This window comes from Streptococcus sp. 27098_8_73, from assembly GCF_041432495.1.
Taxonomy (GTDB): Bacteria; Bacillota; Bacilli; order Lactobacillales; family Streptococcaceae; genus Streptococcus.
This window is the reverse complement of sequence record NZ_JAPVZT010000002.1, coordinates 57,672-115,342: the sequence shown is the minus strand read 5'-3', so window position 1 is coordinate 115,342 and position 57,671 is coordinate 57,672. Positions and strand designations below refer to the sequence as shown.

Here is a 57,671-nt window from a genome sequence, read left to right as displayed (position 1 = left end):
AGAAAACTAGGTTGGAATTTCCAGCCTAGTTTTTTACTACTTCGTTTCAATAAAACCAAATTTATTTAAGGGAGAAATACGGAATTCTACGCTTCCCTTAATTTGATCTTTTTTGATCAGACCAAACTCACGGCTATCTTTCGTATTTTCCCGTCGATCATTCAAAATGAGAAAAGAATTTTTAGGGATAACATCAGAAGTCGCACCTTTTAAGTCCATGACAGAAAAATCGTGGGTATAATAGCCCGTGCTAGCAGCCGAAGCCAGATATTTCTCTCGCATCTTTTCGATATATTGCTCTGATTGCACCTGATCGTTCAGATACAGCAAGTTATCCATATAGGTCACCTTGTCATTTTCCATAGCAATAACACGGCCGACATATTCTTTTCCATCGACCTCATAGAGGGCAAATTCCCCACGAGCAAGCTTGGCTGTCTTATCCGCCAAGACCAAATCATTTTCCGCTAAGAAAGAATTGGCATCTTGCTTAGTGATACGATAAGGTGTATAGACAAACAAGCGTAGCCCCACCAGAATGGCAATAAATACCGTCACAATGATAATATTTCTCAGTAAATCTCTCTTTAACATCTCTCTCCCCTGTCCTTTTGTTCTATTATATCATTTTTCATGGGATTAGACAAAACACAGGGATGAGAGAGGATTTTCTTTAATAAAGTTGTAAAAAAGAAGGGCTCTATAATTTCTGTAGCAGGTAAAACCACTATAAGAATTATGGAGCCTTTTTGATTGTACACAAAAAGGCCCATATGACTTATCCATATGACTTATAATGAAAAGAGACAAAACCATCATTAGAAAGACTCATATGGAACAAGAAATTTTATCACAAACTTACTGATAATAAAAGACCCTAACATCACTATCTTGGATGTTCTAGATGCTGGAACTCATAAAGAAATCATGGCTAAGCTAGATTATCCTGCTCCTAAATGCTACAGCTGTCATGGTCAGATGGCTAAATATGACTTTCAAAAAGAATCTAAAATCCCCTGTCTAGACTGTGCAGGTTACAAGACTCTCATTCGATTGAGAAAACGGTGCTTCTGTAAAGTCTGTAGGAAAATGGCTATCGCAGAAAGTTTATCTGTATCTACTTCCACCGTCATTCGTAAGTTGAAAGAATTCGAGTTTAAAACGAGCCTCAACTACCTTACCTTCCAACGTATATGAGCTGGGATGAATTCAGTTTCAAGAAAGGAAAGATGAGCTTCATTGCGCAGAATTTTGACTCGCTCAAGATTGTCACAATCCTCGCGAACGCAAGCAACTATTCGCAATCACTTTCTGCGCTATCCCAGACAAGTCAGAAACCGCGTCAAAGTCATTACTATGTACATGTTTAGCCCCTACTACGATATTGCCAGAAAACTATTTCCTTCTGCTAAAATCGTCCTCGACCGCTTTCACATTGTACAACATCTTAGCCGGGCTATGAACCGTCTTCGCATCCAAATCATGAATCAGTTGGATAGAAAATCACACGAATACAAGGCACTCAAACGCTACTGGAAACTCAGCCATAAACACTTTTATCGCCCAACTTTTCGCATGCATTTGACCAACAAAGAGATTCTCAAAAGGCTGCTCTCTTACTCTCAAGAACTCAGAGAGCACTATGAAATCTACCAACTCTTGCTTTTTCATTTTCAAGAGAAACAGGCTGATCATTTCTTTGGTCTTATTGAAGAAACCATTTCTTGTGTAAATCCTATCTTTCAGACTGTTTTTAAAACCTTTTTGAAAGAGAAGGACAAGATCATGAACGCACTGGAACTGCCCTACTCAAACGCAAAACTAGAAGCTACTAATAATCACATCAAAGTCATCAAGCGAAATGCTTTTGGCTTTCGGAACTTTGACAACTTTAAAACTAGAATTCTCATCGCTTTAAATATAAAAAAGGAGAGGACTGATGTAGTCCTCTCCAGGGCATGACTTTTGGGTAACCCACTATAGTTGACAAAGAGCTTAATTTGTTTATCTCACTTGTAGGTGTTACTACAGGTTACTCTCTATTCTACCTATTAGAAGTTATTACATTTTCCCATTCAATAGCTTCTTTTTGAACCTTTAGAGTTATATTCCCTTCTTTTTCATAAAACTCGCTTACATTAAATTTATTTTCTATTTCTTTACGCATTTTATTTATAAGTAACCCCTGCATACGTGCAGAATATTTTGTATCAGAAGCTATGCGTATGAATTCTTTATTTGCTTCTCTGAAATTATCTTGAAAAATGCTTGCCATACTATATAACCTCCAAAATTAAAAATTATCTTTAATTATTTCTAAAAAATTTATTTCATTATTATCTTTTTCAGTATCGTCAGATATAAAATGTCCTTGTATTCTAATATTTTCCATATTTTTACGCATAACCTTCATATTATAGCTCATTGTTTCAGTTATTGCAATAGCGATATTCTTTAAAAGGCGCTTTAATGCTAAATCATCCTTAAAACTTTTCTTTGTATTGACATACTCTGTGAAATCATACATAATATATCCCAAGTTAATTTTCTCTGTATTTGAAATATTATTGCTTGATATATTAAAAATTAATGAGTTATTAGCGTTAAGATTTAATTCTTCTTTTGTAGCAGCGTTTGTACTACCATAAAAAACACTATTAGATACTGCGATACGACTTGTTTTATCTGGTCCTCCTTCAGAGAAATATAAATCGTCATCTATAAAAGCCTCATAAATATAATTCGTATTCTTATCAGATTCATATAGATAAATCTTTATGGGAATAGAGCAGTTTGTAATTTTTTTTAAAGCTTCTTTATTTTTCATTAAACAATCTTTAAAAAATCTTTTCAATCCTTTACAAAAGATTTTATCAAAAATTTTAACTAATCTTTGGTTTATAATTGCACTATTCACATCAATAAACGAAGCTTCTTTGGATATTCTATCTAGTTCAGTAGGCAATTCGCTTTTATTTTTAAAAACATCTATCTCCCTAAGGGAGTTTATTGCTTTGTAAAAGTCTCGACCATCTTGATACTGAAGTTGCTCGGAAAGTAAATCATATTGCTCAAATGACTTAGTTATATGAGATAAATGAATTATATTATCTTGAATCAATATGGAATAATATTCGAAAATTTCTTCAAGTAAAATATTTTTGTTCCTTGTTTCATTCCATTTATTTATAAACGCTAATATTAAAATAACAATAAATACATATAGTCCAATCTGTAATATGTCATTTATTATTTTACTATAATTACCAGTTTCTTTCTTTATAATAGACAACAAGGGCTTGATTATAGTTATCAATGCTGTTATAAATGTTAGCCTACCAGTTATTTTACCTGAAAATAGAACTTCTCTTATAAAATTTTTAAAATCATTTCTATCCGGTAGCTTATCAAGCAGAAAATAGATTGCTTTTAACATACATAACCCCCAAAAATAAATAAATTACATAAATTGTAACATAAAAGTTAAGCGATTACAAATAAGGAAGTCTCTTCTATAAAGAAATACGAAATGACTTATAATAAATAAAGGATAAACAGAATATATTAAACTATATATAATTTATAACGCATCCTACATTAAACCAAAGTAAAGAAAGTTTTAAGTATTTGGAAAAGTTAACAATAAAGAAAATAGATTAAAACTGTACTGACCCCAAAAGTTAGATTTTCTGTTTAACTTTTAGGGTGCAGTTCAAACTCAAGTGATGAATCAAAATTAGCAGTATTAACCAAAGTGGAAACAAGCGTATTTAGGGCAATGGATATACTAGGGAGCTTGTTCCAATTTATTTTAGTGCTATAAAATAAGTCACCAACTGGAATTATTATAGTCTAGGAAGAATTAAGCCTATTTTTTAACTATTTCATTTCTATTCCTTATTTTTCAACGCGTGATTTGTTGGCAATGTCAGCTAGGATAGCTTCTACAAATTCGTCAACTGAGACAGTTTGTGTTTCCTTTTGACCGTAGCGACGAACGTTGACCGTTCCGTCTTCCATTTCCTTGTCTCCAACGATCAATTGGTAAGGAATCTTGCTGGTTTGTGAGGCACGGATCTTGAACTGCATTTTTTCATTGCGTTCGTCCACATCAGCACGAACACCGCGGTCACGGAGTTTCTTAGCCACTTCCCATGCGTAGTCCACGTGTTTTTCGTTAGAAACGGGGATGAGGGTTACTTGATGTGGTGCAAGCCATGTTGGGAAGGCACCCTTGTAGTTCTCAATCAAGATAGCTGTAAAGCGTTCCATGGTTGAGATAACCCCACGGTGAATCATAACTGGACGGTGTTCTTCACCATCAGCTCCGATGTATTTGAGATCGAAACGTTCTGGAAGCAAGAAGTCAAGCTGGATAGTAGAAAGGGTTTCTTCTTTTCCAAGGGCAGTCTTAACCTGGATATCCAATTTTGGTCCGTAGAAAGCTGCTTCACCTTCAGCTTCAAAGTAGTCCACGCCCATTTCGTCAAGCGCAGCACGAAGCATGGTTTGGGCATTTTCCCACATTTCATCGTTGTCAAAGTACTTGTGAGTATCTTGAGGGTCGCGAAGAGAGAGGCGGAAGCGGTATTCAGTCAAGTTAAAGTCTTCGTAAACGTCGATAATCAACTGAAGGGCACGTTGGAATTCTTCTTGGATTTGTTCAGGAGTAACAAAGAGGTGACCATCGTTGAGAGACATTTCACGCACACGTTGAAGACCAGTTAGGGCACCAGATTTTTCGTAACGGTGCATCATACCGATTTCAGCGATACGGATTGGCAATTCACGGTATGAGTGAACATGGTGTTTGTAGACTTGGATGTGGTGTGGGCAGTTCATTGGACGAAGGACAAATTCTTCACCGTCACCCATATCCATGGTTGGGAACATGTCTTCTTGGTAATGATCCCAGTGACCAGAAGTCTTGTAGAGTTCAACAGAAGCAAGTGGTGGAGTGTAAACGTGTTGGTAGCCAGAAGCCAACTCCTTGTCGACAATGTAGCGTTCCAATTCACGACGGATAGTCGCACCATTTGGCAACCAGAAAGGTAAACCTTGACCAACTTCTTGAGAAATCATGAAGAGGTCAAGCTCTTTACCAAGTTTGCGGTGGTCACGTTCTTTGGCTTCTTCACGCATTTGAAGGTAGTTCTTCAAGTCTTTTTTGTCAAACCAAGCTGTACCGTAGATACGTTGCATCATCGCATTGTCGCTATTTCCACGCCAGTAAGCACCTGCTACATGGAGAAGGTGGAAGATTTGGATGCGACCTGTTGAAGGAACGTGAGGTCCACGGCAGAGGTCTACATATTCGCCTTGACGGTAGATGGTCAACCCCCCCTCATCTTCTGAGTGCTCTTCAATCAATTCCAACTTGTAAGGGTCATTTTTGAAAATTTCACGTGCCTCATCCTTGGTCACTTCCTCACGGATGGATGGGAAGTTTTCTTTGACGATCTTCTTCATTTCTTCTTCGATACGAGGCAGGTCTTCGTTGGAGATTTGGCCAGCTTGATTGTCCGTATCGTAGTAGAAACCATCTTCAATCGCTGGACCAACACCCAAGTGAATATCTGGGAAGAGGCGACGAGCTGCTTGGGCGAACAAGTGAGCAGCTGAGTGGCGCAAGATTGGAAGGGCATCTTCGTGATCAGGCGTCACGATTTCGATGCTTCCATCTTCAGTGATAGCACGAGTCGTATCAATCAGTTTGCCATTGAATTTACCAGCCAAGGCCTTTTTAGCTAGGGAATTGCTGATACTTTGTGCAATTTCAAAAGTAGTCACGCCAGATTCGAATTCACGAACAGCGCCATCTGGGAAAGTAATCTTAATCATGATGTTCTCCTTTAAATTAATCTAAATTAATATCAATAATTGATGTTCTAAACTCATTCATTCTTATACGAAATAGAAGAGTTGAGGAAGTTAAAAAACCTACAAGAGATAGGACTATAAAAACATGTTTCCATAAGGGGAGTGTAGTTCCATCTACAATTGGATAGAGACGTATTGGATAGGTTGTCAATGCATTATAAAGATAAATCACTGCAGTCAAGCTACACAAGTATCCTATCTGAACTTTAAGTTTTGTCTTAGTAAGCATTAGGATGCTATAAAAGGGAATCCCAAAAAATAGAAGCGGTATCCCTAAGGCATAAAGGCTAATAAGAATGGTAACCGGTCCATCCCAAAACATTAGAGAGATAAATAGCAACATATATGTGACCAAATAAAATAATATTATACCGGTCTTAGAAAATAGGATTGTATTTCGACTCAATTAGCCTTCTCCCCTCAATTTTGGTTCAGCCTTTTAAATATGCTTAATCCAAAAAATAAAAAGCGACCTCCTCAAAAGGACGTCGCAACGTGGTTCCACCTTCATTTATGTTCCTCAAAAAAGAGGGACACCTCTGATTGGCTCTAACGTAGCCACCGTTTTATGTTTGCATAAAAAGTTCACCGAGTAGTCCCAAATCTATCCTCTACGCGATTTCCAGCCCCACGCGTTCTCTATCAGATTTCCTAGATTTGATATGTCTCTGACTAGTATTATAGCACGATTGAAAAAATTTGCAAGAACTTTTATTGGTTTTCAGCTCTGCTATTTTTCCTAGTAAATCGATAAATCAAGTGCCCTAAACCATTTCCAGCTAGTGAGCATAGGAAATAGACGGCATGATAAAGAGGAATCCACTCCTCAAAGGTGAAAATAGTCAGGAAAAATAAAAGGGCAACCAAGAAAGAAAAGCGCAGAGAAAATCCATACAAAGCTGCATAGAGCAAGGACACCAACAGGGTCGCCAGAGGAGAGTAGATAAGAGCATTTCCAACTACTAGCCTCTTACTTAAGATGGAATCCATGGGCACATACCGTAACAGTATATAAAAGACAAAATAGAAAAAGAAAAGGGGGAGCAAAAAGAAAATTTCTTTTTTATGGACTTTCATAAGAGCACCTCCGTTCATTAGGCCTTATGAGAAAGTTTATTCCCAATATTTCCGAATATTCTTAATCTGCTTCTTAGATGCTTTTATCATCCTAGTTGAGCTGTTGACCGGCAGTGACATGATTTTTCCTGGTAAATAGACAATGGTCTTGGCTAAGCGTTTGGCCATCGTTTCTTCAGGATTGAGATCATTATGAAAATCCTTGCTAATGGTCAAATCCAAATAGAATTCATAGATACGACGACCAAAATTCTCAGCGGAAATCTCGTATAATTTATCGGCTAGCTTTTTCTCGTCCATATCTGGTGTTGCCAAAATGGCCTCCAAAATAGCTCCCGCCAAATCCCGACTCTCGTAATAAAGCGTACCAAAGGTTTTATCGCTGATTACATTATCCAGATAAGGATTGCCATGGGCGATGATGGGCGTACCGCTGGCTAGACTTTCAAGATAAGTCAGCCCCTGCGTCTCACTGGTTGAGGCTGAGATAAAGAAATCTGCCGCCTTATAGTAGAGGGCCGTATCGCTTGGTGCAATCATCCCTGTAAAAATGACTGAATCCTCAATATGAAGCTGGGCTACCAAGGCTTTTAAGTCCTCAGCATAAGGCCCATCTCCGACAATGACCAACTTCACCTTGGCATTTTCTTCCAAAACCATCGGCAGTGCTTCAACAATCGCCTGGATATTTTTCTCGTAGGAAATCCTGGATAAACTGAGCAACATGACTTCATCTTCTGCTATTCCCAGCTTAAAGCGCAGTTTCTTGATGTCTTCCCGTGAAAGTTCTGGGCGCTCAAATTTGGCCAAGTCGATTCCTGTTGGGATAACCCGTTTTTCTGCCTTGATTTTGTAGCCGACCAAAAGATCGTAAACAATCTCAGAAGGACAAATGACCCCATCCAAATCGCTCATAAAACCACGCACGATGTACTTGACCATACTTGGACGAATGACCATGCCCTTGGCAAGATAGTGCACATAATCCTCATATTGGGTATGGTAGGTGTGAACCACTGGAATCCGCAGTTCCTTGGCAATCCAGATTCCCAAAAGGCCCAGCGAAAACTCTGTCTGGGTATGGATGATATCCAACTGATACTGACGAGCAATTTCTAAGGCGTTGGAAAAGCCACGATAAGCCACGCGCCGATCCTTAAAAGCGAAGAAAGGCACGCTGGGAATACGGATAATCTGCCAATCCTCATAGCGGTTGACATCCTTGTCCGTCGTAGTGAAAATAAAGACTTTATGACCTAGTTTCTCTAGCTCAGTCTTGAGGGTGCGAATGCTCGTCGCCACCCCGGAAACCTGAGGAAAATAGGTATCTGTAAAAAGACCAATCCGCATATCACATCTCCAAAACTGTTTGGTAAGCCTTGACTAACTGAAGTGCGACATCATCGATAGAGCGACTCTCCGCAACACGATAGCCCGCTTCACGTTTATCTACTTTTCCGTCAAGAACCTTACGAAGCGATTCGACAAACTCATCTACATTATGACAAAGCTCCGCCGACTCCTCATCAATCCAGCCATTATAAACAGGAATATCACGCAGAACTACGTGTTGGCCGCTGGCCAGGGCTTCTAGAACCACAATCCCTTCGGTCTCTTCATAAGACGGGAAAAAGAATGCATCGCTGCCTGACATGGCTCCTTGGAAGACTGCACCTTTGAAATAACCTGGAAATTCTACGTTTTCTGGATGATTAAAGAGGACAAGATCTCGAATCTTGCGCGGAATAAGCCAAAGATTGATAGAACCCAGCCAGATAAAGCGGACATCTGGCATTCTGCGAGCTACTTCGACAAAGTCCTCGATTCCTTTTCGTCTGAAATAAAGACCAGCACAGATTACGACTTTCTGCCCATCTGCAATCTGAAAATGTTTTTTAAAGACTTCTTCCTTGCGTTCATCTTTCTTGTATTTCGACAGGTCAATGCCGTTTGAGACAGCCATAATGGGCGTCGTCACACCGTAGGATTCAATCAATTTTTTTGAATACTCAGACGGAGTAATGATAAAATCCGCCATTTTATACATGTGCGCTAGATATTTGCCAAACAAAGGCGCAAAAAGATTAGAACCAATAAAAGAATTTTCAAAGTCTTCTTTTGTCGAATGTCCATGCATGATCACTTTTTTGCCTCCCCTCTTAGCTGCGTGAAGAAGAAGCAAACTACGAGGTCCGTAAGTGTTGATGTGCACGACATCATAATCTCCTAAAACATCTGTTGTATAAGGAATTCCTGCCAGATCCAATGCATGCATTTGATGCTGCAAGGCACGGCCGATGCCTGACTTTTCTAAAACAGACTTTCCTTCTAGATATAGTAATACTTTCATATCTTCTATTATACCAAAAGAAGCAAAAAAAGAAACGCCAAGGGAAGATTAGTACTTAATTCATGTAACTAGTCTTCCGCCAAGCATTTCTTGTAGCAATATCCTTTCTTGCTGGAATTCTATTCAATTTCTAATCAGACTAGTCCACCTTGACCACCAGCAGCTCAGCTCCCCCTAGTAGAATCAAATACTTGTCTACTTGGCTAAGGCCATAGGAACGACTGAGGGCTTCGGCATAGAGAGCCAGTTGAGATCGGTAGCGCTCCACCAAGTCTGCCGACTCATGATAGCGGTCAGTCTTATAGTCAAAGAGGACAATGCGGTCATCAAAAAGCAGGTAGCCATCCAAGATTCCCCGAACGACAAAGTTTTGACCGCTGGCTGGATCCTGCTTGAGCATGGCAAAAGGTGCTTCACGATGGAGACAATTAGCCTCCTGCTGGATTAGCTGACCTAGTTCTGTAGCGAAAAAGGCTTCAATCTTAGCTAAGTCAATCTTTTTCTTAATTACTGCATCTGCCTGAACCTGAGCCAAGGCTTGGCGAATGCTAGTCTTAGTGACAGGCTGATCCAGCGGAATCCTTTGCATGAGCTCATGGACAGCAGAACCGATTTGGGCTCCTGTGACTTGCTTCTTCTTTCCAAAATCAGGCAGTTCAAAAGTCAGCTGGGGCTGATAACTTCGAGGCGCATCCATAATGTCCAGCCCTTCTGAGTCCATGACTGGCTCATAGAACTTCTTGATTTGACTGGGCGTGCGGACACTAGGCAATTCAATAGCCGCTTGATAGAGACTGTTGAGCCGGTCTACATTCTCCAAGATATCCAGAGCTCGGCGGATATCTTCTGACTGACGGTTGCCCGTCAAATCATCTACTGGAATAGGATCAGCCTGCTCCACTACTCCAATCTGCTCGTCTGTCAGCTCCTGATCAGTTACAAAGCGGGTTTGATAAGCTAGATTTTCCTTTTCAAACACTGACTGAATAGCATAGAGCCAATCCTGAAAATTGGTCAGCTGGCTTCGGAGACTGCTAGATAAGCGACCATTTTGGCTAGTCCCCCACTTGCGCTCTTGGAGCTTAGCTTGCTTTCCCTTGCCGACCAGATAGAGCTTGGTTTCAGCCCGCGTCATGGCCACATAGAGCAGACGCATCTGCTCAGACAGGCTCGCCAGCTTGAGTTCTTCGGCATTCTGCTGATAAGGTAGGGTCTCCATGGAAATACGGATCTGCTTGGGCGCATGAGGATCCTGAGCCTCAACATCCACATCGGCCACATATTTGATTCCGATACCTTTTTGTCGGCTAAGGATAATAGCAGAGCTGCTATCCTGACGGTTGAAGGCCTTGTCCATATTGAGTAGAAAGACATATTTGAACTCCAGTCCCTTACTCTTATGGATAGTCATTAGCTGGACCGCATTTTTCGGAGCAGCCAGAGGGACACTAGCTAAATCGTGCTCATTTTTCAAAATTCGGTCAATCATGCTGATAAAGCGGGACAGGCCTTTGAAACTCGACTTTTCATAGTCGTTGGCCCGCAAGGACAGGGCGTAGAGATTAGCCTGACGCTGCTCACCGTTGGGCAGAGCCCCCACCATATCGTAGTAAAAACGATCCTGATAAATCTTCCAGATTAAATCATAGAGAGAATGGGTCTTGGAATAGCTGCGCCAGTCATTCAGCGTTTCCTGGAAGTGCTGCAGTTTCTTGCGCAATTCACCATGGATGAGCTGAGGTTCCAGACCTTGATCAGCCAGAGCATTCCTCAGCTTTTCATAGAGATTTTCCATAGACTTGGTACTGGAGGCTTGCAAGGCTAACCGAGCCAATTCATCCTCATCAAAGTCAAACATCGGCGACTTTAGAAGAGCGGTCAAGGCATAGTCATTGAGAGGATTGTTAATGGTCCGCAAGGTATCCAGCATCACCATAACCTCTACCGACTGGAGATAGTTAGTCTCACCGTCATCAGGCACAATCGGGATATGATGCCGATCAAACTCTGCCAAAATCAGATCATTGCGGGTCCGCGAAGCTGTCAGCAAGGTAATATCCTTGAAATCCACTCCTTCTTGGTTATGAAGACGGATAATTTCCTTGATTACCAAGGCCACCTCACCCGCTGAAATGCTGGGCAGACCTTGGTCAGAATCTTCTTCTTCGCTATCGGCACTACCATCATAAATCAGAAACTCCGCCTGATTGGCTGGATTAGGCTCCCGTTTGGCTGGATTTCCCGCAACCAAATAGTGGGTCTCATTGTAGTCAATCTCACCGACGTCCTCGTCCATGAGTCGCTTAAAAACATCATTGGTCGCTTCCAACACTTCGATGTGACTGCGGAAATTTTCCTTGAGGATAATCAGCTTACCCTGACTAGGATCGGCCTGATAGAGTTTAAATTTATCGTTAAAAATCTGCGGATCGGCCTGACGGAATCGATAGATAGATTGCTTAATATCGCCAACCATAAAGCGATTGTTTCCTCGAGCCAGCAATTCCAGCATTCGCTCCTGAGTATGGTTGGTGTCTTGGTACTCATCGACCATGACCTCATGGTACTTATCTTGATAAAAACGCCGCACTTCTGGATAATTTTCTAAAATCTCAATAGCAAAATGGCTGATGTCGCCAAATTCAAAGGCATTCTCTGCTACCTTGCGCTCCAAATAAGCTTGTGAGAAATCTCGGACAAAATCTCGCAACAAATCCAGTAGGGGAAGAGCTTCTGCCTGATGCTGCTCCATAAAATTCAGATGGTAAAGGCGGACATCCAGCTCTTTAATTCGCTCTATCAAGGGCTTACGGGCTTCATTATAAGCTTGTGCCAGCTCTTTTTTGAGCTCGTCCGCATTCTTACCAACTCGGGCAGTAAAAGCCTGATGGTTAGAGGTCTTGGCTAATTCTAAAAAGCGCTGAATCAGGTCTAGCAACTGCTCAGATCCAGTCTGCTCTGTCAGCTCAGCCAAGATATCTAAGGCCGCCTGAACATTTTCCTGATACTTAGCCCCAGCAAAGGCTTGACCTTCATGTGCCAGATGACTCTGGAAAAAATCTTCCAAATCCAGCAAAGACTGCCTAGCTCCAGACAGGATTCGCTCCCGCTCTGCTTCAAAATCACTGGTTTCATAGCCTAGAAGAAAGGTCTCTTCCAACCATTTTCGCGGATTGCTGGTAGACTGGAGAAAACTATAAATACTATAAATCTGCTGGCGGAAGCCAGAAATGTCCTTGCGCTTACCAGTGAAATTTTTGACCAAGCGACTGAATAATTCCTGCTGATCACTCTCATAGTAGGTATCGAAAAGCTGGTCAAAGACTTCATTTTGCAGAATAAGCTGCTCACTGGCCGACTGTAAAATCCGAAAATGCGGTGCCAACCCCAACAAATAGCCGTACTTATTGACTACTTTCTGTGTAAAAGCATCCATAGTACCAATATCCGCATTGCCAATCTCAGCTAACTGCTGAGCAAGATGCTGGCGGAGTTCCTGATCTGAAGTCTCCTTGAGTACCAGACTCAGCTCCTTCTCCAGTCGCTCCTTAAGCTCACCTGCTGCCTTGACAGTGAAGGTGGAGATGAAGAGTTGGCTGACCTCCACACCTCTGAGAATCTGGTCAATAATCCGCTGAACCATAACATAGGTCTTACCAGAGCCAGCCGAAGCCGAAACAAGAATATTCTGACCAGAGGAGTAGATAGCCTGGATCTGCTCTGGTGTGCGCTTTTGTGGCTTGTCAGAGGCAGCTTCCTCAGCCTGCTTGACTAGGATATCCTGCTCGTTTAAAAAGGGAATCCGTCTCATTTATCCAACTCCTCCTTGATTTTTTCTAGCCAGGCTTGACGTAGCTTCTCACCTGTCGGTCGTTTATCGTACTGCTCAAGATTTAGCTTGGTCAGCTGTCTAGCCTGCCCCAGATGGAGATTGGCTTCAAAGCCTGTAATGGCCTTAAACTGGTCCACGTAAGGGGCAATACTACGGCCATTTTCTGTATAAGGATTGATGGCAAAACGACCAGCTAAAATACCTTCTGCAGCTTGCTGATAGAGATAAGCATTATAAGCCAAAATCACTTCTAATTCTTCCTTTGTCAGCAGATTAACCTTGCTTTTCTCATAGTTAGGGCCCAAGTCCTTGGCCTGGTCAGCCAGAAAGAGGCCTTTGTAAACCTGACTTTTCATGACTTGTTTCACAGCCTCGTCCAGTGCCTTGGTGTCCTTGAGGCTGGATAGGGGCTCCGTCATCTGTAGGTACATGGCTCCGAAAATTCCCTTGTCCTCTTGGTATTCTGGCATTTCTCGGATAGCTGCTAGGTAGGTCGGCAGCTGGGAATTAAGCCCATTAAAGAACTTCTCAAAGCTGAATTTAGTATCGCCAGACTTGTAATCCACGACTCCCAGACTCCCCGTCTCTGTCAGCCGATCAATGCGGTCCACCTTGCCGCTCACCTGAAGAGCTCTGTCATTATCCAAAAGCAAGAAAGGCCGATCATCCCGACCAAAGTCAGTCTCCTTACCGATGACCTCCAGCCCATCCGACTGAGCCAAGATACGGCCAGTAGCCCGAGCTGTATCCAATAGCAATCGGCGGGCAAATTGGGTCTCCCCATTTTCACCATAGACCGTTTCAAACTCAGCCTCCCAGCTAGTCTCCTCCATAGCCCGTTGCAATCGAGTGTCGAAATCCTGCTCCTGCTGCTCCTTCATAACCTTTTCAAAGATTCGGTGGAGGAAAATCCCGTGGCTGCGCGCATCCGGCTGAATGGTCCATTCCTCCTGCAACCGCAAGACATACTTAAGAAAATAGGCATACTGGTTTTTAAAATATTCATTGAGGGCAGAAGCTGATAGTTTCAAAGGCTGCTCTGAAGGATAAAGTGCTTTGAGGGTTTCCGACTTGAGAGGCTTCGTTTTCAACTCCTTGCTGATCTGGGGAATGGAAATTCCCTCAGCTGCCAATTTCTTACGCAAGACTCGGATGGCCACCGCCCAGAAGGTCTGCTCCTCCGGCGTCCATTCGCGGTCAATATCCTCCTGATAGAGGTCAATCACGCGCGCCAACAGAGCCCGATAAGTCCCAATATCGTCACTACTAGCCTGTGGTCGCTTACTGATGATGGGTAGGGAAATAGGCGCTATTTCCAACTCTGTCAGATAGGAAGACATGGCATCTTCTACTTCATTGGTCAAAACAGGAGCAGACAAAACCAAATCTTCTGTCGCTGAATTGAGTAAAGATAGGGCGGCAAAGCGGTTTTTCTTGAGATTTTCTCTGCTAGCTACCTGCAACTCAGCCTCGTCCCCAGTTGCTTGGTTTAATTTCTGACGTTCTTCGTCACTGAGCAAACTTTTATTTTGCGCTAACTTGGGCAAGCGCTCCTGCGTCAATCCGATAGCATAGACATAAGGCGCAGCCATGGGCTCAATCAAATCATAGGACTGAACTGTCACCACATCCACTGTCGCTGGTACAACTCGGTATTTAGCCAGAAGCATACCAGACAGAATCAGAGCCAGAAAATCATCTATCCTGAGCTTGCTACCATCAAACACCTGCGCAAGCTGCTCTAAGACATGGCAAAAAGTCTTCCAGACTTCCTCCTGACGCTCTACTTCTTGCTGGCTTGCATCTTCCAGCAGACCAGTCAAATTGGCATCTAGGCGAACTTCTTTGATAAAGTTGGTAAATTTAGCCAAGAGACCAGTCGCTGTCTGACTGCGAGATTTGAAAAAGTCTAACAGAGGCGTGATAAGGCTCCGACGCATAGCATTGATACGCTTCAGGTCAAATTTCTCCTGACGGTTGATGGTGAAATCTCTCCCCAGCTTGGCTGCTCCTTTAATTTCCGCAAAGCGAAGGTACTGCTCAAAACTATCCAGATCCTCCTGACCCAAGCCGCCATACAGGCCGGTTTTTAAAAGATTGAGTAAATCTTCTGTCTGAAAATTATAGCGTTTCAGCCGTTCCAATGACTCTAAAAACTGGACCAAGGGATGCTGAGCCATGGATTCAGAACGCCCCAAATAAAAGGGAATCTGATACTGGTCAAAGATGGTCTTCAACTGGAGCTGGTAGGCCTCCACATCACCCAAAAGCAGTCGGATATCCTTGTAGCGGGCACCATCATGGAGCCGCTGACGGATGGACTTAGCTACATATTCCAGTTCTTCTTTTTGATTGCGTACCGACCAAATCTCTAGGTGAGAGCGATCCTGCGCAGTCAATTCCACTTGGGCTTCAGAAAAATCGTAGCGACTCTCTAAAATCTTGGAAATCTTACCAAAAGCATCATCAGGCTGACTCGAACCTCCTGCTAGATACTCTGGCTTGACCTGATAAGTTTGAGCCAGCTTAAGCAGAAAATCCACACTAGCCTGATAAAGATTACCCTCGCGAAAGGCTGCCCGGTAGGCTTTTTGGCTAGCATAAACTCCAATAATAATCTCCACTCCCTTGCGATGCAGCAAATCTACCAGATACTCTTCTTCTGCTGAAAAGCGAGTAAAGCCGTCAATAACCAGCGCGAGATTAGCCAATTCCCCATCCAAATCTCCAGCTAGAATATGCTGGGCAAAAATCGTGAGTTTAGAGGTCGCATCATAATTCCCCGACTTAAGAGCAGCAGAAAAAACCGTGAAAATCTTGAGTAAATCCTCGCGCTTCTCTGGCTCTTCTAGATGATTCAAATCCGCAAAAGTCATCTGGGCTGTCTGAAGCTCATGATAAAGGTCTAGCAGTTGCTGGATAAATTGTGCATCCTTCTTGATCCTCCCATAAACCTTTAGTTCTCGATCATCCATTTCCGATAAAATTCGGTAAAATAGCATACCTAGGCCAATGTCGTCCAAGGGCTGTCCATCTTGAACATCATTGAGGACAAAATAGCGAGCCATCTGGGCAAAACGCGTCACTGTAATGGCAAAGGAAGCCTGATTTTCCAATGCCTCCAAAACTGCTCGCTCCTTTTCAAAAGAAAGGGAGTTGGGCGCTATATAAAAGACCCGCTTGCCGGCCGCTGCCAAGTCCTGAGCTTGCTTAGCTAAATGCGCCGTCAAAGGACTGCGGATATCCGTATAAAGTAATTTCATACCGTCTCTTTTCAACAACAAAATATAAAAACATTATATCATGTTTGCGAGAAAAAGGCTTTGTCTAAAATAAAAAGCCCCGCCGAAGCGAGACTTTTCGTGTCTGATTTTATAATTGTTATCTGGGAACGAAATCGAATTAAGCTTCGATTTCAGTAACCATACCTGAACCAACAGTACGTCCACCTTCACGGATAGAGAAAGTAGTACCTTGTTCAACGGCGATTGGGTGGATCAACTCAACGTCGATAGTTACGTTATCACCAGGCATTACCATTTCAGTACCTGCTGGAAGTTCGATTGAACCTGTAACGTCAGTTGTACGGAAGTAGAACTGTGGACGGTAGTTGTTGAAGAATGGAGTGTGACGTCCACCTTCTTCTTTAGTAAGGATGTAAACTTCACCCTTGAATTTAGTGTGTGGGTTGATTGAACCTGGTTTAGCGATAACTTGACCACGTTCGATTTCATCACGTTGGATACCACGAAGAAGTACACCTACGTTGTCCCCTGCAAGACCTTCGTCAAGCTGTTTACGGAACATTTCAACACCAGTAACAACTGCTTTTTGGATTTCTTCTTTGATACCAACGATTTCGATTTCATCGTTGACACGAACAGTACCACGGTCGATACGTCCTGAAGCAACTGTACCACGACCAGTGATTGAGAATACGTCTTCGACTGGAAGAAGAAGAGGTTTGTCAGTATCACGTTCTGGTTCTGGGATGTACTCATCAACAGTGTTCATCAATTCCATGATGATGTCTTCGTACTTAGTATCACCTTCAAGAGCTTTAAGAGCTGAACCTTGGATAACTGGAAGATCGTCACCTGGGAAGTCGTATTCTGACAAGAGGTCACGGATTTCCATTTCAACCAATTCAAGCAATTCTTCGTCATCAACCAAGTCGATCTTGTTCATGAAGACGATAAGGTGTTTAACACCAACCTGACGTGAAAGAAGGATGTGCTCACGAGTTTGTGGCATTGGTCCGTCAGTTGAAGCTACTACAAGGATAGCTCCGTCCATTTGAGCGGCACCAGTGATCATGTTTTTAACGTAGTCCGCGTGTCCTGGAGCGTCGATGTGAGCGTAGTGACGTTTTTCAGTTTCGTACTCAACGTGCGCAGTGTTGATAGTGATACCGCGTTCGCGTTCTTCTGGAGCAGCATCGATAGACGCATAGTCTTTTGGTTGGTTAACTGATGAAGGCAAGCGACGTGCCAATACAGTTGTGATAGCTGCTGTCAAAGTAGTTTTACCGTGGTCAACGTGTCCGATAGTACCAATGTTAACGTGTGGTTTACTACGATCGTATTTTTCTTTTGCCATTTGAGTAAAAGCCTCCAATAAAATATATTTTATAGATAGACAGTAGGCAATACAGTCTAACTTTCCTTACTATTTTATCAAATTTTACTGAAAATGCAAGCCTTTTACACATTTTTTGTCAATTATTCCTTATCGAGCTTATAGTAAGGCTGATTGGGAACGGAAGCACCGATACTCGAAGCATAAATCCACTCTTTTCCTTCTAATTGAGTGAAATTTTCAGCTTTTCCTGTCAAGATGACACCGGAGAAAGTCAATTGATCCCGATTTTCTGGTTCACGAATATCTAGCTGTCCAAATTTCTTGAGATAGGCATCAACATCATTATACATGTTGTACCCACTAAGACTTGGGAAAAGATTTTTATCTGCCTTTTTCAGATAATCCAAGAAAGTCTGCTGCTCTTTCTTAGCCTCTTTTGCCTTCTTCCTAAAATCTAAGTCATAAGTAAAGAGAAGACTAGCATTAGCTCCATAGGTGAACTGGGGATCGGAAAACAGTTCAATACCTTTTTCACCACCTTCTGACTGGCTGCCAATCCAGTACCAGTTAATCTTGAGGTTGTTCGGTATCAGCTTCTGGATTTCCTTATAGGTATAAGCTTTATCAAAAGTCAAAGCTACTTCCACCAATTGATTTGGCATTTCTTTGACAGAAGCCAACTCCTTAGGCATAGAATTACTATCCTTTGTCCCCTTGGCATTGATATTATAGAAGACCGGATATTTTTGACGCAGGGTTCGCGTATAGGTCCCCGAGAGAGACAGATAAGTCCCTTCCGCAGTCGTATCTTTAAAAGCACCTATGAGAGAATAGTTTCCCTCATAGGAAGGATAAGCCACCTTCACTCCATCTAAATCTTTGAAACGATCAGAATGTAAGGTTCCTGAAAACAAAGAATTTTGAGTGTAGTAAAGACTGTCATAGTCAACATTAGGGTAGGCGATTTCCGACATAACTTCGTACTCTTTCTGCAAATTTCGACCATTACTCGAGGCTAATTCTATCAATCCCTTTCCTAGTAAAAGCAAAAAAGCTAAGGAGACAAGACTACTGATGGCAACTGTCTTCCAAAGTCGTTTCCGTTTACTTTTCTTCGCTAAAATTTCAAATGTTTCCATTTTTATATCCTTTCTTTTCCAATTTATGGCGGAGCTTAACTCGGTTACGCATGAGTTGCACTTTCACTTTACTTACAGAATACGACATAATATGAGCGATCTCCTTTACTGTAAAATTTTGGAAATAATAAAGATCCAAAAGCATTGCTTCCTTAGTTGGGAGTTCTTCTATCGTCGTCCTTAACAGCTCATAATGGTCGTTCTCAAATGGTTGAATCACATCTTGTTTGAAAAATTCCTTTTGCAAAATTTCTAGATAATGCTGATCGCGTCTATAGCGATCGATATAGCGGCGGATAGAAACCCGATACATCCAAGCTCGCATTTTCTCTGCTGGGATGACCAGATCAGTCTCTAACATTTTGACAAAAACATCCTGTACCACATCTTCTGCCTCGGCCTTAGAAGCTCCTGACTTTTGCAAGTAGAAGACGATCTCTCGAGCAAAGCTAATCAAGATGCTTTCGTATTCATCCAGTTTGATAATCTCACCTCCCCACAACTTCTCTTCAAATCTCTCCCTACTTGCATTCCTTTAAAAAGCAGAATAATAGTGAAAAGTCTTTCTAATCCAAAGCTCGCAGCTGCTACTTTTCATTTGATACTACTTTTCTCTATGCAATACTTTTCTATTCTTCCCCCTTTCTACTAGTATAACGAATAGAAAGACATTTTGGTTACAAAAGTTTAAAAGACGACAAAAAACCCCAGATAGATTGAAACTATCTAGGATTGATATCTTATAGATTTTATTGAGAGATTGACTCTGAGTTAGTGATTTGTTCAGAAGCATTTCCCAGAGCCTGTTCTGCAGTTTCAGCCTGAGACTGATGAGCTTCTACTGAATGAACTGATTCAGCTGGTTCTGAAACTGAGGCTGAGAATGCTGATTGGGTTGAATCTTGAGTTTGGGCTTGGCTAGCAGCAAACGGTTGAGTTGGCTGGTTCACTTGATTTTGACCAAAAGGTTGCTGAGGCTGGCTAAATTCTTGATTTTGAACTGGTGCTTGTTGCTGAGCAAATGGTTGCTCTTGGTTAACAGGCTGACTAAACTGTTGGTTTTGAGCTGGCTGTTGAACTTGACCAAATTGTTGGTTTTGTGTCGGCTGTTGTTGTCCTTGGAATCCAGGCTGAGCAAACTGTTGGTTTTGAACTGGTTGTTGAGCTTGACCAAATTGCTGACCTTGGAATCCTTGTTGACCATAAGGAGCTCCTTTAACTTGCTGAGCTGGTTTGCTAGCTTGGCAAAGCAAGACAATTAAAGCAATACTACATGGCAAGCTGACTAAAGCAGCTAGGATATTCAACACTGGAATGAAGGAAGCTAGTGAAGGCCCTACAGTGAGAAAAATAAATGCCCAATGGAAGCCAGCATCACGAAGACGACGAACAGCGATGGCAAGATTAGGAACGATTGTTGCAAGCCAATAGATGGCAAGTAAGAACATTATGAACACAGCCAAACCAGCGCCAGCCGTAGCTCCAGATAAATCTGGTTCATAATCGTATAGTCCTGCATAATAAACTTCACTAAAAAGCGGAATGAGAAAACCAAAAAGGGCAATCAACGAAAATGGTAAGGTAATCAAAAAATGACATAGGACAACCCACCAGTAATCCGAACGGCTTGAACGACCACTAAAGTCTGCATAACGAGTCCAAAATTTTTTATAAGCAGAAAACATAGAAATCTCCTCTAAATTTTTATTAACAGAATTCATTGTATCATAATTTTAGCTCGAAATCAAGGTAAGTTAATCTTGGCTCACTCTCAGAGCAAGGAAACAGGGGTTACTTTACCGTTTCGATTTCCCATGAATCCCAGCCACTGAAGCGAATAGCTCCTTGTTCATCTGTACGAAAAATCTGTGTCTGAATGTTCTCAAATCTGTCCAGAGTTTCCCGGTGAGGATGCTTGTAGCGGTTATTCTTACCGGCAGAAATGAGGGCAATTTTGGGCTGAAGCTGATGTAAAAATTCTGGGCTGGAGGAGCCCTTAGAACCGTGGTGTCCTGCTTTTAAAACATCCACCTTGAGTTGCGGAAAATGCCGCATCAAGCTAGCTTCGCCTTTCTCCTCTAAGTCTCCCGTAAACAAAAAACTGGTTCCAAAAAATTGTCCATATAAGACGACAGAGTCGTCATTACTGCCGTCGCCCGTCTCCTCAGGATAAAGAACTTGCAGTGCTCCATCAAAAATTGGAAGGCTATCTCCTACTTCTACCGCATGAACTCCCGTCTGCATCCGCTCCAATTTCTCCACAAAATCCGACTGGGTCAAACTTCCCTTAGATACGTAAATTTCCTTTATAGAAAAATGCTTGGCTACTTCCAGCATATCGCCTATATGGTCCGTATCGGTGTGGGTCAAAACCAGCACATCCAAGCGGCTCACTCCCCGACTTTTCAGATAGGGAATCAAGGTCTTTTCTGCATTTGTCGAAGAAATCCGCTTCTGCCAGGCTTCTTTCTTGCCAATTTCAACTCGACCACCCACATCAATCAGAACAGATTTCCCCCGCCAATCGCGCAAGAAAATGCTATCTCCCTGCCCAATATCAATGACTGTAATTTCATTTTGTAGAGGATGTTTAGTAAGGAAAAATAGCAGAGCAAGAACCAAGCTAAGTAAGGTCACAACTTTCTTCTGTCTGCGAAAATCATAGAGCAAGCCAAGTGTGATAAGCAGGCCTAGCATCATCCAGATAGATGGCTGACCAAAAGCCACTGGCCGTGAGGAAATAGACGCCGTCCAACGAATCAACTCTTCCAGCAGTTCAAACAAGACATTGACCTGAGTGATTTTCAAAAGAGGTGATAGGACAAAAATAAAGGTCAGGGCTGGAAGCATAAAAAGATCAAAAACGACTGAGAATAGAAAAGTCAGCAGAACAGACCAAGGCTGAAATTCAGAAAAATAGAAAATCAGAATCGGCAAAATTCCCAGTGAAATGGTCAAACTTTCTGCCAGCACCTTTCTCATAGGAGGCAAATGTTCAAAATCCATGACAGAGATGACAAAAGCATAGGCACAGGAAAGAACGCCACCCGTCGTCAAGAGAAAATTTGGCATGAAAATGGCTAATAGCATGATTGTCAAAGCAAAGTTGTCCAGCTTAGTCACACCAAACTGCGAGAGCAGCTTTTGCACTAAACTCCTCACGACTGATACTGAAAAGCCCGTCAAACCTGCATAGATAAAGGAAAAAGGGAGCTGTATCCAATCGACAGTTTCTCTTTTTAAACCAGATTTGAGGAGAATCCTGCGAAAACCATCCATGAAATAGCCGACCTGCATCCCAGATAGGGCAAAGAGATGGATAATCCCCAGACTGGAATAAAGTTCATTCATCTCAGCAAAATCTGTATCCAAATCACCAAACAAAAGTCCAGTCATATAGTGGCTCATGGGGCTAGGAAAATTTGCCTTGATATAAACCAAGGCTTTTCTGCGCCAGACCGACAGCCAGTCCCAAGGATTAAGACTGCTAAAATGCTGACTGGACTTGATTTGATTGATTTTCAAAATCCTGTAAATCCCTTGCGTTTTTAGATAAGCCCGATAGTCAAAGCCTGAAAAATTGCGTTGATCTTCTGCTAAACTGAGCTCTCCATCAATCTCCAAAAGCAGTTGATCGCTCAGCTTTTGAAAAGCGATTTTTTCCTTTTCTGACTGGATTTTATAAAAGGCCTGATAAGTTCGACCATTAGAATGACCGCGAAAAGAAAGCGAGTCGCCATTGACTTTAATTGTATCTGGCTTCATCACAATGGCAGAAATAGTTTCCGGTTCATCTTGAAAGGCTTGATTAGCCATTTCTCTCCGAAATAGGAAAAATCCTGTAAAGAGACTCAAGAACACCAAAACAAGCAGACTATTTCTAGTCGAATAAAGCCAAAAGAGCCGAACAAGAAGGACTGCCAAACCTAGATAAGTTGGCAGACTGCCTGTGTAAACTGCAAAGTAGGCCAGCACCAGCAAAAGACAAAAATAGATGGGTTTGATAGGAAATTTATTTATCCACTGTGACATAGTCTTTTAATTTTTCTAAGGTTTTTGCACCGATTCCTAAAACATTTTTCAGCTCATCTACTGACTTAAACTTGCCATTGGCTTCCCGATAAGCGATGATATCTTGCGCTTTCTTTTGACCGATGCCTGAAACTGTCTGAAGTTCAGCTTCGGTCGCCGTATTGAGATTGACCAAGCCAGACTTCCCTTTTGCCGTTTCTCCATTTCCAGCGGGCGTCTGACTAGCTTGCGTCACATCTGCCCCTTCCTCACCGACTTTAGCTACATAGACAACTGCCTCATCTGTTAATTTTTGTGCTTGGTTGATAGATTTTGACTCGGCATCTGGCAATAGGCCACCTGCTTTTTGTAGAGCATCGTGCACACGCGCTCCTGCCTGCAACTGATAAACTCCTGGATTTTTGACAGCTCCTTTGACATCAACGGTGACTTCTTTCTCAGATTCCTCTGGATCCATATCTTTTTCTGAGTCTATTTTTTCTTGATTCGCACTTCTTTTTTCTGCATTGGTTTCAGATGAAGCTGATGTCACCATTTCCTGAGCCAGTGCGCTGACCTGATTCTGTGGCTGAGGATTGCCCTTCAGCAAGAAAAAGCCAGCCAAGACGACTCCTATCAAAGAAAGTCCAACAAAAATCTTGTATTCCTTTAATTTTTCAACTATTTCTTCAAACATATTTTTTCTCCTTTATCTTTATATTCGTAAAAAATTCAAAAAAATATGACAAAGCAAGAGAATTTTCAGCTTATCATATTTTAAAATCTTTATTTTGCAAGAAGTAGTAGATAGAAAGGACATTGATGAAAATAGAAGCTGTAATATCAATCTGCTTTGCTTATCCTGTATATCCAAGCTTCTAACTTTTTAGCTCTGCTATGTAAAAAAACCAGATTTGCCAAAAGAAAAGCCATCACAAGCACGCTTAGAATCAGAAGCAGCGGCCAAGAAACTGACTGCTGACTCAGATAAAGGACAAAGACTAAGATGAGTATAGGAAAAGTCGTCAAAGCTGTGAAGCCGCCCGGTACCCAGCGACGAAAGCGAAACACTTGCATAATATGGACCAGCAGATGGAGGGTATGACAGAAACCAATAGCCAAAGCCAGCTCGGGAATGCGAAATAGAATGGCAAGCAGCAAGAGAATAAAAGCCAGTAAAAATTCCTCCGCAATCATCAGAGCAATGCTTTCAGCAGAAAGATAACTTCCTCTTTTGGCAATGAACATCTCCTTTTGATAGCCTTGATGGTTTTGATTCTGAGAAATCCAAGGCCGAATCAGGATAATCTCATCAAACTCGTGCAGCATAAACAGTGATAAGGTTACAAAAGATAAAAAAGCAAGAGACATAGCATCCTCCTTATAAAACATACCAACATTATAGCTCACTCGCATAAAAAAATCAGCTCCCAAGCAAGATTGCTAAGGAAGCTGATTCGTATCTTATTTTCTATGCTTATCTGGATCCCAGACAAAGCTTGCAAGGAAACTAAAAATGAAAGTTAGAATACCAATCAATGCTGCTGGAATAAAGGCAATTGCTCGTAAAATCCGCCAGAAGATATTTGGTTTTTTACCTGTCTGGTAGGGCGCTACTTCTGCATCCAAGCGGTCAAACTCTGCCTGAATCCGACGAGCCACTTCTTCCACTCCTTCATCGTTCATCTTTTTGATATCAGAAATATCAATTGGATTGCCGAAGTTCATATCCACGCGCTCCCCAGCTGCCAAACCTTTGAGGCTCATGGGACCAGCATAGACAACTGGCATGATCCGAACCTTAGCCATCTTAGCAATCACTGCCACTCCTCCCTTGACATCCGTAGAATGGCGGCTGCCGCTCGGGAACATAATAAGGGAACGATTGCTCTTTTTCAGCATATTGACAGGGTATTTGATAGCTGACGGACCAGGATTTTCCCGGTCGATAGGAAAGGCACCACACATGCGAATCCACCAGCCGAACACGCGATTTTCAAAGAGCTGTTTCTTGGCCATGAAAATGAACTGCTTGGGCTTGGTCGCAAAAGCCATGTAAACTGGATCCCACCATGTCCGGTGAGGGGCAACCAAGATATAGTTTTCATCTTGTGAAGGAATCTTCTCTTTATTATGGTAATGGGCATTGCCATTCAAAGCCCAGAGGATAAAAATTACCAATCCTCGCAAATAGGTATAAAACATAAACTCTCCTTATTTCAAACTGTGATTGTACTTGAAATTTATTACATCCTTTCCCATTATACCCTATACCCTTATAGTCTGCAATATTTTTCCAAACTTTGGCTGTAACAGCTGATTTCGATAGCTATTTCTATAAAAAAATGGTATCATTATTTTCATGAATAAGAAAGAATTAATTGGTTTAAACCAAACCCAAGTAGATGAAAAGATTTCGCAGGGCTTGACCAACGATTTTACAAGTGACACCAGTACTAGTAACTGGCAAATCGTTAAGCGGAATGTTTTCACCCTTTTTAATGCCCTAAACTTTGTAATTGCTCTGGCCTTGGTCTCTGTCCAAGCTTGGAGCAATCTGGTCTTCTTCGCAGTCATCAGCTTTAACGCCGTCACTGGTATTATTACGGAGCTGCGGGCCAAGCACATGATTGACAAGCTCAATTTGGTAAGCCGAGAGCTGGTCACAGTCATCCGCGACGGCCAGGAAGTCAAGATTCAGCCAGAAGAAATTGTACTGGGCGATCTGATCAAGCTGTCAGCCGGCGAGCAAATTCCCAGTGATGCCCATGTAGTAGAGGGTGTTGCCGAGGCCAATGAAGCCATGCTGACAGGTGAGAGTGATTTGGTTCTCAAGGAAGAAGGCGCTGAGCTGCTGTCTGGTAGCTTTCTGGCCAGTGGGCAGATCTATGCTGAGGTGCATCATGTCGGTGCAGACAACTATGCTAACAAGCTTATGACTGAGGCTAAAACACTCAAGCCTATCAACTCGCGTATTCTTTACAATCTTGGGAAAATTTCCCGCTTTACCGGAAAAATCATTATTCCTTTCGGAATGGCTCTCTTCTTTGAAGCCCTAATGATAAAGGGATTGCCTGTAAAAAACTCTGTCATTACTAGCTCGACAGCTCTTTTGGGTATGCTGCCTAAGGGAATCGCTCTGCTAACAGTCACGTCACTCCTGACAGCTGTCATCAAGCTAGGTATGCGCAAGGTTCTTGTTCAGGAAATGTATTCTGTTGAGACCTTGGCTCGAGTCGATACCCTCTGTCTGGACAAGACCGGGACAATTACCCAAGGTAAGATGACTGTTGAAGCCTTGCATAGCCTGTCAGACAAGTTTTCTGATGATACCGTTGGTCAAATCTTGGCAGCCTACATCCAAACCAGCGAGGATAATAACCCAACTTCTCAGGCCATCCGCAAGGGCTACGGCCATTTAGAGCACAACTATACTAGCGACAATGTCATCCCATTTTCTAGTGACCGAAAATGGGGCGCTATGTATTTATCCAGTGTCGGAACCATCTTTCTGGGAGCGCCCGAAATGCTACTGGACAGCAATCCTGCAGCGGTTGGAGAGGCCCAAAAACGCGGATCGCGGGTTTTGGTGCTGGCTCACAGCGACCAAGTGCTAGACAAACACAGTATCCAACTGCCTGAAGATATGACCGCTTTAGCTGTTCTGGAAATCACTGATCCTATCCGTGAGGGAGCGGCTGAGACGCTGGACTACCTGCGCTCTCAGGATGTTGATCTGAAAATCATCTCTGGTGACAATCCAGTGACTGTTTCACATATCGCGAGCCAGGCTGGATTTGCCAACTACGATAGCTACATCGACTGTTCTAAAATCAGCGATCAAGAACTTGTTGAGCAAGCAGAAGAAACAGCCATCTTCGGCCGTGTTTCTCCTCATCAGAAGAAACTGCTGATCCAGACTCTTAAAGCCGCTGGTCGGACAACAGCCATGACCGGAGATGGTGTTAATGATATCTTGGCCTTGCGTGAAGCAGACTGTTCCATCGTCATGGCCGAGGGAGACCCCGCAACTCGGCAAATTGCTAACTTGGTTCTTCTGAACTCCGACTTTAACGATGTCCCTGAGATTCTTTTTGAAGGCCGCCGGGTCGTTAACAATATCGGCCGGATTGCTCCGATTTTCTTCATCAAGACCATTTATTCCTTTATCCTGGCTATCATCTGTATTGCCAGTATCCTGCTAGGAAAACCGGAATACCTCTTGATTTTCCCATTCATTCCGATTCAAATCACCTTGATTGACCAGTTTGTCGAAGGTTTCCCACCCTTTGTCCTCACTTTTGAGCGCAATATCAAACCAGTTGAAAAGCACTTCCTCAAACGCTCCCTACAGCTGGCTCTGCCAAGCTCCCTCATGATTATCTTCAGCGTGCTATTTGTCCGTATCTGGGGCAGCAGCCATGGCTGGAGCAACATAGAAATGTCCACCCTGACCTACTACTTGCTAGGCAGCATCAGCTTCTTGTCAGTCATTCGGGCCTGCCTGCCACTCAACCTCTGGCGCGCTCTTCTGATCATTTTTTCAGTCGCAGGCTTCTATCTATCCGCCTTTGTCCTGCAACACCTTTTGGAAATTGCAACGCTGACAGCCGCAACCTTGCCAGTCTATCTGATTCTCATGGTTTTCTTTATCGGAATTTTCATCGCTTGCACCATCAAGCAAAAATATGAATTCAACTAAAATTCGCACCTGACTGTTTCTGTCAGGTGTTTTTTCCTATAAAATTTCTCTTTCTTCTTTGGAATGGCACTTAATCATGCTATAATGTTGGTATGACAGAAACAAAATTAAAAGACGGAGAAAGAGTTAATCAGCTCTTTTCCACTGATATTAAAATCATTCAAAATAGCGAGGTTTTTAGCTATTCAGTCGATAGTGTCCTGCTTTCTCGCTTTCCAAAATTACCCAAACGAGGGCTCATCGTTGATCTCTGCGCTGGAAACGGGGCTGTTGGTCTCTTTGCTAGCACACGGACTCAGGCCCAGATTCTAGCGGTGGAAATTCAGGAACGTTTGGCAGATATGGCCCAGCGTTCCATTGAATTAAATAACCTTACTCAACAGATGCAGGTCATCCATGATGACTTGAAAAATCTAGGCAACCACATCTCTGGCAGTAAGGTTGACATCATTCTCTGCAATCCTCCCTATTTCAAGGTCGATGAACATTCCAATCTCAACGGCAGTGAGCATTATCTGCTAGCGCGTCACGAAGTTGCTACGAATTTAGAAGAAATTTGCACGATTGCCCAGCGAGTTCTCAAGTCCAATGGTCGCTTAGCAATGGTTCACCGTCCTGACCGATTTTTGGATATTTTAGAAACTATGAAAAACCATAATCTAGCGCCCAAGCGCATCCAGTTTGTCTATCCCAAGCAGGGGAGAGAAGCCAATATGCTCTTAATCGAGGCTATTAAAGATGGTTCACCAGACGGCCTGAAAATCCTCCCACCTCTCTTTATCCACGAGCAAGACGGCAGCTATACACCAGAAATTCAAGAGATTTACTATGGAAAATAAAGCCTATATGTATGTCCTTGAATGCGGAGACGGCACCCTCTACACAGGCTATACTACCGATGTAGAAGCTCGTCTCAAAACACATCAGTCTGGAAAAGGAGCCAAGTACACTCGCGCCCGATTGCCCGTCACACTCATCTATCAAGAGGAACATCCCGACAAATCTGCAGCCATGTCGGCTGAAGCTCTTTTCAAAAAGAAGAAACGAGCTGAAAAACTAGCTTATATAGAAGAAAAACGTAGTAAGTCCTGAAACTTACTACGTTTTTTGATTTCTACATTCAAGATTAAATTAGATGCGTTCTTTCCATGAAGTCGCTGTTGTTTGAAGAACCTTGTTGAGTTCATCAATGTTCTCAAATCCAGTTGTGCGAAGCCATTCACGAGCTGCTGCCTCACCGTCTTTGATGTAAGCTTCAACTGATCCTGCCCAGGTTGCACGGCCACAAAGAACTCCATTGAAGTTTGCGCCTGATTCGTGGGCAAAGACAAGAGTTTCTTGGAAGAGTTTAGCTGATACACCCGCACTCAAGTAGATGTATGGCAAGTTAGTTGCTTCATCTTGTGCTTTGAAGAAAGCTGCTGCTTCTTCACGAGTATGCACGATTTCACCATCGCCAAAGCCTTCAACGTATTTGACATTGACTGGAACTTCCACTTTCAAGACATCGATGTTAAAGCGTGGGTCTGAGAAAACCTTCATGGCACCGATAACCTTGTGTGGTTTCACTTTTGCGTATTCAGCAGAGCCAGCGTCAGCGATTTTTTCATCGTAAGCGAGGATTTCAAGGAAGAATGGAATATCTTCTGCCACACACTCAGAACCAATGCGTTCGATGTAGGCTTGTTTTTGTTGGTTGAGTTCGTCAGAACTGTCTACGTCATAGTAAAGCAAGAATTTGACTGCATCTGCACCTTGTTCCTTGATACGTTTGGCAGACCAAATATCCAAGCAGTCTGGCAAGCGTTTGGTGCTAGTTGTGTCATAACCTGTTTTCTCATAAGCAAGAAGAAGACCAGCATTAGCATCAAGCGCTTTTGTAGCTGGAAGTCCATACTCAGGGTCAAGAAGCATAGAGGATGCGTGTTTAGTCAATTCATCTGCTACCAAGACTTTGAGTTCTTCCATTTGAGCAACTGTTGGTTCTTCTGTTTGGTATTGAGCCATGAGGCGTTTCAAAGCACCACGTTGGTCAAAGGCAAGAGCTGAGATGATGCCGTTCTCGTCAGAGAGTTTTTCCAAATATTTGCGTTTTTGTTCTGTTAAAGCCATTTTATACCTCTTTTACTATTAATTGATCATATAGAGCTTGATAGTTGGCCATATTGACATGACCTGTCATTTTTTCTTGAGCATTGAGCATACCAAGGACATTTGCCTTGATGAGAAGTTCTGCATCTGATTCCTTATGAAGAAGTCCTGATGAAATGCCTGCAACAGTAGAATCTCCAGATCCGACAGGATTGACTACCTGAATTCTTGGAATATCTACCTTGTAGAAAGTATCACCATGTTTAGCAAAAGCACCATTGGCACCAAGTGAAACGATAATCCACTCAATCCCTGCAAATAAAGGTTCTTGAAGAACTTCTTTTAATTCATCCAAATCTTCTGAAACTTCTTTCCCAAGAAGTTGAGACAACTCTTCGTTATTTGGTTTGATTACTGTTGGTTTGTGTGGTGATGCAAGAACCGCCTGAAGTGCTGCACCAGAGCAGTCCAGAACAACTGGTTTTCCTGCTCGATTAGCAAGTTCTACCAAGTTTGCATAGTAGTCAACTGGAAGACCTGCTGGAAGACTACCAGAGATAGCCACTACTTCCACAGTGTCAAGAAGATTTTCAAAATGAGCCAAGAAATCTTGCCCTTCTTGTTCCAGAACTTCGGGCCCTTTCTCAAGAATTTCTGTTTGGTTGTCTCCGTGTAGAATAGCGATACAGTTACGAGTCTCTCCTTGAATGGAGAAGAAATCTTTCGTTACTTTATCATCGATATGTTCTACCAAAAATTCACCAAGTTTACCACCGACCAAACCAGTAGCAGCAACAGAATCACCAAATTCTGAAAGAACTCGTGTAACATTGAGACCTTTACCACCAGCTGTTTTTGTCACGTCCACCACACGGTTGACAGTGTCAATTTTTAATTCATCCAAAGGATAAGAAATATCAATGGATGGATTCATTGTGACTGTTAAAATCATGCGTCACCTCTTAGTCGTGGTATTCACCGCGATCCCATTTTTCAAGGAATTCTGTAAAGAAGTTTGCATCTGCTTGATGAGCATTGTGAGTTTCAACGTGCTCGATTTTAGCGATCAATTTTTTGTTTTCTTCTGATGGTTTGTATTCAGCATTGATGAAAGCTTCGATGATATCACACATGAGCAATTCACCAGTGATTTTTCCACCAAAACCAATAACGTTGGCATTCAACTGTTCTTTAGCGTAAAGAGCTGTTGTCATATCACGAACCAAAGCAGAACGGACTCCAGGAACTTTATTTACAGCGTTGTTGATACCAACTCCAGTACCACAGATACATACCCCAAGATCAGCTTGACCGCTAGTTACAGCTTCACCGACTTTTTTACCAAAAATTGGGTAGTGAGTACGTGTATGATCATAGGTACCAAAGTCAATGACTTCATATCCTTTTGATTTCAAAAATTCTGAAACCGCCATTTTTTCATCTGTTACGATGTGGTCACATCCAATTGCAATTCTCATTAGTTATTCCCTCCGATTAATTATATAAATCTCATATCATTTATCCTTACTCAAGAAAAATCAAGATTAGCTTAGGAAGCGAGCTGCGAGCATAACTGAAGTTAGCTAAAGGGAGCTGACGACAGATTATCTTGATTTTTGAAGAGTATTAGCACATTTTGTTCAACATATCGACCCGAATTTGGTGACGTCCACCGTCGTATTTACCATTAACAAAACCTTTAGCAATGTTTTTCGCCAATTCATCACCAACAGTTTCTGCTCCCATAGTAATCATACGTGAGTTGTTGTGTCCACGAGTCATATAAGCTGAACGTTCATCAGATACTTCTGCGGCAACCATTCCTTTAATCTTAGTTGCAACCATGAACGGACCAGCACCATAGGCATCAATCACGATACCAAGGTTTTGTTCTTCTTTGTTTACTTCTGCAGCAACAGCAAGAGTCACATCAACAAAGTCTTGACCTTCAGCCGTAACATCCACTACGTGGAAGTTTTCTTTTTCCAAGAAGTCTTTCACAACTTCTTTCAATCTCAAACCTGCAGCATCTGCACCAATGATAATAGACATATTAAGTCCTCCTTTAATTTTCTATATAATGAACTAAAATGTTTTAAAACATTAAACGTTATTTGATTCACAAGTTTATAATACAACATTTTGTGTTCGTTGTCAACATTATATGTTTGTTTTTAAACATTTTTAAAATTTTTCTTTAAAAAATAGTAATATCAAATCCAATTTCTTCTTTTTCTCCTGCTGGGAGTAGACGGACATTTTTCTTGCTTTCTAAATAATCTCCCTCTTCTAACGAGGTCGACAAGCCTGACCAAGGTTCCAAGGCTATAAATGGTCCTTTGTTAATAGTTGACCAGATGATTAGATTTGGAAATTCTTGAAAATCCAAACGTAACCCTTTATCATGATTCCGAGAACGAAGAGCAACAGTCCGCGATTTTAGCTCATCAAGAGTCACTGCATCTTTAGCAAAGATAGCATAGCCCAAATTTAGTTCTTTTTGATGATCTAGGAAACTTGAACGTTCGAGAAAGTTCAACATACCAGTTTCAGGATAAGAGAGAGGAACACTGCAGGTTTCTTCCTCTTCAAACTCCAAATAGTAATCCTCATACTTTTCATCATCAAGTAAAGGGCAGTTAAAGCCGGGATGGCCTCCGATGAAGTACGGCATGTCGCCACTATCTCCAAGATTTTCTACGATATACTGGGTGCGAAGCTTCTTACCAGTCAAGCTATAGCGAATCGATAAGCGGAAATGATAGGGATAGTTCTGAAACATCTCCTCTGTGTCCTCAATAGCAAAAGTCACACTCGTATCCGTTTGTTCAACCAATTCAAATTCTTTCTTGCGAACGAGACCATGCCGAGGAATGACTCCACTCGCTTCTTGACCATCTTTTAATGCATAGTGAGCAGTGTCATTACGCAAACTCCCGCAAATGGGGAAAAGAACTGGAGCTTGACCACTCCAATAGGTCGCATCACCCTGCCAGAGGTATTCTACACCATCCTTATCCTTGATTGAAGAAAGTGCTCCTCCCAATTTCTCAAACTGCACTGTCAATTCATAGTTTTCTAGCGCGATCACCATCCAAATCTCCTCTCTACTTCAGAGAAAAAGCAGGCTTCTGACTTCTCTCTGCTTAGCCTTTTCTATTTATTACATAGGAAAAGCTAGATTATCAACATTCCCATTTGGAAATGGACAATCTAGCTTCCCTAGTCTTACAATATTTAACAATAGTTAACGGATATTATTTCGCTTTTGCTGCATATTCTGCATTCCGTTTGATCATTTGCTTTCTGTACCAAGCAAAGATTCCAATATAAGCACCAAGGAAGACAATAGCACCAATGATAGCTTTAATATCACCTGTAGTAGTATTACCAATAGTCCAGCCCAAGAGTTTTTCGATTGGTCCTTCAAGTGTTGAATGAGTGATCAATTGAGACTGGCTAACTCCTTCAGGGAAGGCACCTACGCCTTTAGCAAGTTCTGTTGCAAACGGTGCAATCAGGGTACCTGAAAGAAGGAAGAGTGGTAACAAGAGTGTTCCAAAGACAATCATACGAAGCAATTTACCACGAGTAACAACCAGAAGGGCAGGTGTCACACCCATTGCGATGATACCAGCCAATGGCAAGATACCGTTCCCTACATTAGAAAGCAGAACTGCTTCAATCAACATGATTGGGGCAAGTACGTTAGCGCAGGCCCAGATTTCTGCACGACCAGCGATAAATGGCCAGTCAAGACCGATGTTGAATTTACGTCCTTGAAGACGCTTTGTTGCTACGTTAGTAATACCTTGTGAAAGTGGTTCCACGGCTGCGATAAACCATGATCCGATAAGTGAGAAGAGCTCCAAGCAGACACCGGCAGTCAAACCGAGAGACAACCATCCTTTAATAACCAATTGCCATGTGTTACCATCTTCTACACCTGCTACTGGGTGCGGAGTTCCCATGATACCGATAACTATACCGAGAAGGAAACCGATGAAGAATTTAGATCCCCAGAAACCGATTTTCTTGTTCAAAGCGGCAGCATCAAAGTCATATTTGTCCAACCCAGGGAAGAATTTGTCAAAAATCTTATCCAAAACCATGATAACAGGGTTCATCATGTAGTTCATGTGAGTTGAAGTCATTGGTGATGAACTTGGCGCATTCAACAAATCATCAAAAGTTGGTTTCATCAAGTCAGAGTTGATAATCTTCAAGACACCAACCAAGACAACTGCTAAAGTTGCAATCAAAAGTGATACGGCAGGACTTACATGGCTCTTATCTGCATACCATTTGATGAGCAAGCCAGTGATTGACAAGTGCCAAATATCAAAGATATCCACATCCAATGTATCTGTTTTCTTTATAGCTAACATCACAACATTGACAATGAGCATGATGAGCAAGAAGTACAAGGTCCATGGAGAACCCCAAGTGATAGTTGCAAGCGGTGCCCAACCAACGTCAGTGATGTTCAACTGAATACCAGTGTTTTCAACGAATTTAGCAAGTGAAGCTGAGAAAGCTCCGTTAAGCATACCGATGATGGCACCGATACCAGTAAGAGCGATGGCAAGTTTGATACCACCTTCAAGCGCTTTGGAGAATTTCACTCCAAAAAGTAAAGCCAATACTGTCAAGATGATCAGCATGATGATAGGACCACCCATATCTAAGATGGGTTTAAAAATCTTATTGGCTAGGTCAATAATGACATCCATAATAATTCCTCCCTTTTTTTGTTATATGAATGTTAACAAGATAAAGAATAGATTAACTTAGTCCGTGCTCTTTAATAGCTGCTTCAATATTGTCAAACACTGGAGCGCTCATTGCAGGAATACGGAACAAGATTGGTCCAGCTTCGATAACTGGGATTCCTGGTTCAAAACCAAGATCTGTTGCAGCGATTGGCGTGAAGATATCATAACCTTGCATTAGATCTTCATTGACATCCTTAACCATCACGGCATCACAATGTACATCATAACCGCGGTTTGACAACTCTTCCTCAAGAGCACTCTTGATTTGGTGACTTGAGTTTACCCCTGCTCCGCAGGCTGCTAAAATTTTAATCATAATAAAATCCTCCGATTTATTTATTTAATAACTTTTGAAATATATTGGAACAACTCTTCTTTTGAGTTCAAAGAAGCTAAACCAGCTAGATTTCCTTCGCTAGTGAAGAAATCCATTAACTGTGCTAAGATATTGGTCTGGCTTGAGCTAGAGTTGTTGATAATAAAGAACAAGAGAGACACTTCAACGGTTTGCGTAGGAGAAATCATATTGTGGAAGGTTACAGGCTGATCTAGCTTAACAACTACCACATTTTCAGTCAAATTATGCGCAATATCCGTATGAGGTATGGCAACATTCGGCAAGTCCTTGCCTAAAAATTCCATATCCAATCCAGTTGGAAACGCCTTTTCTCTTTCAAGTAAAGCGTTTCGATAAGAAGAAGTTACAATTTCTCTTTCTTCTAACAAATCAGCTACTTGATGAAAAAGATCTTCTTGATTTTCTGCATGTAAACAAAACACTAGATTTTCATCAAATAATTGGGCAAGCGCCATTTTATCATCTCCCCTTTTGTTTCTTTTTGTTCGTTTAATTAATTATATCATTATGTGATAGCGCTGTCAATAGTTTGTTTTGTTATTTTTTGTTTATTTATCTAATAACTAAAAAATTTTATGTTCATATGAAGATGGGACATTTCGTCATTCTGCATAGTTGAAGAATAACACGAGTCATAAAAATATCCTTAGCAAGTCTAAGTTGATATACAAGAACTTTTCGTCCACTGTAAAATACAATTATTCATCTGCAATAAGAAATAAAAGCTACGAAATTCGCAGCTTTCAGAATCTCAATTAATATTCATGACAACGCGATTAAATCAGAGAACCTTGGTGTAAGAACTATATTTTGCTCTCACTTTCGGAGAGATATGATCATCCGTTACAATCGCGTCAATATTGTCCAAACGGTAAAAACTATAGAAAGAATAGCTATCAAATTTGCTATTATCTGCAACAATGTATTTTTCAATTGCATTATTGAGAATAATGGCATTTCCATTCCCCTCTTCTTCATTGGCAGTCGTCACATTGTGACCATCGATTCCGTTCACTCCAATAAAGGCCTTTGATACCTTGATTTCTCGTAAAAGTTTATTGGCAAACTGCCCCACAAAAGTCTGGGTCTTGACCCGATAGCGTCCTCCGATCAAAATCAAATCAAAATTAGGGTAATCCTTCAATTTTTCAAAAATAGGGAGTGAATTGGTTACAATACTGATATTTTTCCCCTCTAAATAATCGCCGATAAAATCCGTTGTAGTACCCGATCCGATAAAAACTGTATCTCCTTCAGCAATCAAATCAGCACATTTCTTAGCGATCAGCTTCTTTTCTTCGATATTTAACATCGTTTTTTCAGAATGCGAAGCTTCATTCAAGCTATCTTTCACCTTTTTATGAGCCCCACCATGCACCCGAATCAAAAGTCCTTGCTTCTCAAGATCAATCAAATCCCGTCGAATGGTCATATCTGTTACATTCAGCAATTCCTTCAGGTTCTTTACAGACACAACTCCCGTCTGGTCCAGTTCTTGTAAGATCACTTTATGACGACTTTCCTTCATGTACAATCCTCCTTGTTGTTGATGTCTAGAGACGTCTCATCAAAGTTTCCCCTTTGATTCTTAGGTTCCTTGGACACCTCAAATCACTTTAATGTCCATGCACCTTTGCTTATATCATTATACTACAATTTTTTCATATAAACAAAAAAATGTATACTTTTTTTCAAAAAAATAGATTATTGTTTGTTTATGCGTTTTCATTGTGCTATTTTCAAACAAATCTTGAAAGATACACAAATTATTTTCAATAGAAAAATCCGATGTCAGCTGACATCGGATTTTCTGTTTATTTATCGCCTTTATTACGGATAACAAAGCCGGTTTTCTTTTCGCTGGAAGTGCGGTGTGGGCGTTTATTTCCTCTGCTTTCGAAGTCACGACTGTTCTTGTTTGACTTGCGTTTAAAGTCACGGCGGCCACCCTCTCGGTCTTCACGTCCGCCACGGCGATCACGGCCCTGGTCGCCTCGACGACCGTTGCCACGACCACTTTTACCTTTTCCACCAAAACCGCCACCAGATGCTTTAAATGGCAATGGTTTTTCACGGGCAATTTCTACTTCAGGAAGGGTATCGGGATCCTGTACCGTCAAGCTGAGGATATACATAGCCAGCTCTTCTGGGCTGAATTCTGCTGCTAGCTTGCGGGCATCCTTACTGAATTTCTCAAAGTTAGAACGGATGCTTTCGTCAGCAAAATCGCGTTCAATCTTCTTAAGGGCAACTCTTTTCTTAGCTTGGAAAGCTTCTTCCGCAGTCGCTGGCTTAAGGCCTTTCATACGCTTCTTGGTCAGATTTTCGATAATCTGCAGATAGCCCATTTCATTTGGCGCAACAAAAGTGATAGACTGACCTGACTTACCAGCACGACCAGTCCGACCAATCCGGTGAACATAGCTTTCTGGATCCTGCGGAATGTCGTAGTTGTAGACATGGGTCACACCAGAAATGTCCAATCCACGCGCAGCCACATCTGTCGCCACTAAAACATCCAAATTGCCGTTTTTAAAGTCACGCAGAACGCGAAGGCGCTTGCCTTGATCCAAATCACCATGGATACCCTCTGCTCGGAAACCACGGATTTTCAGACCGCGAGTCAGCTCATCCACCCGGCGCTTGGTCCGACCAAAGACGATTGACAGCTCAGGCTGCTCCACGTCCATCAGGCGAGTCATGGTATCAAATTTTTCATTTTCTTTGACACGGATATAATACTGATCCACCAGCTCCGTCGTCAGCTCTTTAGCCGCAATCTTGACATGCTCAGGCTCCTTCATAAACTTGACACCGATGCGCTTAATGGCATCTGGCATGGTCGCTGAAAAGAGCAAGGTCTGACGCTCTTCTGGCACACGGGAAATGATAGACTCAATATCTTCCAAAAAGCCCATGTTAAGCATTTCATCCGCTTCGTCCAAGATTAAGGTTTCAATCTGATTCAGCTTAAGCGCCTTGCGTTTGATCAAATCCAAAAGACGACCAGGTGTTCCTACAACGATATGAGCACCAGACTTGAGGGCCTTGATTTGCTTTTCGATGCTGGAGCCACCGTAGACAGAACGCACCTTGACACCCTTGCTGCGGCCAAAACGGAAAAGCTCTTCCTGACTCTGCACAGCCAATTCACGGGTTGGAGCAATAATCAAAGCCTGCACAGCAGGATTATCTGTATCAATCTTCTCCAGAGTCGGGAAGCCAAAGGCCGCTGTCTTTCCTGTCCCTGTCTGGGCCTGACCAATGACATCCTTACCTGCCATAGCAAGTGGAATCGTCTGTTCTTGGATAGGACTTGCTTCTACAAAGCCAGCTTTTTCAATCTCTGCTAGTAATTCAGTAGATAAATGTAATTCATTAAATTTCAATGTTCTTCTTCTTTCTAAAGGCAGTGCGAAGCCACCTTATAAGGCTTTTGATACTCATCTATCGAAACATACCAAGTGCTTTTCTCTTACTAAATCTCGATTTTCTGAGAGTATTCGCTCTTCTCTTCATAAATATGGTCTCTCAAGTCTAGGCACTAAAAAAGCGCCGACTCGGTCGCTAGTTCCCACTGAATAGAAAAACTGTATTTCTGCAACTAATCTAGTATACCACAAAAGCACCTAAAAAGATAGGACTTGCTTGTAAAATATTTTATTAGAGATTTCTTTTGTAAAAAATGAAAACTTGAAAATCATTTTCAAAAATAATATAATCTATAAATAAGAAAGGAGACAGGTATGAATAAATTTTTACGAGTGACTTTCATTTTACTGATCTTAGCTATGCTGGGCGCGGTTATAATCCAGATTTTCCAGCCCCAACTCTTGGGAAATGAGTCCATCTACGGCCTAGCTCCCTACTGGCAGCGGGAAATTAGCTTCTGGAATCTGGCTATTCTGCCCTTAGTCATTGCCACCAATATAAAGTATGATTGGTTCTATCTGCACATGACCCTGCTAGCACTGATTCTAGGTGGACTGGGCTTTGGAACCAACCATCTGCTAGGCTATCTAGAAAAGACGAATCAAACCAACCTACTGGGCTGGATTGAAAATTATCTTCTCGTCTGCTGCTGGATAATCGGTTGGGTATTAGAATCTAGAAAAGAGAAAAAGTGATATAGAGAGTATCCATTATTAACCAATAATATAACGATAATCCATAATTATCATCGTTACACTATTGGTTCTTTGACTCCTTATTAACTGTGGTCGGTTGAAAAGTCAAAAATCTGGAGAGGATCATAAGGATCTTCTCTTTTTTGATATGCAAAATGATAATATTCTTATTTTGAAGTTTTCACAATTACGAAATCAATTAAAAACTCTAGAACAAAAAATAAACCGATAGAATGGATCTATCGGTTTTTGCATACTATGAAATAAATTAACGTACAGTGCGGATGCGCATTGTGTTTGTACGAACAGCTTCGCCAAGTGGTACACCTGCAACGATAACGATATCGTCACCAGACTCAACAAGACCTGCTTCAACTGCTTTACGTTCAGCGATTTCGAACATATCATCAGTTGATGATGGAGCTTCAGTCAACATTGGGACAACACCCCAGTTCAACATCAAGCCACGTTCTGTCAATTCGTCGAATGTCAATGCCAAGATATCAGCATTTGGACGGTATTTAGAAATCAAACGAGCAGTGTGACCTGTCTTAGTCAAAGTAACAACCAATTTAATGTCCATTGAGTTAGTAGCATCTTTAACAGCTGAAGCCATAACTTCTGTCTTAGAGTTACGTTCGAAAGTATCTGAGTTCAAACGTCCGTATTCGTTAAGAAGAGTTTGAGCATTCTTGTCAATTGTAGCCATTGTAGTTACTGACTCAAGTGGGTATTTACCGTTTGCAGACTCACCTGAAAGCATTGTAGCGTCAGTTCCGTCGATAACAGCGTTAAATACGTCTGATACTTCTGAACGAGTTGCACGTGGTTTTTCAGTCATTGTTTCAAGCATGTTTGTTGCTGTGATAACAACTTTACCAGCTGCATTGACTTTAGTAATGATCATTTTTTGGTAAACTGGAACCATTTCGAATGGTACTTCGATACCCATGTCACCACGAGCGATCATGATACCGTCAGCAGCTTCAATGATTTCATCCAAGTTGTCGATACCTTGTTGGTTTTCGATTTTAGCGAACAATTGAACATGTCCGTTACCAGTTTCTTCACAGATTGCACGAACTTCGTTGACGTCTTTTGCAGTACGTACGAACGAAATCGCAATGAAGTTGATACCTTGTTCAAGACCGAAGCGGATATCGTCGTTATCGCGCTCAGCAAGAGCTGGGAAAGGAATTTTAGTGTTAGGGATGTTTACACCTTTTTGTTTAGCGATAACACCGTCATTTTCAACTTCAACTACAAATTCACGGTTTGCATCGTCTTTTTCTACAACGCGAAGACCAAGTTTACCATCGTCAACCAATACTTGGCGACCTACTTCAACATCATCGTAGATATCAAGTCCACCAGCAACGTTCAAAGCTATCACATCGCGAGTTGATTTGATTCCTTGTTTTGTCGCAACGCGAATTTTTTCACCAGTTTTGTATGAGTACTCTTTTGCTTCTCCTTCGAACAATTCTGTACGGATTTCTGGACCTTTAGTGTCAAGAAGGAAACCAACTTTTTTACCAGCGATTTCTTCCGCACGTTTAACAGTTGCCATACGCTCACCTTGTTCTTGGTGGTCACCGTGTGAGAAGTTGAAACGGAAAGTGTTTGCCCCTGCTTCAATCAATTTTGCAATATTTTGAGCTGAAGCTTCAACGTCCAGTTTTTCACCCCAGTATCCGTCTTCACCGAATTTTTTACCGCCACGGATTTCTACCGCAGGACCTAAAGTTGCAACGATTTTTACGCGTTTGTTCATGATATTAAGAAACTCCTTCTACTATTTGGGGATTTCACCCCTGATTGACCAATTAAATATTAATGCTGCGATTGAGCTCTGCTAAGCCGATATCAGCTTTATGTGGATTGTTAACAACGATTTTGCCGTCTGCAGTCAGGCTAAAGAGTGCGCCTTCTTCAGCAGTTCCCAAGATTGGGCTTTCCACCATTTTTTCATTACGGATACCTACGGCAACACCACCGATACCTTCTTTAAGTAGTTTAACGGCATGCGCTCCCATACGAGAAGCCAATACGCGGTCGCGAGCAGTTGGTGAGCCACCACGTTGGATGTGACCAAGTTCAGTCACACGAAGATCGCTAGTATCACCAGCTTCTTTCAGCTTTTTACCAAACTCATCTGCTGACATAACACCTTCAGCAAGAACAATGATATTATGCTTCTTACCTTTTTCATAGCCACGTTTGATGCTGGCAACGATATCTTCAATCTTGAAGCCTTCTTCAGGAATGATAATTTCATCTGCACCTGTAGCAATACCTGCCCAAAGTGCGATATCACCAGCGTTACGTCCCATTACTTCAACAACGAAAGTACGACGGTGACTGGATGATGTATCACGGATTTTGTCAATCGCGTCCATTGCAGTTGTAACAGCAGTATCAAAACCGATAGTGAAATCTGTTCCGACAATGTCATTGTCAATAGTTCCAGGTACACCAACAGCTGGGAAGCCATGCTCTGTTAAGCGCATCGCACCATGGTAAGAACCATCTCCACCGATAACAACTACACCTTCAATGCCGTGTTTCTTCAGTTGTTCGATTCCCTTTAATTGCCCTTCAAGTTTTGCAAACTCAGGGTAGCGTGCTGAATGAAGGAAAGTTCCTCCACGAGAAATAATGTCTCCAACTGAAGTCGCATCAAGTGGATAAATATCACCAGCAACCATTCCAGCGTAGCCGCCATAAATCCCATAAACTTCCATTCCTTCGGAAATTGCTTTACGAACAACTGCACGAATAGCAGCATTCATACCAGGGGCATCTCCACCACTGGTCAAAACAGCAATACGTTTCATTTCGTAATGTGCTCCTTTATCTTTTTAACATTCTTATAGATTATACCACAATCAGAATAAAAATTCTCTTATTTTCCTGATTTTTTTACCGAAAAACCGTTTTCATGCTGTAATTTTCTAGTTCAGCTTGAAGTTGGTCTGATTTTTGAACTTGAAAGCCTGATGCAGGAACCGTTTTCTTGTCATTCTCATAGCGTAGCACCACGGGAATATCCCCTGGGTATCGCTGCAGGATCTCCGCAATCTGCCTGTCGTGACTAGTATCAGCTAATTGGATCCAAAAGCGTTCCGAGCTTGCTTTTTCCACCTCTGCTAGAACCATCTGTAGTCGGCCATCCCTCTCCTGAATTTTTCCAGTCAGATAGTAATAGCCTTTTTCTTGGATTAGTTGAGCAAAGCGGCGGTAAACCTCCGGAAATAAGGTGACATCCAACTTTTTCTTGGTATCTGTCACTTGCATAAAGGCCATGTTTTCACCATTTTTTGTGCGAATAACCTTGATAGACTGGACTTCAACTAGAATGGTCGCCTTACTATTATCGGCCAACTCTTCAATCCAGACAAAAGAACGATTGGCTTTCTTGGCTAGGCTAATGAGTGGATGGTCACTAAGCCCAATTCCAATCAAGGCTTGCTCCTGCTCAAACTTTTCTGTAGCAGTAAAATCCTCAGCATCCGTCCATGAATAGCTAGTATCAGCAAATAAACTCCCCAACTCATCTGCAAAGACAAAAAGATTCGGTAGATTGTGCAAAATCTTCTGTCGATTGGGCTCAAAAACATCAAAGAGCCCTAATTGCACCAAAGGACTTAAAAGTGGCAACTTATGATAACTCTGCGGCAGGCGTAAAATGAAATCTTCCACACTGCTGAAGGGATTCTTTTGACGCTCTTCTATGATCCAGAAAGCAAAATCCCTTGGCAAGCCCTTGATATTTTTCAGGCCAAGATAGATTTTTCGCTCCTGAAACTTATCTTTATAGGGAATGTTATGGATGGTCAAGGGAGCTAGCTCAAAGCCAAAGCCGAGTGCATCTGTTATATAGTCCGAGCTAGAATAATTAAGCATGACATCAAAGAAGATGTCTGGATAGTGAGCCTTGAAATAGGCCAGCTGAAAAGCTAGAGCCGAGTAAGCATAGGCGTGGCTACGGTTGAAGCCATAGCCGGCAAATTTCTCCATGACCGCAAAGACTTCCTTAGCCTTGGTCTCTGAGTGCCCTAGTTTGACGGCTCCCCTGACAAATTCTTCCTCCATTTTATGCATTTCAGCAGCATTTTTCTTGCCCATTGCTCGCCGTAAAATATCGGCCTTCCCCAGACTAAAACCACCAAAGCGCTGGGCTACCTGCATGACCTGCTCTTGGTAAAGCATGATGCCATAGGTTGGTGCCAAGATATCCTCCAAGCTCGGATCAATCATCTCCACGCGCTCGCGACCATGCTTGCGCTTAACAAAGTTATCAATATAATCACTTGCTCCAGGACGATTGAGAGAGGTGGTAGCTACTACTTCTTCAAACTGGACGGGTTGGACTCTTTTCAAAAGACTGATGGCACCCGCTTGTTCAAACTGGAAAATACCCTTGGTATTACCCGCTGCAAAGAGGCGAAGAGTTTCCTCATCTTCCAGGTCAATGCGAGCAATATCAATATCAACTCCGTATTTGTCTAGAGCAGCTTCTTTCATCCGCTGGACAAAGGTTAAATTGCGCAGGCCTAGAAAGTCCATCTTAAGTAGTCCATTGCTTTCGACACCGTGGGCATCGTACTGGGTGAGATACATATCCTCCCCGTATTTTAAGGGGATTTGATTGGTCAAATCATCGTCGCTCATGACAACACCAGCCGCATGGATTGAGGTCTGGCGTGGATTTCCTTCGATTTTCTTAGCAATTTCAAAGGCCTTCTGGTATTCTAGTTTGCTATTGATAATCTGACGAAAAGCTATATTTCGCTCATAAGCAGTGGTTAAATTGTCTCGAAAGCCAATTTTTTTGGTGATATTGGTCAGCTCGTACTCTGGCAAACCAAAGCGCTTAAAAACATCTCGGATAGCCTGCTTGGCCCCAAAGGTTGAGTAGGTCACAATCTGAGCCGCATGCATGCTACCGTAGCGATCTCGGACATAGCGGATAAACTCCGGCCGATACACATCGGGAATATCAATATCAATATCGGGCATGGTATAGCGTTCTAGGTTTAGGAAACGTTCAAACAGCAGGTTCTTTTCTACTGGGTCAATGCCAGTAATCTCCAAAGCATAAGCTACCAAACTACCAACTGCAGAACCACGCCCCATCCCCATATAATAACCTTGACTACGACCAAAGCGCAGCAAATCCCAGACAATAAGGAAATAATCATCAAAGCCCATCTGATGAATGACATCCAGCTCCTGATCCAGCCTTACTTGATAGACTTCCCCTGCAAGTCCCCGCTTGGCCAATCCCATCTCAGCCAATTCTCGCAGCTCCTCTACAGCTGGCCGCTCAGGATTAAAGCGTGGAAGTTTCAACTCAGTATTGATTTCATAATGAACACCAGCCACCAATTTCTCCAAGTTGGTCAAACTCTCTGGAAAGTTTTCAGCGAAAGCTTCCACTAAAGAGGCTGGCGCTAATAAAAATTCATGGTTTGACAGATGGCCGACCTCTCGCAAGCTAATGTTATCCCGAATCGCTCTCAGCATTTGCAAGGTTTCTAAATCTCCCTGCTCAAAGTAGCGAACCGTATGCAAGGGCAGAACTGGCCTAGTCAATTCCTGCCTTGGCGTATCTAGAAAGACCCCAACATAAAAGTCTAAGCCAAGATCTAGTTGATCCACGCCCTCAAAGATTGGCACAATCAGAGCCAACCCCTTAAAAAGATGTTGAAAATCTTCCCAATTTTGACGATTCATCATTTTTAGAGTCGAAATCTTCATCAAATTGCGATAACCCTGACTATCTATGGCTAACAGTCTCAGATTGAGAGGATTTCCATCTTTATAAATTTCCATTTCCAGACCCAGCAAGGGCTGAAGTCCTGCCGCTTTTGCCTCCTCTAGGAAATGATAAGCCCCATAAAGATTGTCCACATCCATCATGCCCAAACTTTTGTAGCCCAAGTCCTTGGCCCGTTGAACATATTTTTTGATAGAGACTAAACTATCCATAAAGCTATAAACAGTCTTGGTATCTAGTTGTGTAATCACAAAATTCTCCTTAATACAGCTACAATAAATGATGCCTACTAGTAAAAAGAAGACAGAAAAAATGCGTTTCCACTTCTTTATTTTTACATTTTATCTGAAAATCTATGCCAAATCTTGGCTAACTCCTGACCTCTTCATTCCTATCAGTTAAGCAGATTGGACAAGCAATGATTTTCAACATTCCTGCTTCTATTATACCTAAATTTCTGTAAAGAAGAAACTCAGAGTCTTTTATATTCGGCGACTGTGTTTAACTAAAATAAAAAACGAGACAGAATTAAATTCTTTCAAAATTTAATTCCGTCCCATCCCGTATCAATTTATTATTTACGAGTTGATTTACGTTCATTGATCGTATGAGCTAGGAGAACTTCGCGCTCTTCCAACTCTTCTTTATGCATAATCTTTGTCAGCATCCGCATACTAATCGCACCGATGTCATACAGAGGTTGTCCGATAGTAGACAGATTAGGGCGAGTAAAGCGAGCAATTTGCGAATCATCACTAGTAATGATTTCAAAGTCTTCAGGAATACGAACACCTCTATCGGCCAAACCATTAAGCAAACCTGCTGCCAACTCATCTCCGGTCACAAAAGCCGCCGTAGCCTTTGAAGCAATCAAACGTTCAGCTAGGTGATAACCATCATCGTAGCTATACTTAGACTCGAAGACCAAGCCTTCGCTGTATGAAATTTTCTTTCCTTTCAGAGCTTCTTTGTAGCCAGACAAACGGATTTTACCATTGATATCATCTACCAAAGGACCGCTGACAAAAGCAATTTTCTTGTTGCGTTTAGCCAATAGTTCCACAGCATCAACGGTTGCCTGTTTATAATCAATATTGACACTTGGTAACTGATGCTCTACATCCACCGTGCCCGCTAGAACCACTGGTGTCCGTGAACGTGAAAATTCTGAACGAATTTTCTCTGTCAGATGGTAGCCCATAAAAATAATACCATCTACTTGCTTAGAGAAAAGGGTATTAACAACCGAAACTTCCTTGTCATCATCTTCATCGCTGTTTGCCAAGACGATATTGTACTTATACATTTCGGCAATATCATCGATCCCTTTAGCTAAAGTAGAAAAGTAACTATTCGTGATATTGGGAATTACAACACCAACAGTGGTCGTCTTTTTGCTGGCCAAACCACGGGCAACTGCATTAGGACGATAGTCAAGACGTTCAATTACTTCTAGTACTTTTTTTCGTGTATTTTCTTTTACATTCTTGTTACCATTTACAACTCGGCTGACTGTCGCCATTGAAACTCCCGCTTCACGGGCGACATCATAAATGGTTACTGTGTCGTCTGTGTTCATATAGTTTCCTTTCTTTTGTTGAAAATATCGTTTTCATTTTTCTACACTTATCATTGTATCACTAATTGTAAACACTTTCAAGTGTTTTAGCGCACAGATATGAAAACTTTTTCATTTTTTATTTACACGAATCGCAGGAAATGAGTTATGGACTCAAAATAGTTTAAACTCAATAAAAAATCGGCTCAAAAGCCGATTTTTTATTGATATCATTTAAAGCTGCCTGTACATCAACCAGAATTTCGTAGTCCTGTCGCAATTCCATTGATGGTAATGTGGATCAAACGTTCTTGTTCTGGTGAAAGTTCTCCTCGACGCTGACGCTTGATCAGCTCAAGTTGGATATAATTCAAAACATTGAAATAAGGCATCCGATAGTTCAAGCTATCCTTGAGATAGGCATTTTCTGCTAAGAGCTCGTCATGGCCTTCAATCGCCAAGATAACATCCTTGGTCAGCTGCCATTCATCTAGGATTGTATTGAAAATATCGCGTACATTTTGGTCTTCACAAAGTTGCGCATATTCAAAAGCAATATTCATATTGGACTTGGACAGCACCATATCAACATTTGACAAGAGGGACTGGAAGAATGGCCATCTCTGATACATAAATTGAAGGAAGGCCAGATTCTTTTCAGGATCTTCATCGATAAATTCTTTGAAGCTAGAGCCAACGCCATACCAACCAGGGAACATCACCCGACTTTGAGACCATGAGAAGACCCAAGGAATAGCTCTCAGACCGCCGATTTCAGTGATGGTTTTACGAGCTGCTGGACGAGAACCGATATTAAAGCTAGAAATGGCCTTAATAGGACTAGACTCAAAGAAATAATCGTAGAAACGTTCGTCGCCAAAGACTAGGTCGCGATAGATTTGGTAGCTTCGATCGACCACTCGATCCATCACTCTCTCGTACTCGTTAGTTGTATCGCTATCACTCTTCTTATAGCTTATCATGCGGTTAATAGCCGCAGATACGAGCATTTCCAGATTGTAGTAAGCAGCGTCCTTATTACCGTATTTATTGCCGATAACCTCTCCCTGCTCTGTCAGGCGGATACGATCATTGATACTTCGCAATGGCTGTGAAGTGATTGCTTCATAGGTTGGGCCACCGCCACGACCGACAGTTCCTCCACGACCATGGAAGAAGGTAATCTTGACGCCAAACTTATCACCAATAGCTGTCAGTTGTTGCTGAGCCTTATAGAGTGTCCAGCATGATGATAAATAGCCACCGTCCTTGTTACTGTCTGAATAGCCCAGCATGATTTCTTGGTAATTGTTTTTAGAAGCGATCCATTTTTGAGCAATTGGCAGAGATAGATATTTCTCCATAGTATCGCAGGAGTTATCCAAGTCCTCAATTGTTTCAAACAGAGGTACAATCTGCACACGCGCACCTTCTTCATCGATCAAGCCGACTTCCTTGAGCATAATCGCCAGCTCTAGCAGATCTGATACACTAGTCGAGTGGGAAATAATATTTTGCTTGATAACGTCTTCGCCAATCGCATCCTTAAGCTGACGAGCCGTCTTGAAAATCTCCAATTCTTTTTGTAGAAGTTCAGATTTAGGTGCATGAGTGGCTGACAGGATCCGTGGATCCTCCAGAAGCTGCTTGAGGAGAACTTGGCATTTTTCTTCCTCTGACAAGCTACTATAATCTTTCACAATATTAGCAGAAGCCAAGAGCTCAGCCACACAAGCCTCATGGACACTAGAATCCTGACGCATGTCAATGCTGGCCAAGAAGAAACCAAAAATGTCAACTGCTTGTAGCAATTCAGTAAGTTCTCCAGTCACCAGGGCTTGTCCATTGTGCTCCAGCAAAGAATCACGAATAACAAGGAGATCTTCCTTAAACTCTTGTGCATCTTTATAAGATGGAAGTTGTTCTTTTCGTAATTCATCTAAACTACCACTAAGTTTAGACTGGATATAATTTGGAATAATTTCCCTACCATTATGGCTGACCGAGGTAGCAGCATTTGCATGCAGGATTGCTTCAGCTTTATCAGCTAAACGATGCCCTTCACCGGAGAAATTACCTTCTTTCAGATAAAGTAAGGTCTGAATCAACTTGGACTGAATGTAATGAAAAGCACGGCGATAAGGCTCATTTTCCCGATAAACAGACTTGTCGCTTGACAAAGCTGCCATCTTTGCTACAGCTTCACTTGTTTTTGAAAGATTAGTAGACAGGGAGAAGTTACGATAGAGCGTATAAACCTTGTCAATGTAGTAATTCAGAATAACTTCGCTCTGTACTGTTGCAGACAATTTCAGAGTTTCAGCGGTTACAAATGGATTCCCATCTCGGTCACCACCAATCCACATTCCCATGGTGATGGGTTTAGGATTTTCCAAATGGATTCCTTTTTCTTCTGCTAAGCGCTTATACTCTAGCATTAGGTTCGTGATTGCCTGAAGAAAAGAACTGTTATAGTATTCCATAACGTTAGTGATTTCATTGGTAACCTTAAGTTTCTTTTCCCGAATCATATCAGTCTGCATCATCAGCTCGATATAGCGACGGAGATTGGATAACCATTTCTTTTCGTTCACCAGACCAGCTTTAACATCACGATGCTGGCGCAAAAGTGTATGAATATGATTTGTCAAATCCAACATGGTCTTGCGCTGAACCTGAGTCGGATGAGCAGTTAAAACGGGAACAACATTTAGATTTTCCAAAATTTCCTGCGCATTTTCTCGTGTTGAAACCAAATCAATCGTCGTCGAAAGCTTACCAAGGTAGTCTTGGTCGATATTATTTTGATGATTGATCTCATAAGCCAAGTCAACATCTTCAGAAATATTGATGAGCAGAGGTAAAATAGCAAAATAGCGTGAGATATAGACCATATCATCCGTAGATAATTCTTCTACTACTGCTTTCAGCTCTTGGTATTTAGATTGAACTGCCAGTTCTTCAATCATGGAGATTTTAGCAAAAGTGTCAGGACTGAGAATATCCCGGGTAATATCTACCAACAAGTCCGTTAAAATAGAAACTTCTTCTCGAATCATTTCTTTATTGCTATAATTTTCTAATTTTGTAAATGACATTATTTACACCTTTCTATTGTTGAAGAGCTAACATACAAGAAGATCTTTTAGGATTGACTTACTTCTAGTTCCTGATACATGGCGTTTCGTCGCTCATTAGCATCAATATTTAAAACAAAGGCAATGGCAACTGATAGAACCAATAAACTGTTTCCCCCCTGAGATAAGAATGGGAAGGTTACACCGGTTGAAGGAATCAAGCCCGAAATACCACCAATATTGACAAAGGTTTGCATCAGAATCATACCGCCAATTCCCAAAGCCATCATAGAATTAAATGGATCCTTGGCCCTTGTACCTACGAGAATAATCCGTAAAATCAAGAAAAAGAGCAAAGCTAAAATTAAAGTAGCTCCAAAGAATCCGACTTCCTCAATAACAATCGAGAAAACAAAGTCTGTATGAGCCTCTGGTAGGTAACCTCGTTTTTCGATAGAATTTCCTAAGCCTAAGCCAAACCAACCACCATTACTCATAGCATAGTAGGAGTTGGCTAACTGGTGACCTGAGCCAGACAAATCGTCAAATGGATTGAAAAAGGCACTAAAACGCTTTGCGACATACCCAAAAACAGGAACTTGCTCAACACGCTTGACACCTATCAACCAAATACTAGCTAAAACTGCTGCCGACCCTCCTACAACAGCACCCAGCATGGTCGAGAACCATCTGTAAGCAATTCCGCTGGTGGAAATTACAATCAAAACTGTTAAGAGCAAAATGGTCGCATTTCCTAAGTCGGGCATGATAACCACAAGACCAATCAAGAAAGCAACAATAACCCGCCAATCCGTAACAGCACGCGGAATCAACTGATTAAAGGTGATTGCTTGATAATCATATACTTCTATTTGTTCTTGTTTCTTAGAAAACTGTAGGGCCAAATACCAGACCAAAATAATCTTCAGATATTCTGCCGGCTGAGCAGTAACTGGGCCGATTTTTAGCCAACCGTGTGCCCCATTGATCGTTCCTGTGATAAAGCGTGAGAGTAAAAGCAGAATAATTTCAGCTATGATAACAAACGTAATCACTCCTGGCCTCTTCAGAAAATCCAGCTTCATTCGGTAAATAATCCCAATCATCACCAAGCTGAAGAGCCAGAAACCTGCTTGAGTGGCGACCATTCGAAAACTATTGAGCCCATTTTGAATGAGGATGGGGCTCGTCGTGGAATAAACGACAATCAAGCCAATGCCAGATAACAGCATGTACGGAATCAAAATTGAGTAATTCAATAAATGCTTTTTGTCAATTTTCATATTTCACCAATTTATTCTAAAAATTTAAACTTCATTATACCACTTTTTGATTCGAAAAAAAAGCATTAGGATGGCTTCAAGAGATATTTACTTATTTATCGCCTCAAAAATCCAATTATTTCAAATTGTTTTATCTTCTATTGCAATCAGATTACATTTTCGTATTTCGCTGGAAATATAGATAAATACTTTGCTTTTCTATTTATTTTACGTTACAATGAAACAGTATGAGAAAAAGGATTAAACCGCTTGCACTCTTGCTATTCTTTGCTTGCTTTATTCTATATATTGTCATAAGTAAGCACCATCTTGATGTGCAAATTAAACAAGCCCAAACAAAAAAATCTCAAGTCAGTCAGGTGACAAGCAAGAAAAAAAAGGAGGAAGCTCCTTCAGACGAACCTGAAGAAGAATTGCTTAATAAGCCTATCGTTGACCTTTCCGGTTGGCAATTGCCCAGCGAAATAGACTATGATACCTTATCAACAAATATTTCTGGTGCTATCATTCGCGTGCATAGTGGAGCTCAAGCAAAAAAAGAAAATGTTGCCACTCATTTAAATGGACTTGACAAATCATTTGCTACCCATATCCAAGAGTTTCAAAAACGGGGGATTCCTGTGGCTGTGTATGCTTATATAGCAGCAGGCAATATCAAAGAAATGGAAAAAGAAGCTGAAAGCTTCTACAAGGCATCTTCGAAATATAAGCCTACCTTTTACTGGCTTGATGTCGAAGAAAAGACCATGGGCGACATGAACGCAGGAATCGAGGCCTTTCGTGCCAAGCTTGAAAGTCTTGGAGCTCAAAATATTGGTATCTACATCGGTACCTATTTCATGGAAGAGCATAGTATCTCAACTGAGAAATTTACTGCCGTTTGGATTCCGACTTATGGCTATAATGACGGCTACTATAACGCTGCTCCAAATACTGAACAGCCCTATGACCTACATCAATACACCTCAGAAGGTAAATTGGAAGGTTTCCCACATAACTTAGACCTCAATCAGCTCTCTCCTGTACAGGATAAAAAAGAGACTTACAAGAAATTATTTTCAACACCAAAATAAAAAAGATGCAAGATAATTGTTAGGAAATCTTGCATCTTTTTTTCTCTGTACAAGATATTTTTCTTGCTTTTTTCAGAAAAGTATGTAGCTTTATGGTACAATAGTCTAATGAAAAAACTTGTAGGGAGATATTATGATTTCATGGATTGCTAGAGTTTTAAAAGGAATGATTATCGCGCTTGGCTTCATTCTGCCTGGTGTGTCTGGCGGTGTATTAGCCGCGATTTTGGGGATTTATGAGCGAATGATTCGCTTTTTAGCTCATATCAAAGATAATTTTGTCGAGAATGTTCTCTACTTCACTCCTGTGGCTATTGGGATGGTTTTAGGGATTGCAGCCTTCTCCTATCCAGTCAATCTCTTACTGGATAATTACAAGGTTATCGTTCTCTGGGGCTTTGCTGGAGCCATCATCGGCACCATTCCCAGCCTGATCAAAGAATCTGTCAAGGAATCCGACAGAGATCGAGCCGACACTGTTACTTTCTGGCTTAGTTTCATCTTGTCGGGCGTCTTCCTCTATTCACTAAATGGAATGGTGGGAACACTGCCAGCTAACTTCCTGTCCTTTGTTTTAGCGGGTGCTCTTATCGCTTTAGGAATCTTGATTCCGGGACTCAGTCCTTCAAATTTGCTATTGATTCTAGGACTCTATTCTCCCATGCTGACAGGATTTAAACGCCTGGATTTATTTGGCACCTTCCTGCCAATCGGCATTGGTGGCGCTCTGGCTCTGATTCTCTTTTCAAAAGCCATGGATTACATTTTGAAGCATTATCATTCCCGCGTTTACCATTTTATCATTGGCATTGTATTATCCAGCACCTTGCTCATTGTTCTCCCTCAAAGTGGCAACAGTGAGAGCATTAGTTATGCAGGCGTATCCATTTTCACACTCGTTCTTGCCGCCTTTTTCTTTGGACTAGGTATCTGGCTAGGAATTTGGATGTCCCAATTAGAAGAGAAATATAAATAATGGCTAAAAAGACAAAACTCAAAAAAACACTGGTCGAGCAAATTTTAAACAAGGCAAAAATCGAACACCAAGGTTTGCAGATTAATGCTTTAGATGATAGCCTGACAGAGGAATTTGACCGCTCGCAAATTTATAAAACACTGGCTTTAAACGGAGATAAAACTGGAACAGTCATTGGCATCCTGCCTATCACCGAACATCTGTCGGAAAAGAAATTAGCAAAAATTTCAGGCAATAAAAAAGTTAGTATGATTCCGCAGAAAGATTTAGAAAAAACGACTGGTTACATCCATGGCGCTAATAATCCTGTCGGCATTCGCCAAAAACACTCCTTCCCCATTTTCATTGACCAAACGGCCCTGAGTCGCGAAAGTATTATTGTTTCTGCTGGTGAAGTCGGCCGTAGCATCCAGATCAAAGCTCAGGACTTAGCGGGCTTTGTTCAAGCACAGTTCGCAGACTTGAAAGAGGACTAGACTATTCGCTTCAAAAGGAAAAAGGATCTTGATATGAAATTGTATTTTATCCGACATGGAAAAACCGAATGGAATCTAGAAATGCGTTTCCAGGGGGCAAGCGGAGATTCTCCACTGCTAGCGACATCCATTGACGAGCTCAAGCGTTTGGGCAAGCATTTATCAGACGTTCAATTCGATAAAATCTACTCTAGCGATTTGCCTCGCGCTTACCGTTCTGCAGAAATCATCCAAAGTGAAAATCAGTATCAAACCGATATTGTTCCAACTCCTCAACTAAGAGAGTGGGCTCTTGGAAAACTAGAAGGAACCAAAATTGCTACTGTAGAAGCCACTTATCCTCAGCAGATGTGGGCTTTTCGCCACGATCTATCCCAGTTTGATCACCAACTATTTGACGCAGAATCCGTCGCTCAAACCACCAATCGGACAATTGCCTTCGTGAAGTCTCTCAAAGGGAAAGGTTATCAAAATGTCTTGATTGTCGGACATGGAGCCAACCTAACTGCCAGCATTCGTCGCCTGCTCGGTTACGAAACATCTTTGCTCCGTAAGGACGGAGGCTTGGCCAACGCTAGTGTCACCATTTTGGAAACAGACGATTTTGACTCTTTCAAGTTACTTACTTGGAACAACTTAGATTACATGCTAACTGATGAAACTGCGAATCTTTAAACATCGCAGCTTTTCTATTTTTATCGATAATTATTGCTGAATTTCCTTTGATTTTGTGATAGAATAGAAGGGAAAGCCTTAGGAGGAAGAAAATGACTACTGAACATATTGAAGAACTAAATGACCAGCAGATTATTCGCCGTGAAAAAATGGCTGCGCTAGCTGAGCAAGGAATTGATCCTTTCGGAAAACGTTTTGAACGCACTGCAAATTCTGCTCAACTTAAAGAAAAATATAGCGACAAATCCAAAGAAGAATTACATGAATTAAACGAAAAAGCAACTATTGCTGGTCGTTTGATGACTAAACGTGGAAAAGGGAAAGTCGGCTTTGCCCACATCCAAGACCGTGAAGGCCAAATCCAGATTTACGTTCGTAAGGACGAAGTTGGTGAAGAAAACTATGAGATTTTCAAAAAAGCTGACTTGGGTGACTTCTTGGGAATTGAAGGCGATGTGATGCGTACAGATATGGGAGAACTCTCTATCAAAGCAACGCATATTACTCACCTTTCAAAAGCTCTGCGTCCCCTTCCAGAGAAATTCCACGGTTTGACTGACGTTGAAACTATCTACCGCAAACGTTATTTGGACTTGATTTCCAACCGTGAAAGCTTTGAGCGCTTTGTCACTCGTTCAAAAATTATCTCAGAAATTCGTCGCTATCTTGATGGACAAGGCTTCCTTGAAGTTGAAACACCTGTTCTCCACAATGAAGCTGGCGGTGCTGCTGCTCGTCCATTCATTACTCACCACAATGCTCAAAACATTGACATGGTGCTACGGATTGCAACTGAGCTTCACTTGAAACGCCTTATCGTCGGTGGTATGGAACGCGTCTATGAGATTGGTCGTATCTTCCGTAACGAAGGTATGGACGCCACTCATAACCCTGAGTTCACATCTATCGAGGTTTACCAAGCCTATGCGGACTTCCAAGATATCATGGACTTGACAGAAGGCATTATCCAACACGCTGCTAAGGCAGTTAAGGGCGATGGTCCAGTCAACTACCAAGGTACTGAGATCAAGATCAACGAGCCATTTAAACGTGTTCATATGGTGGATGCCATCAAGGAAATTACTGGTATTGATTTCTGGCAAGATATGACCTTCGAAGAAGCTGCTGCCTTGGCTAAAGAAAAGAAAGTACCAGTTGAAAAACATTATACTGAAGTTGGACACATCATCAATGCTTTCTTTGAAGAATTTGTCGAAGAAACCTTGATTCAGCCAACCTTTGTCTACGGTCACCCCGTTGCTGTGTCACCTCTGGCTAAGAAAAACCCAGAAGATCCACGCTTCACGGACCGCTTTGAGCTCTTTATCATGACCAAAGAATATGCTAATGCCTTCACTGAGCTGAACGATCCAATCGATCAATTATCTCGTTTTGAAGCACAGGCAAAGGCTAAAGAACTGGGTGATGACGAAGCAACTGGCATCGACTATGATTACGTTGAAGCTTTGGAATACGGTATGCCACCAACTGGAGGCCTCGGAATCGGTATCGACCGTCTCGTAATGTTGCTCACAGATGTGACTACTATTCGCGATGTATTGCTTTTCCCAACAATGAAGTAATCTCAAACTTACACAATTTTAAAAAAACAAATCCCGCTGGAATCCAGCGGGATTTTTCACATAACAAAAAGTCTGGTCTCCCAGACTTTTGATGATATTATTCATATCTCAGCGCTTCAATCGGGTCTAATTTAGATGCTTTATTAGCCGGCAGGATACCAAAGACAATCCCAACCATGGCTGAGAAGACAAGACTTCCAACTGCTGCAGTGACAGAGACAACTGGTGGGCCTCCAAATACGTTTTCAGGCACGACTGCAGCTAGCAGAGCATTGATTCCGTAGGCAAGGCTAAGACCAAGCAAACCACCGATAAGGGTCAATACCATGGATTCAATCAAGAACTGCGTGAGAATATTTCCACGCGTTGCTCCAAGAGCTTTTCGTAAACCAATTTCCCGTGTCCGCTCTGTAACGGATACCAACATAATATTCATCACACCGATACCACCAACAAAGAGGGAAATTCCTGCAATAGCTCCGATAACACCGGTCATAGTTCCTGTGATTTGATTGTACTGCTCCAGCAAGGTATCCATATTCAGGATTTGATATTCTCCTTGACGAGCTCCTGAAAGAGCTGTCAATTCTTTGGCTGCTTCTACACCAACTTCGTTGATACGATCCACTTCTGGCACATAGATATAGACAGTTGAGATTTCATCTGTATGAAATTCAGATGCCACCTGTGTATTCGCCATCAAGGCGCTACCCGAGCTCATACTCATGCTCTGACCAGCATTGGGATCCTTATAGATACCAACAACCCGATAGTTACTATCACCGACTGAAACTATTTTATTCAGGGCTTCCGCACTACTTCCAAACAGGCTGGTTGCCACTGTTTCATCAATCATCATCACGTTAGAAAAACTTTGATAGTCACTAGGCAAGAGAGTCCGTCCAGCTAAAATCTCATATTTTCTAATTTTAAAGAACGTGGCATTCACACCCGTAATGTTGACCTTATCAGACTTCTTGTTCTGATAAGAAAAATCAGCTGTTGAACCATTGGTCACATAATAGCCCTTGACTCCGTCAATTTTGAGTAGTTCCTTGACCCAAGACTCTTGGACAACAGGTGGTTCCTCTAGTATCTCACTATCTGCATCTTGACCACCATTGACCTCCATCAAATTAACTCCCATCGTATAATTATTTTTAGTGGGAGAATAAAGCAAGCTGACATACTTCTGTTCTTTTGTGATGCTCTTGGTAACTCCCTGTTGCATTCCATTTCCCAGTGCCAAGATGACGACAACAGACGCAACCCCGATGATAATCCCAATCATGGTCAGAAAAGCCCGCATCTTATGCCCAAGAATGGAACTAATGGCAAATTTAAAATTTTGCATTAATCACGTTCCTCCTTCTCAGCGCTATCTGAAGAGATAAGTCCATCACGAATGACAATCTGGCGCTTAGCATAGGCAGCAATTTCAGGTTCGTGAGTAACCATGATAATCGTTTTTCCTTCAGCGTTCAACTCCGTCAAGAGTTCCATAATTTGCTCCCCAGTTTTGGTATCGAGGGCTCCTGTCGGCTCGTCGGCAAGAATAATCGAAGGATTGTTTACCAAGGCACGCGCAATCGCAACACGTTGCTTCTGTCCCCCAGACAACTCTGATGGCAAGTGAGTCATACGAGTGCCCAAATCTACTTTTTCTAAATACTGCTTAGCTAAATTTTTTCGACTTCCTTGTGACACCCCCGCATAAATCAACGGGAGTTCCACATTTTGAAGGGCATTTAATTTAGACAAGAGGAAAAATTGCTGAAAAACGAAGCCGATTTGATTATTTCGCACCTTGGCTAACTTCTTATCACCCAAGTTTGCAACATCTTCATTTTCTAAAAAATACTCGCCAGTAGACGGACGATCCAACATCCCGATAATATTCATCAGGGTGGACTTCCCAGAACCAGACGGCCCCATGATAGCCACAAACTCGCCCTCTTCAACTGTCAAATTGATATTTTTTAAGACTTTAAGTTCTTGATCACCATTCCGATAGGTTTTGTTAATATTTCGTAGATCAATGAGTTTTTTCATCCGCTTTCACCTCTTGACCATCTTTCAAGCTATCTGTTGGATTGGTGATAACTTTACTGTCTTTTGTCAAACCAGATGAGATTTCTTGATTTTCAGCATCAGCATTCCCTAAGGTTACTTCCACTTTCTTCGCTTTACCTTTTTCGACAGTCCAAACGTAGTTCTTGTCTCCGTCTGAGATAATACTGCTTGCTGGTACAAGAATCCCTTTTG

General features: G+C 41.8%; 46 protein-coding genes and 1 pseudogene (2 of these 47 cut by a window edge). 11 read left to right on the top strand and 36 right to left on the bottom strand.

Going from position 1 to position 57,671, the window contains the following annotated elements; genetic code table 11:
- A protein-coding gene (locus O3651_RS01890) for a LapA family protein (protein WP_187421122.1) crosses the window boundary here: on the top strand, positions 1–10 show its 3' end. Its footprint begins 248 nt before the window's first position; 10 of the gene's 258 nt are visible here — the last part of the coding sequence; its start codon lies off the left edge, out of view; the stop codon is at positions 8–10.
- Positions 11–36: 26 nt separating this feature from the next.
- Here the strand turns inward: O3651_RS01890 and lepB are convergent, their stop codons facing one another.
- Complete coding sequence (gene lepB / locus O3651_RS01885) at positions 37–594, bottom strand: signal peptidase I (protein ID WP_187421121.1); 558 nt, start codon at positions 592–594, stop codon at positions 37–39.
- Positions 595–849: 255 nt separating this feature from the next.
- Here lepB and O3651_RS01880 point away from each other — a divergent pair.
- A pseudogene (locus O3651_RS01880) lies at positions 850–1,962 on the top strand (ISL3 family transposase).
- Positions 1,963–2,044: 82 nt separating this feature from the next.
- Here the strand turns inward: O3651_RS01880 and O3651_RS01875 are convergent.
- The 16 genes from O3651_RS01875 to O3651_RS01800 all read right to left on the bottom strand — a co-directional run bounded on the left by O3651_RS01875 (position 2,045) and on the right by O3651_RS01800 (position 25,075).
- Entirely contained in the window at positions 2,045–2,275 is a 231-nt protein-coding gene (locus O3651_RS01875; RefSeq protein WP_371609367.1) for a hypothetical protein, read from the bottom strand.
- Positions 2,276–2,293: 18 nt separating this feature from the next.
- Positions 2,294–3,436, bottom strand: a complete 1,143-nt coding sequence (locus O3651_RS01870) for a hypothetical protein (protein ID WP_371609366.1) — start codon at positions 3,434–3,436, stop codon at positions 2,294–2,296.
- Positions 3,437–3,897: 461 nt separating this feature from the next.
- Positions 3,898–5,841 (bottom strand): threonine--tRNA ligase, encoded by a 1,944-nt coding sequence (thrS, locus tag O3651_RS01865; RefSeq protein WP_371609365.1) that lies wholly within the window; start codon positions 5,839–5,841, stop codon positions 3,898–3,900.
- A gap of 750 nt (positions 5,842–6,591) precedes the next feature.
- Positions 6,592–6,957 (bottom strand): hypothetical protein, encoded by a 366-nt coding sequence (locus O3651_RS01860; RefSeq protein ID WP_371609364.1) that lies wholly within the window; start codon positions 6,955–6,957, stop codon positions 6,592–6,594.
- Between the two features lie 36 nt (positions 6,958–6,993).
- Positions 6,994–8,307: a glycosyltransferase family 4 protein gene (locus tag O3651_RS01855; protein WP_371609363.1), complete on the bottom strand. Its 1,314-nt coding sequence runs from the start codon at positions 8,305–8,307 to the stop codon at positions 6,994–6,996.
- Between the two features lies 1 nt (position 8,308).
- Positions 8,309–9,307 carry a glycosyltransferase family 4 protein gene (locus tag O3651_RS01850; protein ID WP_371609362.1) on the bottom strand — a complete coding sequence of 333 codons (999 nt, stop codon included), beginning with the start codon at positions 9,305–9,307 and terminating at the stop codon, positions 8,309–8,311.
- A 139-nt stretch (positions 9,308–9,446) separates the two neighbouring features.
- Positions 9,447–13,118, bottom strand: a complete 3,672-nt coding sequence (gene addA / locus O3651_RS01845; RefSeq protein WP_371609361.1) for a helicase-exonuclease AddAB subunit AddA — start codon at positions 13,116–13,118, stop codon at positions 9,447–9,449.
- Positions 13,115–16,402, bottom strand: a complete 3,288-nt coding sequence (rexB, locus tag O3651_RS01840) for an ATP-dependent nuclease subunit B (RefSeq protein ID WP_371609360.1) — start codon at positions 16,400–16,402, stop codon at positions 13,115–13,117. Before rexB ends, addA begins: the two co-directional genes overlap by 4 nt.
- 139 nt (positions 16,403–16,541) lie before the next feature.
- Positions 16,542–17,738, bottom strand: coding sequence for an elongation factor Tu (gene tuf, locus O3651_RS01835; protein WP_005590656.1), 1,197 nt, complete (start codon positions 17,736–17,738; stop codon positions 16,542–16,544).
- Positions 17,739–17,860: 122 nt separating this feature from the next.
- Positions 17,861–18,859 carry an anti sigma factor C-terminal domain-containing protein gene (locus tag O3651_RS01830; protein ID WP_061909543.1) on the bottom strand — a complete coding sequence of 333 codons (999 nt, stop codon included), beginning with the start codon at positions 18,857–18,859 and terminating at the stop codon, positions 17,861–17,863.
- On the bottom strand, positions 18,846–19,316 hold the full coding sequence (locus O3651_RS01825) for an RNA polymerase sigma factor (RefSeq protein WP_187759273.1): 471 nt from the start codon (positions 19,314–19,316) through the stop codon (positions 18,846–18,848). The genes O3651_RS01830 and O3651_RS01825 overlap by 14 nt, the downstream gene beginning before the upstream one ends.
- A gap of 292 nt (positions 19,317–19,608) precedes the next feature.
- On the bottom strand, positions 19,609–20,544 hold the full coding sequence (locus tag O3651_RS01820) for a DUF805 domain-containing protein (RefSeq protein ID WP_149555336.1): 936 nt from the start codon (positions 20,542–20,544) through the stop codon (positions 19,609–19,611).
- Between the two features lie 106 nt (positions 20,545–20,650).
- Positions 20,651–22,891: a DNA internalization-related competence protein ComEC/Rec2 gene (locus tag O3651_RS01815; protein ID WP_371609359.1), complete on the bottom strand. Its 2,241-nt coding sequence runs from the start codon at positions 22,889–22,891 to the stop codon at positions 20,651–20,653.
- Entirely contained in the window at positions 22,872–23,567 is a 696-nt protein-coding gene (locus O3651_RS01810) for a helix-hairpin-helix domain-containing protein (RefSeq protein ID WP_371609358.1), read from the bottom strand. Before O3651_RS01810 ends, O3651_RS01815 begins: the two co-directional genes overlap by 20 nt.
- Positions 23,568–23,713: 146 nt before the next feature.
- Positions 23,714–24,262: an HXXEE domain-containing protein gene (locus O3651_RS01805; protein WP_371609357.1), complete on the bottom strand. Its 549-nt coding sequence runs from the start codon at positions 24,260–24,262 to the stop codon at positions 23,714–23,716.
- Positions 24,263–24,334: 72 nt separating this feature from the next.
- Positions 24,335–25,075 (bottom strand): 1-acyl-sn-glycerol-3-phosphate acyltransferase, encoded by a 741-nt coding sequence (locus O3651_RS01800; RefSeq protein ID WP_005590662.1) that lies wholly within the window; start codon positions 25,073–25,075, stop codon positions 24,335–24,337.
- Positions 25,076–25,232: 157 nt separating this feature from the next.
- Between O3651_RS01800 and O3651_RS01795 the strand changes: the two genes are divergently transcribed.
- From O3651_RS01795 to O3651_RS01785, 3 genes are all read left to right on the top strand, one after another.
- On the top strand, positions 25,233–27,572 hold the full coding sequence (locus tag O3651_RS01795) for a cation-translocating P-type ATPase (protein WP_371609356.1): 2,340 nt from the start codon (positions 25,233–25,235) through the stop codon (positions 27,570–27,572).
- A gap of 92 nt (positions 27,573–27,664) precedes the next feature.
- A complete protein-coding gene (locus tag O3651_RS01790) occupies positions 27,665–28,411 on the top strand; it encodes a tRNA1(Val) (adenine(37)-N6)-methyltransferase (RefSeq protein ID WP_297663775.1) in 747 nt (248 codons plus the stop codon).
- A complete protein-coding gene (locus O3651_RS01785; protein ID WP_125405784.1) occupies positions 28,401–28,664 on the top strand; it encodes a GIY-YIG nuclease family protein in 264 nt (87 codons plus the stop codon). The genes O3651_RS01790 and O3651_RS01785 overlap by 11 nt, the downstream gene beginning before the upstream one ends.
- 39 nt (positions 28,665–28,703) lie before the next feature.
- Here O3651_RS01785 and lacD read toward each other — a convergent pair whose 3' ends face one another.
- From lacD to O3651_RS01735, 10 genes are all read right to left on the bottom strand, one after another.
- Entirely contained in the window at positions 28,704–29,684 is a 981-nt protein-coding gene (gene lacD, locus O3651_RS01780; protein ID WP_371609355.1) for a tagatose-bisphosphate aldolase, read from the bottom strand.
- A 1-nt stretch (position 29,685) separates the two neighbouring features.
- Positions 29,686–30,615, bottom strand: a complete 930-nt coding sequence (locus tag O3651_RS01775) for a tagatose-6-phosphate kinase (protein WP_371609354.1) — start codon at positions 30,613–30,615, stop codon at positions 29,686–29,688.
- Between the two features lie 10 nt (positions 30,616–30,625).
- Complete coding sequence (lacB, locus tag O3651_RS01770) at positions 30,626–31,141, bottom strand: galactose-6-phosphate isomerase subunit LacB (RefSeq protein WP_001216921.1); 516 nt, start codon at positions 31,139–31,141, stop codon at positions 30,626–30,628.
- A gap of 148 nt (positions 31,142–31,289) precedes the next feature.
- A complete protein-coding gene (gene lacA / locus O3651_RS01765) occupies positions 31,290–31,715 on the bottom strand; it encodes a galactose-6-phosphate isomerase subunit LacA (protein ID WP_005590669.1) in 426 nt (141 codons plus the stop codon).
- Positions 31,716–31,860: 145 nt separating this feature from the next.
- On the bottom strand, positions 31,861–32,757 hold the full coding sequence (locus O3651_RS01760) for an aldose 1-epimerase family protein (protein WP_371609353.1): 897 nt from the start codon (positions 32,755–32,757) through the stop codon (positions 31,861–31,863).
- A gap of 163 nt (positions 32,758–32,920) precedes the next feature.
- Positions 32,921–34,396 (bottom strand): PTS galactitol transporter subunit IIC, encoded by a 1,476-nt coding sequence (locus O3651_RS01755; protein ID WP_061909574.1) that lies wholly within the window; start codon positions 34,394–34,396, stop codon positions 32,921–32,923.
- A 52-nt stretch (positions 34,397–34,448) separates the two neighbouring features.
- Complete coding sequence (locus O3651_RS01750; RefSeq protein WP_005590672.1) at positions 34,449–34,754, bottom strand: PTS sugar transporter subunit IIB; 306 nt, start codon at positions 34,752–34,754, stop codon at positions 34,449–34,451.
- Between the two features lie 20 nt (positions 34,755–34,774).
- Complete coding sequence (locus O3651_RS01745) at positions 34,775–35,251, bottom strand: PTS sugar transporter subunit IIA (protein ID WP_125379349.1); 477 nt, start codon at positions 35,249–35,251, stop codon at positions 34,775–34,777.
- Between the two features lie 326 nt (positions 35,252–35,577).
- Entirely contained in the window at positions 35,578–36,324 is a 747-nt protein-coding gene (locus O3651_RS01740; RefSeq protein WP_005590674.1) for a DeoR/GlpR family DNA-binding transcription regulator, read from the bottom strand.
- Between the two features lie 286 nt (positions 36,325–36,610).
- Entirely contained in the window at positions 36,611–38,185 is a 1,575-nt protein-coding gene (locus O3651_RS01735) for a DEAD/DEAH box helicase (RefSeq protein WP_371609352.1), read from the bottom strand.
- A 357-nt stretch (positions 38,186–38,542) separates the two neighbouring features.
- On the opposite strand from O3651_RS01735, the gene O3651_RS01730 reads away from it, so the two are divergent.
- Positions 38,543–38,923 carry a hypothetical protein gene (locus tag O3651_RS01730; RefSeq protein ID WP_371609351.1) on the top strand — a complete coding sequence of 127 codons (381 nt, stop codon included), beginning with the start codon at positions 38,543–38,545 and terminating at the stop codon, positions 38,921–38,923.
- Positions 38,924–39,191: 268 nt separating this feature from the next.
- Here the strand turns inward: O3651_RS01730 and pyk are convergent, their stop codons facing one another.
- From pyk to ftsW, 6 genes are all read right to left on the bottom strand, one after another.
- Positions 39,192–40,697, bottom strand: a complete 1,506-nt coding sequence (pyk, locus tag O3651_RS01725) for a pyruvate kinase (protein ID WP_371609350.1) — start codon at positions 40,695–40,697, stop codon at positions 39,192–39,194.
- Positions 40,698–40,749: 52 nt separating this feature from the next.
- Entirely contained in the window at positions 40,750–41,760 is a 1,011-nt protein-coding gene (gene pfkA, locus O3651_RS01720) for a 6-phosphofructokinase (protein ID WP_005590682.1), read from the bottom strand.
- An 85-nt stretch (positions 41,761–41,845) separates the two neighbouring features.
- Complete coding sequence (locus O3651_RS01715) at positions 41,846–44,956, bottom strand: DNA polymerase III subunit alpha (RefSeq protein WP_371609349.1); 3,111 nt, start codon at positions 44,954–44,956, stop codon at positions 41,846–41,848.
- Between the two features lie 323 nt (positions 44,957–45,279).
- On the bottom strand, positions 45,280–46,284 hold the full coding sequence (ccpA, locus tag O3651_RS01710; RefSeq protein ID WP_005590686.1) for a catabolite control protein A: 1,005 nt from the start codon (positions 46,282–46,284) through the stop codon (positions 45,280–45,282).
- Positions 46,285–46,514: 230 nt separating this feature from the next.
- Entirely contained in the window at positions 46,515–49,361 is a 2,847-nt protein-coding gene (gene ppc, locus O3651_RS01705; RefSeq protein ID WP_371609348.1) for a phosphoenolpyruvate carboxylase, read from the bottom strand.
- A gap of 47 nt (positions 49,362–49,408) precedes the next feature.
- Positions 49,409–50,623 carry a cell division peptidoglycan polymerase FtsW gene (gene ftsW / locus O3651_RS01700; RefSeq protein ID WP_045499297.1) on the bottom strand — a complete coding sequence of 405 codons (1,215 nt, stop codon included), beginning with the start codon at positions 50,621–50,623 and terminating at the stop codon, positions 49,409–49,411.
- Positions 50,624–50,850: 227 nt separating this feature from the next.
- On the opposite strand from ftsW, the gene O3651_RS01695 reads away from it, so the two are divergent.
- The 5 genes from O3651_RS01695 to lysS all read left to right on the top strand — a co-directional run bounded on the left by O3651_RS01695 (position 50,851) and on the right by lysS (position 55,406).
- Positions 50,851–51,696 carry a glycoside hydrolase family 25 protein gene (locus tag O3651_RS01695; protein ID WP_371609347.1) on the top strand — a complete coding sequence of 282 codons (846 nt, stop codon included), beginning with the start codon at positions 50,851–50,853 and terminating at the stop codon, positions 51,694–51,696.
- Between the two features lie 133 nt (positions 51,697–51,829).
- Positions 51,830–52,672 (top strand): DUF368 domain-containing protein, encoded by an 843-nt coding sequence (locus tag O3651_RS01690; protein ID WP_371609346.1) that lies wholly within the window; start codon positions 51,830–51,832, stop codon positions 52,670–52,672.
- Complete coding sequence (locus tag O3651_RS01685) at positions 52,672–53,148, top strand: aminoacyl-tRNA deacylase (RefSeq protein ID WP_371609345.1); 477 nt, start codon at positions 52,672–52,674, stop codon at positions 53,146–53,148. Before O3651_RS01690 ends, O3651_RS01685 begins: the two co-directional genes overlap by 1 nt.
- Before the next feature lie 33 nt (positions 53,149–53,181).
- On the top strand, positions 53,182–53,823 hold the full coding sequence (locus tag O3651_RS01680; RefSeq protein ID WP_371609344.1) for a histidine phosphatase family protein: 642 nt from the start codon (positions 53,182–53,184) through the stop codon (positions 53,821–53,823).
- Positions 53,824–53,915: 92 nt separating this feature from the next.
- Positions 53,916–55,406 (top strand): lysine--tRNA ligase, encoded by a 1,491-nt coding sequence (lysS, locus tag O3651_RS01675; protein WP_247950744.1) that lies wholly within the window; start codon positions 53,916–53,918, stop codon positions 55,404–55,406.
- A gap of 97 nt (positions 55,407–55,503) precedes the next feature.
- Here lysS and O3651_RS01670 read toward each other — a convergent pair whose 3' ends face one another.
- The 3 genes in view from O3651_RS01670 to O3651_RS01660 are tightly spaced (each overlapping or abutting the next) and all read right to left on the bottom strand, a layout consistent with a single transcriptional unit that may run on beyond the window.
- Positions 55,504–56,760, bottom strand: a complete 1,257-nt coding sequence (locus tag O3651_RS01670) for an ABC transporter permease (protein ID WP_125370650.1) — start codon at positions 56,758–56,760, stop codon at positions 55,504–55,506.
- On the bottom strand, positions 56,760–57,458 hold the full coding sequence (locus tag O3651_RS01665; RefSeq protein WP_061909609.1) for an ABC transporter ATP-binding protein: 699 nt from the start codon (positions 57,456–57,458) through the stop codon (positions 56,760–56,762). Before O3651_RS01665 ends, O3651_RS01670 begins: the two co-directional genes overlap by 1 nt.
- Positions 57,442–57,671, bottom strand: partial view of an efflux RND transporter periplasmic adaptor subunit gene (locus tag O3651_RS01660; RefSeq protein WP_371595148.1) — the 3' portion only. It continues 922 nt past the right edge of the window; 230 of the gene's 1,152 nt are visible here — the last part of the coding sequence; its start codon lies beyond the right edge, outside the window; its stop codon occupies positions 57,442–57,444. Before O3651_RS01660 ends, O3651_RS01665 begins: the two co-directional genes overlap by 17 nt.

Coding starts and splice junctions, on each gene's coding strand:
- lepB (WP_187421121.1), bottom strand. CDS start 594: ATGTTAAAGAGAGATTTACTGAGAAATATTATCATTGTGACGGTATTT.
- O3651_RS01875 (WP_371609367.1), bottom strand. CDS start 2,275: ATGGCAAGCATTTTTCAAGATAATTTCAGAGAAGCAAATAAAGAATTC.
- O3651_RS01870 (WP_371609366.1), bottom strand. CDS start 3,436: ATGTTAAAAGCAATCTATTTTCTGCTTGATAAGCTACCGGATAGAAAT.
- thrS (WP_371609365.1), bottom strand. CDS start 5,841: ATGATTAAGATTACTTTCCCAGATGGCGCTGTTCGTGAATTCGAATCT.
- O3651_RS01860 (WP_371609364.1), bottom strand. CDS start 6,957: ATGAAAGTCCATAAAAAAGAAATTTTCTTTTTGCTCCCCCTTTTCTTT.
- O3651_RS01855 (WP_371609363.1), bottom strand. CDS start 8,307: ATGCGGATTGGTCTTTTTACAGATACCTATTTTCCTCAGGTTTCCGGG.
- O3651_RS01850 (WP_371609362.1), bottom strand. CDS start 9,307: ATGAAAGTATTACTATATCTAGAAGGAAAGTCTGTTTTAGAAAAGTCA.
- addA (WP_371609361.1), bottom strand. CDS start 13,118: ATGAGACGGATTCCCTTTTTAAACGAGCAGGATATCCTAGTCAAGCAG.
- rexB (WP_371609360.1), bottom strand. CDS start 16,402: ATGAAATTACTTTATACGGATATCCGCAGTCCTTTGACGGCGCATTTA.
- tuf (WP_005590656.1), bottom strand. CDS start 17,738: ATGGCAAAAGAAAAATACGATCGTAGTAAACCACACGTTAACATTGGT.
- O3651_RS01830 (WP_061909543.1), bottom strand. CDS start 18,859: ATGGAAACATTTGAAATTTTAGCGAAGAAAAGTAAACGGAAACGACTT.
- O3651_RS01820 (WP_149555336.1), bottom strand. CDS start 20,544: ATGTTTTCTGCTTATAAAAAATTTTGGACTCGTTATGCAGACTTTAGT.
- O3651_RS01815 (WP_371609359.1), bottom strand. CDS start 22,891: ATGTCACAGTGGATAAATAAATTTCCTATCAAACCCATCTATTTTTGT.
- O3651_RS01810 (WP_371609358.1), bottom strand. CDS start 23,567: ATGTTTGAAGAAATAGTTGAAAAATTAAAGGAATACAAGATTTTTGTT.
- O3651_RS01805 (WP_371609357.1), bottom strand. CDS start 24,262: ATGTTTTATAAGGAGGATGCTATGTCTCTTGCTTTTTTATCTTTTGTA.
- O3651_RS01800 (WP_005590662.1), bottom strand. CDS start 25,075: ATGTTTTATACCTATTTGCGAGGATTGGTAATTTTTATCCTCTGGGCT.
- O3651_RS01795 (WP_371609356.1), top strand. CDS start 25,233: ATGAATAAGAAAGAATTAATTGGTTTAAACCAAACCCAAGTAGATGAA.
- O3651_RS01790 (WP_297663775.1), top strand. CDS start 27,665: ATGACAGAAACAAAATTAAAAGACGGAGAAAGAGTTAATCAGCTCTTT.
- O3651_RS01785 (WP_125405784.1), top strand. CDS start 28,401: ATGGAAAATAAAGCCTATATGTATGTCCTTGAATGCGGAGACGGCACC.
- lacD (WP_371609355.1), bottom strand. CDS start 29,684: ATGGCTTTAACAGAACAAAAACGCAAATATTTGGAAAAACTCTCTGAC.
- O3651_RS01775 (WP_371609354.1), bottom strand. CDS start 30,615: ATGATTTTAACAGTCACAATGAATCCATCCATTGATATTTCTTATCCT.
- lacB (WP_001216921.1), bottom strand. CDS start 31,141: ATGAGAATTGCAATTGGATGTGACCACATCGTAACAGATGAAAAAATG.
- lacA (WP_005590669.1), bottom strand. CDS start 31,715: ATGTCTATTATCATTGGTGCAGATGCTGCAGGTTTGAGATTGAAAGAA.
- O3651_RS01760 (WP_371609353.1), bottom strand. CDS start 32,757: ATGGTGATCGCGCTAGAAAACTATGAATTGACAGTGCAGTTTGAGAAA.
- O3651_RS01755 (WP_061909574.1), bottom strand. CDS start 34,396: ATGGATGTCATTATTGACCTAGCCAATAAGATTTTTAAACCCATCTTA.
- O3651_RS01750 (WP_005590672.1), bottom strand. CDS start 34,754: ATGATTAAAATTTTAGCAGCCTGCGGAGCAGGGGTAAACTCAAGTCAC.
- O3651_RS01745 (WP_125379349.1), bottom strand. CDS start 35,251: ATGGCGCTTGCCCAATTATTTGATGAAAATCTAGTGTTTTGTTTACAT.
- O3651_RS01740 (WP_005590674.1), bottom strand. CDS start 36,324: ATGAAGGAAAGTCGTCATAAAGTGATCTTACAAGAACTGGACCAGACG.
- O3651_RS01730 (WP_371609351.1), top strand. CDS start 38,543: ATGAATAAATTTTTACGAGTGACTTTCATTTTACTGATCTTAGCTATG.
- pyk (WP_371609350.1), bottom strand. CDS start 40,697: ATGAACAAACGCGTAAAAATCGTTGCAACTTTAGGTCCTGCGGTAGAA.
- pfkA (WP_005590682.1), bottom strand. CDS start 41,760: ATGAAACGTATTGCTGTTTTGACCAGTGGTGGAGATGCCCCTGGTATG.
- ccpA (WP_005590686.1), bottom strand. CDS start 46,284: ATGAACACAGACGACACAGTAACCATTTATGATGTCGCCCGTGAAGCG.
- ppc (WP_371609348.1), bottom strand. CDS start 49,361: ATGTCATTTACAAAATTAGAAAATTATAGCAATAAAGAAATGATTCGA.
- ftsW (WP_045499297.1), bottom strand. CDS start 50,623: ATGAAAATTGACAAAAAGCATTTATTGAATTACTCAATTTTGATTCCG.
- O3651_RS01695 (WP_371609347.1), top strand. CDS start 50,851: ATGAGAAAAAGGATTAAACCGCTTGCACTCTTGCTATTCTTTGCTTGC.
- O3651_RS01690 (WP_371609346.1), top strand. CDS start 51,830: ATGATTTCATGGATTGCTAGAGTTTTAAAAGGAATGATTATCGCGCTT.
- O3651_RS01685 (WP_371609345.1), top strand. CDS start 52,672: ATGGCTAAAAAGACAAAACTCAAAAAAACACTGGTCGAGCAAATTTTA.
- O3651_RS01680 (WP_371609344.1), top strand. CDS start 53,182: ATGAAATTGTATTTTATCCGACATGGAAAAACCGAATGGAATCTAGAA.
- lysS (WP_247950744.1), top strand. CDS start 53,916: ATGACTACTGAACATATTGAAGAACTAAATGACCAGCAGATTATTCGC.
- O3651_RS01670 (WP_125370650.1), bottom strand. CDS start 56,760: ATGCAAAATTTTAAATTTGCCATTAGTTCCATTCTTGGGCATAAGATG.
- O3651_RS01665 (WP_061909609.1), bottom strand. CDS start 57,458: ATGAAAAAACTCATTGATCTACGAAATATTAACAAAACCTATCGGAAT.